52 protein-coding genes, 1 tRNA gene and 1 riboswitch (1 of these 54 only partly in view) are annotated in these 55,452 nt (G+C 64.3%); of the genes, 22 read left to right on the forward strand and 31 right to left on the reverse strand.

All coding sequences use genetic code 11. The features are described from left to right. Positions 1–507: 507 nt before the first annotated feature. Positions 508–2,205, reverse strand: a complete 1,698-nt coding sequence (locus K288_RS0129625) for a diguanylate cyclase (RefSeq protein ID WP_027582827.1) — start codon at positions 2,203–2,205, stop codon at positions 508–510. A 211-nt stretch (positions 2,206–2,416) separates the two neighbouring features. Here K288_RS0129625 and K288_RS0129630 point away from each other — a divergent pair, with 211 nt between their 5' ends. Beyond that, entirely contained in the window at positions 2,417–3,106 is a 690-nt protein-coding gene (locus tag K288_RS0129630; protein ID WP_027582828.1) for a YggS family pyridoxal phosphate-dependent enzyme, read from the forward strand. 137 nt (positions 3,107–3,243) lie between these two features. Here the strand turns inward: K288_RS0129630 and K288_RS0129635 are convergent, their stop codons facing one another. Next, positions 3,244–3,813: a L,D-transpeptidase family protein gene (locus K288_RS0129635; protein ID WP_051334807.1), complete on the reverse strand. Its 570-nt coding sequence runs from the start codon at positions 3,811–3,813 to the stop codon at positions 3,244–3,246. Between the two features lie 217 nt (positions 3,814–4,030). Here K288_RS0129635 and K288_RS0129640 point away from each other — a divergent pair, with 217 nt between their 5' ends. Both K288_RS0129640 and K288_RS0129645 read left to right on the forward strand, forming a co-directional pair. Next, positions 4,031–4,717 (forward strand): response regulator transcription factor, encoded by a 687-nt coding sequence (locus K288_RS0129640; RefSeq protein WP_027582830.1) that lies wholly within the window; start codon positions 4,031–4,033, stop codon positions 4,715–4,717. A 41-nt stretch (positions 4,718–4,758) separates the two neighbouring features. After that, a complete protein-coding gene (locus K288_RS0129645; protein WP_027582831.1) occupies positions 4,759–5,199 on the forward strand; it encodes a cyclic nucleotide-binding domain-containing protein in 441 nt (146 codons plus the stop codon). Between the two features lie 258 nt (positions 5,200–5,457). Here K288_RS0129645 and K288_RS0129650 read toward each other — a convergent pair whose 3' ends face one another. From K288_RS0129650 to K288_RS0129665, 4 genes are all read right to left on the reverse strand, one after another. After that, positions 5,458–6,273, reverse strand: a complete 816-nt coding sequence (locus K288_RS0129650; protein ID WP_027582832.1) for an exodeoxyribonuclease III — start codon at positions 6,271–6,273, stop codon at positions 5,458–5,460. Between the two features lie 137 nt (positions 6,274–6,410). Continuing rightward, positions 6,411–7,214, reverse strand: a complete 804-nt coding sequence (locus K288_RS0129655) for an outer membrane lipoprotein carrier protein LolA (protein WP_051334808.1) — start codon at positions 7,212–7,214, stop codon at positions 6,411–6,413. Positions 7,215–7,314: 100 nt separating this feature from the next. Further along, complete coding sequence (locus K288_RS0129660) at positions 7,315–9,777, reverse strand: DNA translocase FtsK (RefSeq protein ID WP_027582834.1); 2,463 nt, start codon at positions 9,775–9,777, stop codon at positions 7,315–7,317. Positions 9,778–9,797: 20 nt separating this feature from the next. Further along, complete coding sequence (locus tag K288_RS0129665; protein ID WP_244443299.1) at positions 9,798–11,018, reverse strand: aminotransferase class I/II-fold pyridoxal phosphate-dependent enzyme; 1,221 nt, start codon at positions 11,016–11,018, stop codon at positions 9,798–9,800. 179 nt (positions 11,019–11,197) lie between these two features. Here K288_RS0129665 and K288_RS0129670 point away from each other — a divergent pair, with 179 nt between their 5' ends. Together K288_RS0129670 and K288_RS0129675 are read left to right on the forward strand one after the other, a co-directional pair. Continuing rightward, the gene (locus K288_RS0129670; protein WP_027582836.1) at positions 11,198–11,434 is read left to right on the forward strand and encodes an AbrB/MazE/SpoVT family DNA-binding domain-containing protein; all 237 of its coding nucleotides are present in this window, start codon (positions 11,198–11,200) and stop codon (positions 11,432–11,434) included. Beyond that, positions 11,431–11,838, forward strand: a complete 408-nt coding sequence (locus K288_RS0129675) for a type II toxin-antitoxin system VapC family toxin (protein WP_027582837.1) — start codon at positions 11,431–11,433, stop codon at positions 11,836–11,838. The genes K288_RS0129670 and K288_RS0129675 overlap by 4 nt, the downstream gene beginning before the upstream one ends. Before the next feature lie 141 nt (positions 11,839–11,979). Here the strand turns inward: K288_RS0129675 and K288_RS0129680 are convergent, their stop codons facing one another. The 4 genes from K288_RS0129680 to K288_RS0129695 all read right to left on the reverse strand — a co-directional run bounded on the left by K288_RS0129680 (position 11,980) and on the right by K288_RS0129695 (position 15,884). After that, a complete protein-coding gene (locus tag K288_RS0129680) occupies positions 11,980–13,422 on the reverse strand; it encodes an ammonium transporter (RefSeq protein ID WP_027582838.1) in 1,443 nt (480 codons plus the stop codon). Between the two features lie 38 nt (positions 13,423–13,460). Beyond that, positions 13,461–13,799 (reverse strand): P-II family nitrogen regulator, encoded by a 339-nt coding sequence (locus K288_RS0129685; RefSeq protein WP_027582839.1) that lies wholly within the window; start codon positions 13,797–13,799, stop codon positions 13,461–13,463. Positions 13,800–14,105: 306 nt separating this feature from the next. Next, positions 14,106–15,407, reverse strand: coding sequence for an ammonium transporter (locus K288_RS0129690; protein WP_027582840.1), 1,302 nt, complete (start codon positions 15,405–15,407; stop codon positions 14,106–14,108). A 138-nt stretch (positions 15,408–15,545) separates the two neighbouring features. After that, complete coding sequence (locus K288_RS0129695; RefSeq protein WP_027582841.1) at positions 15,546–15,884, reverse strand: P-II family nitrogen regulator; 339 nt, start codon at positions 15,882–15,884, stop codon at positions 15,546–15,548. 252 nt (positions 15,885–16,136) lie between these two features. Here K288_RS0129695 and K288_RS0129700 point away from each other — a divergent pair, with 252 nt between their 5' ends. After that, positions 16,137–17,024 (forward strand): DUF4339 domain-containing protein, encoded by an 888-nt coding sequence (locus K288_RS0129700; protein WP_027582842.1) that lies wholly within the window; start codon positions 16,137–16,139, stop codon positions 17,022–17,024. Positions 17,025–17,206: 182 nt separating this feature from the next. On the opposite strand, the gene tesB is transcribed toward K288_RS0129700, so the two are convergent. Next, positions 17,207–18,067, reverse strand: coding sequence for an acyl-CoA thioesterase II (gene tesB / locus K288_RS0129705; RefSeq protein ID WP_027582843.1), 861 nt, complete (start codon positions 18,065–18,067; stop codon positions 17,207–17,209). Between the two features lie 116 nt (positions 18,068–18,183). On the opposite strand from tesB, the gene K288_RS0129710 reads away from it, so the two are divergent. Beyond that, positions 18,184–19,404, forward strand: coding sequence for a ubiquinone biosynthesis hydroxylase (locus tag K288_RS0129710; protein ID WP_027582844.1), 1,221 nt, complete (start codon positions 18,184–18,186; stop codon positions 19,402–19,404). Positions 19,405–19,473: 69 nt separating this feature from the next. On the opposite strand, the gene K288_RS0129715 is transcribed toward K288_RS0129710, so the two are convergent. Both K288_RS0129715 and K288_RS0129720 read right to left on the reverse strand, forming a co-directional pair. Further along, positions 19,474–19,686, reverse strand: a complete 213-nt coding sequence (locus tag K288_RS0129715) for a Trm112 family protein (protein ID WP_027582845.1) — start codon at positions 19,684–19,686, stop codon at positions 19,474–19,476. A 43-nt stretch (positions 19,687–19,729) separates the two neighbouring features. After that, complete coding sequence (locus K288_RS0129720; RefSeq protein ID WP_027582846.1) at positions 19,730–20,266, reverse strand: TetR/AcrR family transcriptional regulator; 537 nt, start codon at positions 20,264–20,266, stop codon at positions 19,730–19,732. 76 nt (positions 20,267–20,342) lie between these two features. On the opposite strand from K288_RS0129720, the gene K288_RS0129725 reads away from it, so the two are divergent. Next, positions 20,343–20,693 carry a hypothetical protein gene (locus K288_RS0129725; protein WP_027582847.1) on the forward strand — a complete coding sequence of 117 codons (351 nt, stop codon included), beginning with the start codon at positions 20,343–20,345 and terminating at the stop codon, positions 20,691–20,693. A gap of 292 nt (positions 20,694–20,985) precedes the next feature. Here K288_RS0129725 and K288_RS0129730 read toward each other — a convergent pair whose 3' ends face one another. Together K288_RS0129730 and trxA are read right to left on the reverse strand one after the other, a co-directional pair. Further along, positions 20,986–21,660 carry an LON peptidase substrate-binding domain-containing protein gene (locus K288_RS0129730; RefSeq protein ID WP_027582848.1) on the reverse strand — a complete coding sequence of 225 codons (675 nt, stop codon included), beginning with the start codon at positions 21,658–21,660 and terminating at the stop codon, positions 20,986–20,988. Between the two features lie 127 nt (positions 21,661–21,787). Continuing rightward, on the reverse strand, positions 21,788–22,708 hold the full coding sequence (gene trxA, locus K288_RS0129735) for a thioredoxin (protein ID WP_027582849.1): 921 nt from the start codon (positions 22,706–22,708) through the stop codon (positions 21,788–21,790). A gap of 418 nt (positions 22,709–23,126) precedes the next feature. Here trxA and K288_RS0129740 point away from each other — a divergent pair. From K288_RS0129740 to K288_RS0129750, 3 genes are all read left to right on the forward strand, one after another. Beyond that, positions 23,127–23,201, forward strand: a tRNA-Gly gene (locus K288_RS0129740). A gap of 425 nt (positions 23,202–23,626) precedes the next feature. Further along, entirely contained in the window at positions 23,627–24,907 is a 1,281-nt protein-coding gene (locus tag K288_RS0129745) for a PQQ-dependent sugar dehydrogenase (protein WP_027582850.1), read from the forward strand. A gap of 198 nt (positions 24,908–25,105) precedes the next feature. After that, the gene (locus K288_RS0129750; protein WP_027582851.1) at positions 25,106–25,696 is read left to right on the forward strand and encodes a c-type cytochrome; all 591 of its coding nucleotides are present in this window, start codon (positions 25,106–25,108) and stop codon (positions 25,694–25,696) included. A gap of 73 nt (positions 25,697–25,769) precedes the next feature. Here K288_RS0129750 and panE read toward each other — a convergent pair whose 3' ends face one another. The 3 genes from panE to K288_RS0129765 all read right to left on the reverse strand — a co-directional run bounded on the left by panE (position 25,770) and on the right by K288_RS0129765 (position 29,015). Continuing rightward, positions 25,770–26,690, reverse strand: a complete 921-nt coding sequence (panE, locus tag K288_RS0129755; protein WP_027582852.1) for a 2-dehydropantoate 2-reductase — start codon at positions 26,688–26,690, stop codon at positions 25,770–25,772. A 169-nt stretch (positions 26,691–26,859) separates the two neighbouring features. Then, entirely contained in the window at positions 26,860–28,209 is a 1,350-nt protein-coding gene (locus K288_RS0129760; RefSeq protein WP_027582853.1) for an MATE family efflux transporter, read from the reverse strand. Positions 28,210–28,433: 224 nt separating this feature from the next. Then, on the reverse strand, positions 28,434–29,015 hold the full coding sequence (locus K288_RS0129765; protein ID WP_027582854.1) for a DUF2239 family protein: 582 nt from the start codon (positions 29,013–29,015) through the stop codon (positions 28,434–28,436). Between the two features lie 162 nt (positions 29,016–29,177). Here K288_RS0129765 and K288_RS0129770 point away from each other — a divergent pair, with 162 nt between their 5' ends. Next, positions 29,178–29,843: a glutathione S-transferase gene (locus K288_RS0129770; protein WP_027582855.1), complete on the forward strand. Its 666-nt coding sequence runs from the start codon at positions 29,178–29,180 to the stop codon at positions 29,841–29,843. Positions 29,844–29,951: 108 nt separating this feature from the next. Here the strand turns inward: K288_RS0129770 and K288_RS0129775 are convergent, their stop codons facing one another. The 4 genes from K288_RS0129775 to ggt all read right to left on the reverse strand — a co-directional run bounded on the left by K288_RS0129775 (position 29,952) and on the right by ggt (position 35,918). After that, positions 29,952–31,340, reverse strand: coding sequence for a serine hydrolase (locus K288_RS0129775; protein ID WP_051334809.1), 1,389 nt, complete (start codon positions 31,338–31,340; stop codon positions 29,952–29,954). 129 nt (positions 31,341–31,469) lie between these two features. After that, a complete protein-coding gene (locus K288_RS0129780; protein WP_027582857.1) occupies positions 31,470–32,366 on the reverse strand; it encodes an NAD(P)-dependent oxidoreductase in 897 nt (298 codons plus the stop codon). A gap of 275 nt (positions 32,367–32,641) precedes the next feature. Next, positions 32,642–33,940 carry an MFS transporter gene (locus tag K288_RS0129785; RefSeq protein WP_027582858.1) on the reverse strand — a complete coding sequence of 433 codons (1,299 nt, stop codon included), beginning with the start codon at positions 33,938–33,940 and terminating at the stop codon, positions 32,642–32,644. Positions 33,941–34,172: 232 nt separating this feature from the next. Further along, the gene (ggt, locus tag K288_RS0129790; protein ID WP_027582859.1) at positions 34,173–35,918 is read right to left on the reverse strand and encodes a gamma-glutamyltransferase; all 1,746 of its coding nucleotides are present in this window, start codon (positions 35,916–35,918) and stop codon (positions 34,173–34,175) included. 113 nt (positions 35,919–36,031) lie between these two features. Here ggt and K288_RS0129795 point away from each other — a divergent pair, with 113 nt between their 5' ends. After that, positions 36,032–37,417: an MFS transporter gene (locus K288_RS0129795; protein ID WP_027582860.1), complete on the forward strand. Its 1,386-nt coding sequence runs from the start codon at positions 36,032–36,034 to the stop codon at positions 37,415–37,417. Positions 37,418–37,501: 84 nt separating this feature from the next. Here K288_RS0129795 and purH read toward each other — a convergent pair whose 3' ends face one another. From purH to K288_RS0129810, 3 genes are all read right to left on the reverse strand, one after another. Continuing rightward, entirely contained in the window at positions 37,502–39,094 is a 1,593-nt protein-coding gene (gene purH, locus K288_RS0129800) for a bifunctional phosphoribosylaminoimidazolecarboxamide formyltransferase/IMP cyclohydrolase (protein ID WP_027582861.1), read from the reverse strand. A 23-nt stretch (positions 39,095–39,117) separates the two neighbouring features. Continuing rightward, positions 39,118–39,199, reverse strand: a riboswitch (ZMP/ZTP riboswitch). A 120-nt stretch (positions 39,200–39,319) separates the two neighbouring features. Continuing rightward, positions 39,320–41,074 carry a heparinase II/III family protein gene (locus K288_RS0129805; protein WP_051334810.1) on the reverse strand — a complete coding sequence of 585 codons (1,755 nt, stop codon included), beginning with the start codon at positions 41,072–41,074 and terminating at the stop codon, positions 39,320–39,322. A gap of 190 nt (positions 41,075–41,264) precedes the next feature. Beyond that, on the reverse strand, positions 41,265–42,611 hold the full coding sequence (locus K288_RS0129810; protein WP_027582863.1) for a transcription antitermination factor NusB: 1,347 nt from the start codon (positions 42,609–42,611) through the stop codon (positions 41,265–41,267). Between the two features lie 184 nt (positions 42,612–42,795). On the opposite strand from K288_RS0129810, the gene K288_RS0129815 reads away from it, so the two are divergent. The 5 genes from K288_RS0129815 (at position 42,796) to K288_RS0129835 (ending at position 45,530) form a co-directional block, all read left to right on the forward strand. Further along, positions 42,796–42,993 (forward strand): DUF1674 domain-containing protein, encoded by a 198-nt coding sequence (locus tag K288_RS0129815; protein WP_027582864.1) that lies wholly within the window; start codon positions 42,796–42,798, stop codon positions 42,991–42,993. Between the two features lie 222 nt (positions 42,994–43,215). Next, a complete protein-coding gene (locus K288_RS0129820) occupies positions 43,216–43,803 on the forward strand; it encodes a thermonuclease family protein (RefSeq protein ID WP_027582865.1) in 588 nt (195 codons plus the stop codon). A 297-nt stretch (positions 43,804–44,100) separates the two neighbouring features. After that, positions 44,101–44,304 carry a hypothetical protein gene (locus K288_RS0129825; RefSeq protein WP_152535735.1) on the forward strand — a complete coding sequence of 68 codons (204 nt, stop codon included), beginning with the start codon at positions 44,101–44,103 and terminating at the stop codon, positions 44,302–44,304. A 112-nt stretch (positions 44,305–44,416) separates the two neighbouring features. Further along, on the forward strand, positions 44,417–45,289 hold the full coding sequence (locus tag K288_RS46915) for a PepSY-associated TM helix domain-containing protein (protein WP_244443298.1): 873 nt from the start codon (positions 44,417–44,419) through the stop codon (positions 45,287–45,289). 46 nt (positions 45,290–45,335) lie between these two features. Continuing rightward, positions 45,336–45,530, forward strand: a complete 195-nt coding sequence (locus tag K288_RS0129835; protein ID WP_027582867.1) for a hypothetical protein — start codon at positions 45,336–45,338, stop codon at positions 45,528–45,530. A gap of 58 nt (positions 45,531–45,588) precedes the next feature. Here K288_RS0129835 and K288_RS0129840 read toward each other — a convergent pair whose 3' ends face one another. The 3 genes from K288_RS0129840 to acs form a co-directional block, all read right to left on the reverse strand. Continuing rightward, the gene (locus K288_RS0129840; protein ID WP_027582868.1) at positions 45,589–46,104 is read right to left on the reverse strand and encodes a L,D-transpeptidase; all 516 of its coding nucleotides are present in this window, start codon (positions 46,102–46,104) and stop codon (positions 45,589–45,591) included. Between the two features lie 291 nt (positions 46,105–46,395). Further along, complete coding sequence (locus K288_RS46920) at positions 46,396–46,788, reverse strand: Kazal-type serine protease inhibitor (RefSeq protein ID WP_043161082.1); 393 nt, start codon at positions 46,786–46,788, stop codon at positions 46,396–46,398. 21 nt (positions 46,789–46,809) lie between these two features. Further along, the gene (gene acs, locus K288_RS0129850; protein WP_027582869.1) at positions 46,810–48,762 is read right to left on the reverse strand and encodes an acetate--CoA ligase; all 1,953 of its coding nucleotides are present in this window, start codon (positions 48,760–48,762) and stop codon (positions 46,810–46,812) included. A gap of 384 nt (positions 48,763–49,146) precedes the next feature. Between acs and K288_RS0129855 the strand changes: the two genes are divergently transcribed. Further along, a complete protein-coding gene (locus K288_RS0129855; protein WP_027582870.1) occupies positions 49,147–50,295 on the forward strand; it encodes a DNA topoisomerase IB in 1,149 nt (382 codons plus the stop codon). A gap of 150 nt (positions 50,296–50,445) precedes the next feature. On the opposite strand, the gene K288_RS0129860 is transcribed toward K288_RS0129855, so the two are convergent. The 3 genes from K288_RS0129860 to tsaD are packed head-to-tail and all read right to left on the reverse strand — an operon-like array spanning position 50,446 to position 52,919. Continuing rightward, positions 50,446–50,859: an EVE domain-containing protein gene (locus K288_RS0129860; RefSeq protein ID WP_027582871.1), complete on the reverse strand. Its 414-nt coding sequence runs from the start codon at positions 50,857–50,859 to the stop codon at positions 50,446–50,448. A gap of 2 nt (positions 50,860–50,861) precedes the next feature. Continuing rightward, positions 50,862–51,842 carry an NAD(P)H-dependent glycerol-3-phosphate dehydrogenase gene (locus tag K288_RS0129865; protein WP_027582872.1) on the reverse strand — a complete coding sequence of 327 codons (981 nt, stop codon included), beginning with the start codon at positions 51,840–51,842 and terminating at the stop codon, positions 50,862–50,864. A 3-nt stretch (positions 51,843–51,845) separates the two neighbouring features. Then, positions 51,846–52,919 carry a tRNA (adenosine(37)-N6)-threonylcarbamoyltransferase complex transferase subunit TsaD gene (gene tsaD / locus K288_RS0129870; RefSeq protein ID WP_027582873.1) on the reverse strand — a complete coding sequence of 358 codons (1,074 nt, stop codon included), beginning with the start codon at positions 52,917–52,919 and terminating at the stop codon, positions 51,846–51,848. 132 nt (positions 52,920–53,051) lie between these two features. Between tsaD and K288_RS0129875 the strand changes: the two genes are divergently transcribed. The 3 genes from K288_RS0129875 to K288_RS0129885 all read left to right on the forward strand — a co-directional run. After that, the gene (locus K288_RS0129875; protein ID WP_027582874.1) at positions 53,052–53,789 is read left to right on the forward strand and encodes a uroporphyrinogen-III synthase; all 738 of its coding nucleotides are present in this window, start codon (positions 53,052–53,054) and stop codon (positions 53,787–53,789) included. A gap of 95 nt (positions 53,790–53,884) precedes the next feature. Continuing rightward, positions 53,885–55,159 carry a hypothetical protein gene (locus K288_RS0129880; RefSeq protein ID WP_027582875.1) on the forward strand — a complete coding sequence of 425 codons (1,275 nt, stop codon included), beginning with the start codon at positions 53,885–53,887 and terminating at the stop codon, positions 55,157–55,159. Positions 55,160–55,166: 7 nt separating this feature from the next. Then, positions 55,167–55,452 carry the 5' end (the start) of a heme biosynthesis HemY N-terminal domain-containing protein gene (locus K288_RS0129885; RefSeq protein WP_027582876.1) on the forward strand. 1,496 nt of this gene lie beyond the right edge of the window, so 286 of the gene's 1,782 nt are visible here — the first part of the coding sequence; it begins with the start codon at positions 55,167–55,169; the stop codon falls past the right edge of the window.

A 55,452-nucleotide genomic window follows, 5' to 3' on the forward strand; every position in this document is an offset into this window, starting at 1 on the left:
AGGGCGTCATGCAACGACGCCCCCCTTTTTCCAGGCGACGATCGCCAAATCGTCCCAGTCCAACCTCCATCGACATAAGACCTCCCTCCACAAGACCGCCTCTCATCAGGGAATCAGTCTTCGCCGATCTTCGCAACAAAGATGTGTGCATTAGATAGCCGGTGACCGGGCTTTCTTGCCACCGTCACTCTGCTCAACGAACAGAACTTAGCGCCAGCGTCGGGGCGCCAGGACCACACGACTTCGCCGTCCGTGACGCCCACGCTCGTCAGTCACAACAATCACGTCCACCGCATCTCACCGCAACGTTCGTGACGATCGCGAGCCGCCCCTCATCCGGGTGAGACGCGCGGAGTCATAGTGCTGATTTGCCCGACGGGTTAAGTGGTTTATTTTTCGCGCGAAGACTGGACGAGGCAAATCACCTTGGAATTGCTGCCGAATTTTCTCTCGTCATTCCGGGCCCGTCCTTCGGACGCCCCGGAATGACGGAGCGTGGTGGTAGAGCTAGCTCGCCATCGCCATCTGTGCCGCGCTTCCCGAGCCCTGCACCAGACTGTGCTCGACGACGGTGTTGCGGCCACTGTGCTTGGCTGCGTAGAGGGCGGCGTCGGCGGCTTCTATCAGGTCGCCGGGGCGGAGTGCCGGGCTCGGCTTGGTGCAGGCGACGCCGATGCTGGCGGTGACGATCTGGTGGCTCGAGGTTGCGTGCGGCAGGCGGAGATCCTGCACCGTGGCGCGCACGATCTCGCCGATCTCTTTTGCACGCACCGCACTGGTGTTCGGCAACAGCAGGCAGAATTCCTCGCCGCCATAGCGGCAGGCGAAGCCCAGCGTATCGGCGGCGATGCCGGAGAGCGTCTCGCCGAGGCGGGTCAGGCAGGCGTCGCCTTCGGGATGGCCGTAGGTGTCATTGTAGAGCTTGAAATGATCGACATCGATCATCAGGAGCGACAGCTCGCAATCATATTGTTGCGCCTTCATCCACTCGAAATCGAGCCGGCTCTGGAAACCCCGGCGGTTGGCAAGCCCCGAGAGCATGTCGATCGACGCCATCACCGTCAGGCGGTCGTTGGTCGCGACGAGGTCGCGTTCGCGCTGGCTGAGTTGCGCGGCCATCGCGTTGAAGGCGCGGGCCAGCGGGACGAACTCCGCCGGCAGCTTGTTCTTGGCGACGCGGACGGACCAGTCGCCCTCCCCAAAGCGCTTGGCCATGCGGGTCATCACGTCGATCGGATGGATGATCAATTTCTCCGCGCCGACCAGCGCACCGAGCAGCACAAGCAGGCAGACGAAGCCGAGCTGCAAATAGGCGGTGTGGATGTCGCGATCGATCGCCGCCGTCACCTTGGCCTCATCGATGCTGACGATCAGCCGCGAGCGCGTGCCGGGAATGCGGGCAAAGCTGATGGTGCGGTTCGTGCCATCCGCCGCGGTGAAGGAAATCGAGCCGGAGGACTCGCCGTAGCTGAGCGCCTTGTCCGCGATTGCGGACATCAGCGGCACGGTGTCCAGCGAGCGGCCGATCATGCTTGCCTGATCCGGCGGGGCCGCGAGAACCGTACCGGCGCTGTCGACCAAGACAGAGGAAACACCGGCACGTCCGCCGTAATTGCTCATGATCTTGGACATCCAGTCCGGATTGATCGCGGCGAGAACCACCGACTCGGCTTCATTGTTGACGGCCGCCACCGGGTAGGCGGCCATCACGACCGGCGTGTTGGTGCGGCGGGCCACGATGAAATCGCTCAGGACAAATTCCCGGCGCGCCCTGGCTTCCGTCACATAGGGCCGGTCGCTGAGGTCGATGCCGACATAGTCGGTGTTGGTCGAGCACTGGATGCGGTTGTCGCTGCCGAGAAACATCAGGCTGCGGATCCAGGGCATGCTGGCGGGCACGCTGGCGCGCAGGATCTCGCAGCTCTTGCCGATGCCGCCGGCGGATGCGCGGATGTAGGCGGCGGATTTCAGCACGGTCTCGACCGATGAGATGACCTCGCGCTGGGCGTCGGCGCTATGTGCCGCGAGCGCGGCGAATTCTTCGGCGGCATGCGCGAGCTGCTTGGCCCGCGAATCCTCCAGGGTGCGGACGCGGTCCAGCATCAAGGGGGCCACCAGCAACAGCGCAAGCAGCGCCAATCGTGCGCGGATGCCTAGCAGGTTCTTGAGTTTGGCGCGGCGGCGGTTGAAATTAATTTTAAACATCAATGTCCCCTAGCCCCACTGGCGAAAGTAGAACGAAGGGTTCAAAAAGCCTTTCCCGGATTTGGTAAAATTCGAGGGAACCGCCGCTAGAGCGTTTTCGAGCGAAGTGGATACCGGTTCGCATAGCAATCAAGTTTACGCAGATTGCGTAGACTTATCTGCGCAGAAAACGCGCCAAAACAAGAATCCAGGCTACGCGTTGGTAGATGACATGACACCGGAAAACACAACACCGCTAACCGCGCATTCACCAAACGGTCTCGCTGAGGTCGAGAAGGAAATCGCGCGCGCCTGCAAGGATGCAGGTCGCGATCGTGGCTCGGTGACGTTGATCGCGGTGTCGAAAACATTCGGCGCGGATGCGATTTCGCCGGTCATCGCGGCCGGACAGCGGGTTTTCGGCGAGAATCGCGTGCAGGAGGCCAAGGCGAAGTGGCCTCCTCTGATGCAGGCACACCCCGGCATCGTCCTGCACCTGATCGGGCCGCTGCAATCGAACAAGGCGAAAGAGGCGGTGGCGCTGTTCGATGCCATCCATTCGGTGGACCGCCCGAGCATTTGCGAAGCATTAGCCAAGGAAATCAAAAACCAGAACCGGCAGCCGCAATTGTTCATCCAGATTAATACCGGCGAGGAGGCGCAGAAGGCAGGCGTTTCTCCCGCCGATGCGGACGCCTTCATCGCACGCTGCCGGGAGCACTACGGGCTTCCGATCTCAGGCCTGATGTGCATCCCGCCGGTCAACGACCCCCCTGCCCCGCACTTCGCGCTGACGGCCAAGATTGCCGCGCGCAACGGCCTGACGAATCTCTCGATGGGCATGAGCGCCGATTTCGTCACCGCGATCCAGATGGGCGCGACCCATGTGCGCGTGGGGTCCGCGATTTTTGGGGCAAGGTAGGATTGTTGGCGCTTTCCACCTCGTCATTGCGAGGAGCGAAGCGACGAAGCACTCCACCTCTCCGCGCGTGGAGGCATGGATTGCTTGGCTCCGCTCGCAATGACGACGGAGAATGACGTAACGACGTCGCAAAACGGTCAGCCAATGACGATTCTCGTCTGCGGGCTCATCCGGCGCAGCAGCCGCAGCATCGCGGATTTGGTCATCGAGACGCAGCCGGCGGTTGGCGCAAAATTTGGGCGGGCGAGATGCAGGAATACCGCGCTGCCGCGGCCGGCGACGCGCGGGCTGGCGTTGTGGTCGATCTCGATGATGAAGTCGTAGAGATGATCCTCGCGCGTCAGCCGGTCGCCATTCTGCGCGCGGATGAGCCGCACCGCCTGGTTGTAATGGCGGTCCCGCGGGTCCTCGCACCAGGCGTCCTCGGGCCGGATCGGACGGACGGGCAGGAAGCTCGCAGGTCGCGGAGAGCGGTCGGCTCGCCACCATATTTGCCGGGGGCGGAAGACCCCCCGAGGGGTGCCGCCGTCGCCCTCGCGCTTGTTGGCGAGGATGCCGCCCCGGCCAAGCGCCACCGGCACCGACCAGCCGTCGGCGGTCAGCCACCCCCGGCACGGGTTACCGGCAGCCGGTCGTATCCGGACCAGGGACAACGGTCGATCACGCGCGGTTGTCTCATAAGTGATTGAAAAATTGGAACTTCCCATGTGAATCAAAAAGCTGCCGCCTTGCCTGCCCGACCCCGATTGTTCTATCTGGCGGGATTACAGCACATTCATCCAATCGGATGCTGATTTGGGATAGACTGTGAACGGCTTGTGAATCGGTAATGAACGACTACCTACACCGCGAGTCTCGCTGTCAAGTCTCGGCCAAAGCGCTGTCCGCTTGTGTCCGCTGCCTGCCTCCAAGAGGATCGTTCCTATGGCCAATGCCCGCAAGATTTTGATCGTGGATGATGATACCGACCTGCGTGACACGCTGGTCGAGCAACTTTCCCTTCACGAGGAATTTGAAGCCTCCGCAGTCGATACGGGTGCCAAGGGCGCCAGCGCCGCCAAGACCAACTCGCCCGACCTGGTCCTGATGGATGTGGGTCTCCCCGACACCGATGGCCGCGAGGTGGTCCGGTCCCTGCGCAAGGGCGGCTTCAAGGCCCCGATCATCATGCTGACCGGGCACGATACCGATTCGGACACCATCCTCGGCCTCGAATCCGGCGCCAATGATTATGTGGCCAAGCCCTTCCGCTTCGCGGTGCTGCTGGCCCGAATCCGGGCGCAGCTCCGCCAGCATGAGGCCAGCGAAGACGCAGTGTTCTCCGTCGGCCCCTACAGCTTCCGCCCCGGCTCGAAGATGCTGACCGCCGCCAATGCGCGGAAGGTGCGGCTGACCGAGAAGGAGACCGCGATCCTGCGCTTCCTCTACCGTGCCGGCCAGATGCCGGTGTCGCGCGAGACGCTGCTGCAGGAGGTCTGGGGCTACAATTCGGGCGTCACCACCCACACGCTGGAAACGCATATCTACCGGCTCCGGCAGAAGATCGAGAAAGATGCCGCCAATCCCGAGATCCTGGTGACGGAAGCCGGTGGCTACAAACTGGTGCCGTGATACGATTCGCGACCGAATCGTATCCCCGGTCACCGGCCTGAATGTCGATCGAAGATGACGTAGCGCTGCTCGAACGCGTCTCCACCTTGCGCCTGCTGGGGGATGGTGCTTTGCGCATGCTCGCGATCGGCTCCGAACAACGCAATTTCGAACGCGGCGATGTTCTCTTCCATGCCGGCGACCAGGCGGATGCGGGCTATGTCGTGCAGCGCGGCGCTTTCCGCGTGGAAGATGGCGGCGCCGAGGTCATCGCCGGCCCCGGCGCGCTGATCGGCGAGCTCGCGCTGATCGTGCCGATGAAGCGGCCGTCGACCGCCACCGCGCTGGAGTACTCCACCTGTATTCGAATCGCGCGCAGCCTGTTTCAACGCGTGCTGGAAAGCGACCCCGCGGCGGCGGGAAGACTGCGCGACGAATTCGCCAAGCGCACCAGCCAGATCGCCAGCGATATCCTGGTCGCGGGCGGGAAGTTGAGTTCGTAGCTGCTGTCGTCCGGGCGACGAGAGTACAGACGTTTCAGTTGCACGAAGCCCGCGCCGCATACTCCCGCCTCTTCCCTTGTGGGAGAGGCCGGATTTCGCGCGTTAGCGGGAAATCCGGGTGAGGGGTATGCCTCCGCGAGTCGAAGTCCCTCGATAGACCGGGACCCCTCACCCGGATCGCATTCCGCTGCGCTACATGCGCTCCGGCCTCTCCCACAAGGGGAGAGGCGAAGTCGAGTTCGCGGACGCCGCGCAGCACTACACCTCCAGCGTCACCGTCACCGGCACGTGGTCGGACGGTCGCTCCCAGCTGCGGGCGTCGCGGGTGATGCTGAAATCCGTGACGCTGTCCTTCAGCGCGCGCGAGACCCAGATGTGGTCGAGCCGCCGGCCACGATCGCCGACGGTCCAGTCGGCGGCGCGGTAGCTCCACCAGGTGTAGACTTTCTCCGACAGTGGAATCCGCTCGCGCGCGACGTCGAACCATTCGCCATGCACCTGGGCTGCGAGCAGTTTTTCGGTCTCGATCGGCGTGTGCGAGACGACTTTCAGGAGCTGCTTGTGTGACCACACGTCGTTCTCGTGCGGCGCCACGTTGAGGTCGCCGACCAGGATGTGACGGTCCTCGCCGCGTGGATGCAAGGGCTCGCAGGCTTTCATCTCGTCGAGGAATTGCAGCTTGTGCTCGAATTTCGGATTGAGCGCGGGATCGGGGATGTCGCCGCCGGCCGGCACGTAGAAGTTATGCAGCACCAGCGGCTTTGAGAGCTGCGCCTTGTCGCCGAACTCGACCGAGATGTGGCGGGAATCGATCTTGTCGCAGAAGGTGCGGATGTCGGTCTTCTCGAACGGCACTTTCGAGATGATGGCGACGCCGTGATAGCCCTTCTGTCCGTTCAGCGCGACATGCTCGTAGCCAAGCCGCTTGAACCGCTTCAGCGGAAAGGCGTCGTCAATGCATTTGGTCTCCTGCAGGCAGAGCACGTCCGGCCGTGCCGACTTGATGAATTTCGCGACCAGGTCGATGCGCAGGCGCACCGAGTTGATGTTCCAGGTTGTCAGGGAGAGACGCATGGGAACTGCGTCTTAGCATGGATTGCGGCGATGGATAGGATTGTCCACAGGGCCGTGGACCGTAGGATGGGTAGAGCGAAGCGAAACCCATCATTTTCCCATGCAGCACGCTGATGGGTTTCGCTGTGCTCTACCCATTATCCCGGAGGGGTCGCGTAGTTCGTGAAATCGATCCTGAACAGGTTCGGATCGACCTTCTTCGTCGAATCGAGATTGTAGACGGCAACGGTCGTGTCGTAGCCCTGCGGATCGGTGACGGTCCATTGCTTGAGTTGGCCGTCCTTGGCGCCGACCATCAGCATCAAGCGGCTGGTGCCGATCAGTGCCTGCTTCTCCTCGATCGTGATCGAGATGAAGACATCGTCGGCAGTGACGCTGACGACGTTGGTGTCCTTCATCAGGTCGATGCGGTCGGACAGGAGATAGCGCAGCGGCGTCTGCGACAGCGGATAGATATCCTGCGTGGCGAGCTTGCGGTCGCGCACCGCGACGGAGGAGCCGTCGGCGACGATGTCGATCGGGCTCGGCGGCTCATATTCGAAGCGCACCTTGCCGGGCTTCTGGATATAGAAATCGCCCTTGGTCTTGGAGCCGTCGGGGCCGACCTGCACGAAACTGCCGGAGAGCGTCTGCAGCGACGAGAGATAGCTGCTGATCCTGGCGGCCTGCGCCTTCTGGTTGGCGTCGAACGTCGCGAAGATGCTGGCGGGGACGTTGCGGCGCGGATCGGGGATGATGGGCTCCGGCGGCTTCTGCGTCGAGCCCGTCGTCGTCGGGCTCCTCTGCTCCTGCGCGCTCATCTGCGTGCCGTCGCGGCCCTTCGGCGCGGGCTTCGGCACCGGCACGTTTTGCGCGGATGAGGGCGCTGCGCCGGCGATCGACGTGGCGATCAGGATCGCCAATCCGGAATGGATGGCGCGATAAGCGTGCTGTTTGGCCATTCGATATTTCGGATTCTGATGCAACGCGTGTTCCGGTGACTAGTTTATCGCGGGTAGTGCCGTTGGAATATCGCTTTTCCGTGAAATTCTCGGGGCAGGATCACATGCTGCCTTCTTCTTCGATCAGGATCTCGCGCTTGCCGGCATGATTGGCCTGGCCGACGATGCCTTCGAGTTCCATCCGCTCCATCAGGGAGGCGGCACGGTTGTACCCGATCTGGAGGCGCCGTTGAATATAGGAAGTCGAGGCCTTGCGGTCGCGTTTGACGATCGCCACCGCCTGCGCATAGAGGTCGCCGCCCCCGTCCCCGCCCATGCCGGTGGAGTCGAATACCGCGCCGTCCTCTTCGCTCGGCTCTTCCGCGGTAACGGCTTCCAGATATTCCGGCTGCCCCTGCGTCTTGAGATGGCGCACCACCTTCTCGACCTCCTCGTCGGAGGCAAACGGGCCGTGCACGCGGCTGATGCGGCCGCCGCCGGCCATGTAGAGCATGTCGCCCTGCCCTAGCAGTTGCTCGGCGCCCATCTCGCCCAGGATCGTGCGGCTGTCGATCTTCGAGGTGACCTGGAAGGCGATGCGGGTCGGGAAATTGGCCTTGATGGTGCCGGTGATGACGTCGACCGAGGGACGCTGGGTGGCGAGGATCACGTGCAGGCCGGCGGCGCGCGCCATCTGGGCAAGGCGCTGCACCGCGCCTTCGATGTCCTTGCCGGCGACGATCATGAGGTCGGCCATCTCGTCGACGATGATGACGATGTAGGGCAACGGATCGAGGTCGAGCTTCTCCTCCTCGTAGATCGCCTTGCCGGTCTCCTTGTCGAAGCCGGTGTGCACGGTGCGCGTGAGATCTTCGCCCTTGCCCTTGGCCTCGACGAGCCGCGCATTGTAGCCGTCGATGTTGCGCACGCCGAGCTTGGCCATCTTCTTGTAGCGCTCTTCCATCTCGCGCACGGCCCATTTCAGCGCGACCACGGCTTTCTTGGGATCGGTGACGACCGGCGTCAAAAGATGCGGGATGCCGTCATAGACGGAGAGTTCGAGCATCTTCGGATCGACCATGATCAGGCGGCACTGGTCGGGCCGCAGCCGATACAACAGGCTCAGGATCATGGTGTTGATTGCGACCGATTTGCCGGAGCCGGTGGTGCCGGCGATCAGCATATGCGGCGTGCGCGCGAGGTCGATGATGACGGGCTCGCCGCCGATGCTCTTGCCGAGGCAGAGCGGCAGCTTTGCCACCGACTCGATGGCTTCCTTCGCGGTCAGGAGTTCGCGCAGGTAAACCTTTTCGCGATGCAGGTTCGGCAATTCGATGCCGATGGCGTTGCGGCCGGCAACCACGGCGACGCGGGCCGACAGCGCGCTCATTGAACGCGCGATGTCGTCGGCGAGGCCGATCACGCGCGACGACTTGATGCCGGGCGCGGGCTCGAGCTCGTACAGCGTGACGACCGGACCCGGATTGGCCTTGACGATCTCGCCGCGGACGCCGAAATCCTGCAGTACGCCTTCGAGCGCGCGCGAATTGGCTTCCAGCTCGGCCTTGCTCAGCGGCTGGCGATCGGCGGCCTTCGGCGCCGACAGCACGGAGACCGAGGGCAGCTCGAACTTGTCGGAGGATTTCTTCTTCGCGCGCGGCTCGGCCTTCTTGCGCGGGGCGCGGGCAACCGGAGCTTCCTCTTCCTCCTCCTCGTCTTCCTGCTCTTCCTCTTCGATCTCTTCGTCGAATTCCTCGTTCGCCTCCGGCACCACGGAGGGTGCGGCGCGGCTGCCGAGACTGGGCTCCTGCCGTTCGAACGCGCCGGCGCCGCGCTGCGGCGCGCTCGAGACCAGCGACCGATAGGCGGTGCCGAGCGCCCAGCCGAGCCGCGCCTTTGCGCTCATCACCGCGTGGAACAGCCAGCCGAGCGAGATCGAGCTGCGATCCTCCTCGTCTTCCTCGACAAACGGCTCGTCATGATCCTCGATCGCCGTCAGCTCTTCTTCGCTCTCCTTTGCGCCCCAGCCGCTGGCGAACAGGAAGCTTGCGGTCATCGCGACGAACAGGATGGTGCCGAGCACCAGGCGATAGATCAGTCCGGCCGGACCGAACACCACCGCGGGCGCGCGCACCAGCGCGTCGCCGACCACGCCGCCGAGCCCGGTCGGCAATGGCCAGGCGCCATTATGCGGGAAGCAGCTCGCGACACCCGCGGCGATCACGGTGGTGAGGATCCAGCATGCCAGCCGCAGCGCTTCGCGGTCGAAGGCGCGATGTGTCAGCATGCGCCAGCCCCACACCGCGATGGGCAGGATCAGCATGATGGCGCCGAGGCCCAATATCTGCATCAGGAGGTCGGCGCCGATCGCGCCGGGATAGCCGAGGATGTTGCGGATCGGGCGCGAGGTGGCATGGCTCAAACTCGGGTCTTGCACCGACCACGTCATCAGCGCCGCGGCGGCGACGCCGGCGAGCATGATCAGGCACAGCCCGCCGAATTCTCGCACCCGCCGCTCCAGGGCTTCGCGGATCGGGACCGGCAGATGGCCGACCAGGGGAATGACACGTTCGATCGCTGGCATGCGCTTCCAAAGCCTTGCGATTAACTCAGGGTTTCGACCAGGCGGTGCAACGCCTCGGCCGTTGATTCACTGTCGGAGACCAGCGCGAGGCGGATGTAGCCCGCGCCGGGATTGGAGCCGTCGGCTTGCGGCCGCGCCAAATAGCTGCCCGGGATCACGCGCACGCCGGCATCGCGATAAAGTTTCACTGTCGCCGCCTCGTCGCCGCCACGCTCGGAGACGTCGAGCCAGACGCAGAAGCCGCCGGCCGGACGCTGATAGCCGTAGCGGCTGCCGAGGATCTGGTCGGCGAGATCGAACTTGATCCGGTAGAGCCTGCGGTTCTCCTCGACATGCGCTTCGTCGCTATAGGCGGCGACCGCGACATGCTGCAGCGGCACCGGCACTTGTGGTGCTGCGACGTTGCGCAGTTCATGGAACGCGGCGAGGAATTTCTTGTCGCCGGCCGCGAAGCCGACGCGCATGCCCGGCAGGTTCGAGCGCTTCGAGAGCGACTGGAACACGACCACGTTGGTGAAATCGGGGCCGGCACATTCCAGCGCGCTGCCTGGCGCTTCCCTGGTGTAGATTTCCGAATAGCATTCGTCGCTCAGGATGATGAACCCGAAGCGGTCGGCGAGCGCTTTCAGCCGGGCGAAATAATCGCGCGAGGCGACTGAGCCTTGCGGGTTTGCGGGCGAAGCGATGTAGAACGCCACCGTGCGCGCCAGCAGCGCGTCATCAAGCGCGTCGAGATCGGGCAGAAATCCGTTGGCCGGCGTGGTCGGCAGATAGACCTGCTCGCAGCCGGACGCGCGGGCGCCGGCGCCATAGGCCGGATAGAACGGGTTCGGCATCAAGATCGCCGGCGTCCCATGGCGCGCGCCGACATAGCGCGCGGCGGTGATCGCGGCGAAGAACAGGCCCTCGCGGCTGCCATTCAGCACCAGCACTTCGCTCCCGGGATCGACCGGCCGCGGCAGATGGAACCGGGTCGAAAGCCAGTTCGCCACCGCGCGGCGGAACGACTCGATGCCCTTGGCGAGCGGATAGCGCCCGAACTCGGCAGTGTGCTCGGCCAACACCGGTCCGACAAAGGCCGGAACCGGGTGCTGCGGCTCGCCCAACGACAGCGTAATCAATGGCTTACCGGGCTGGTAAGGCGCCAGCAGTTCGGTCGTGCGCGCAAACGGGGAACGTTCGGCCTGACCGGCCGGCGTTGCACTGCCGGCGTCTTGCGCCACGCCGGAGGGAACGGTCATTGTCATGTCTAAACGCCAGCACTTTCAACGCGGTCGAGGGGAATCCGGCTCGACTGTCAACCGATCAAGTCACCATAGATACGGCGAGGTTAAGACGCGATTAACCATCGGCGTCACTGCACAATGTTGCGTGGTATTACCATGTTTGTTATGGGTATTACCCTCCATGGAGACGAACGATGACGACGACAGTCACCCGTAAGGGCCAGGTGACGATCCCGAAGCCGCTTCGCGATTACCTGGGGATTGGCCCTGGCAGCCAGGTGAATATTCGGCGCGCCGACGATGGCGGCGTCCTGATCGAAAAAGCGGATGGACCGCGGCCCCCTAGCCGGTTTGCCAAGGCGCGCGGCTCCGCAGGTCCGGGCATGACGACCGACGAACTCATGGCTCTCTTGCGTGACGAGCCGGAATGACTCTGGTCGATTCGAACGTTCTTCTCGACCTTGCGACCGATGACGCGAACTGGGCCGACTGGTCCCAAGCGCAGCTCGAGCACGCGGCCTCGGCTGGGCCGTTGCTCATCAACAATGTCATCTACGCAGAAATCTCGATACGCTACCGCACGATCGAAGCCGTCGACGCCGCGCTCCGCGACCTCAAGCTCGAGCTGGCAGAAATCCCGCGTGCCGCGCTCTTCCTTGCAGGAAAGGCCTATATCCAGTACCGCGCCGCGGGTGGCAACCGCACAGGGGTACTATCCGATTTCTTTATCGGAGCCCATGCCGCGGTCGAGCAACTGCCACTCCTGACGCGGGACACGCGTCGCTACCGCTCCTACTTTCCGACGGTCGTCCTGATCGCGCCGAACGAACCGTAGCCCCTCGCATGCCGGCGTCGGCCAAAAAAGAAAGGGGCTCCAACTTGCGCTGGAGCCCCTCAACGGTCAGGGCATTGCCGGGTATGTGCCCAAACCGTAGTTCTGGGTGTGATCCCGGGAGAGATCACACCCCGGGAGAACTCACATGTTGTAGGCGCGCTCCGTGTGCTCGGTGATGTCGAGGCCTTCACGCTCGGTCTCGACGTTGGCGCGCAGGCCCACGATCACGTCGACGACCTTGTAGAGGATCGCCGAACCGATGCCGGACCACACCAGCGTGGTGCAGACGCCCCAGACCTGCGAGGTCATCTGGGCGACGAAGTCGTAGTCGCCGATCTTGCCGGCGACATAGTCCATCACGCCGGTGCCGCCGAGCGCCGGGTTCACCAGGATGCCGGTGCCAAGCGCGCCGACGATGCCGCCGACGCAGTGGACGCCGAACACGTCGAGCGAGTCGTCGTAACCCAGCGCATTCTTCACCACGGTGCAGAAGAACAGGCAGACCACGCCGACCACGAGGCCGAGCACGATCGCGCCCATCGGTCCGGAGAAGCCAGCCGCCGGCGTCACCGCCACGAGGCCTGCGACCGCGCCCGAGATGGCGCCGAGCATCGACGGATGGCCCTTGATGATCCATTCCGCGAACATCCAGGACAACGCCGCCGCCGCGGTCGCGACGAAAGAGTTGGTCATGGCGAGCGCGGCGCCACCGGAAGCCTCAAGGTTCGAACCGGCGTTGAAACCGAACCAGCCGACCCAGAGCAGCGAGGCGCCGATCATGGACATCGTCAGCGAGTGCGGAGCCATCAGCTCCTTGCCGTAGCCGGTGCGCTTGCCGATCAGGAGCGCGCCGACGAGACCGGCGATGCCGGCGTTGATATGCACGACGGTGCCGCCGGCGAAGTCGATCGCGCCCTTCTTGAAGATCCAGCCGGCGTCAGCGTTGATCTCGTCGAGCTTGGCCTGCGCCGCGGTCTTCGCCGCGCCGTCAGCGGCCGCCGCCAGCGCCTTCGCCGCATCCGTGATCGCGTCCGGTCCAGCCCAGTACCAGACCATGTGAGCGATCGGGAAGTAGATCAGCGTCACCCAGAGCGGGATGAAGAGCGCGACCGCGGAGAACTTCATGCGCTCGGCGAAAGCGCCGACGATCAGCGCGGGCGTGATCGCCGCGAACGTCATCTGGAAACAGACGTAGATGAGTTCGGAGATGTTGGCGTCGACGCTGAAGGTGGCCGCCTTCGAATCCGGCGTCACACCTGCCAGGAAGGCCTTGGAAAAGCCGCCGATGAAGTCCGAGCCGCCGGTGAACGCGAGGCTGTAGCCGTAGAGCGCCCAGAGCACGGTGACGATGCAGACGGTGTAGAACACCTGCATCAGCACGGAGAGCATGTTCTTGGAGCGGACCAGGCCGCCATAGAACAGCGCGAGCCCCGGGATCGTCATCAACAGCACCAGCACCGTCGACGTCATCATCCAGGCGTTGTCGCCCTTGTTGACGGTCGGTTCGGCATAGGCGGCGGTCGCAGCGAACAGGCCGAATGCGAGTGCCGCCAATCCCGCGCTGTGGGGACGTTTGAACGTCATGTTATTCTACTCCTGAATTGTAAGATTTGAGCGCGAAATCAGAGGGCCGCGGCATCAGCCTCGCCGGTGCGGATGCGCACCGCATGGTCGAGGTTGATGACGAAGATCTTGCCGTCGCCGATCTGCCCGGTCTTTGCCGCCGACGTGATGGCGTCGATGGTTTTGTCGACCTGGTTGGCCGCAACCGCGACCTCGATCTTGATCTTGGGCAGGAAACTCACGGCGTATTCAGCGCCGCGATAGATCTCGGTGTGGCCCTTCTGACGCCCGTACCCCTTGACTTCCGTCACCGTGAGACCGTGAACGCCAATGGCGGTCAGGGCGTCGCGGACTTCTTCCAGCTTGAATGGCTTAATGATCGCCATAACAATTTTCATATGTCCTATCCCCGCTTGGGCCCGGCGCAGACGAACCGGGTGTTTTCGACTGAGATCCACCACGCGGAGAAAATTCACGACGCGGTCACAGCCGACGGCGTTAGAATCAAATGCCGTGCCAGATCGACGGCGCTGCCTAACGGATTATGAATCCGCTCGTTTTCGCGCTTGACGGGAATTGGTCGGACCTGCGCTATTCCGTCGCGCTCAAAACATAATCAATATAGCCCAATTCGTAGGCACGACAGAGTCCGGACATAATCCTGCCCAGTGGGACGGCAATTGGGGGTAATTAAGTAGCGAAAACTACTGCAGCGCCTCGCCGTGCTGCGAAATATCCAGGCCTTCCAGCTCCTGCTGTACCGACACCCGGAGCGGAACGAAGACGCTGACCAGCTTCAGGAGCACGAAGGTCACGCCACCGCACCATATGAACGTAACGGCGACGCCGGCGAGCTGGATCAGCAGTTGCTGCGGATGGCCCTCGATCAGGCCGGCCGTGCCGCCGATGGCGCTGGTGGCGAACACGCCCGCGAGCAGCGTCCCGGCCATGCCTCCGACGCCATGAACGCCGAACACGTCGAGTGAATCGTCATATTTGAAGCGGAGTTTCAGCCAGGTGCAGGCCCAGAAGCACACGAGGCCCGCGATGATGCCGATGATGACCGCGTGCCATGGTTCCACGAAGCCCGAGGCCGGCGTGATCGTGCCCAACCCCGCGACTGCGCCCGAGATCATGCCGAGCACCGACGGCTTGCGCCGCGTCGCCCATTCGATCGCGCCCCAGGTCAGCGCGCCTGCGCAAGCGGAAAGATGCGTGGCGATGATCGCCATCACCGCGCGCGAACTCACTGCAAGTGCCGATCCGCCATTGAAGCCGAACCAGCCGACCCAGAGCAGCCCGGTGCCGATCACCGCGAGCGACAGGTCGAACGGCGACAGGTTCTCACTGCCATAGCCGTAGCGCTGCCCCAACACGCGCGCGGCGACCAAGCCGCTGACGCCGGCCGAAAGATGCACCACGAGGCCGCCGGCGAAGTCGAGCACGCCGGCATTGGCGAGGAAGCCGCCGCCCCACACCCAGTGTGCGAGCGGAATATAGGCGAAGATGAACCAGCCGACCGAGAACCAGAGATAGGCCGAGAAGCGCATGCGATCGGCGACCGAGCCTGCCACCAGCGCCACGGTGATGATCGCAAAGGTCATCTGGTACAGCATGAACAGCGCTTCCGGGATCGTCTTCGCCGCCGGATTGATGCTGTCCATGGTCATGCCGGCGAGAAACCAGCGGTCGAGCGTGCCGATCCACGGCCCATCGCCGACGAAGGTGAGCGAGTAGCCGAACATCACCCAAAGGATCGAGATGATCGCGACGGCCGACAGGCTCTGCGCCATCGTCGCCAGCACGTTCTTCTTGCGCACCATGCCGGAATAGAACAGCGCAAGCCCCGGGATCGTCATCATCAGCACCAGCGCGGTGGCGACGATCATCCAGGCGGTATCGGCGGCGTTGATGGCCGACGTCTCGGCGTGCGCGGCCGTTGCCGACAACAGCGTCGCAAGACCAAGCGGCGCGATCAGCCGCACGGCGCGAGATGGTGCCCCCATGGTGTTTCCCCAGCAGAAATGAAATGATTCCGGTTGATGCAGCCGGCGGCGTTGTCGGCGCCCGCGTTCGGCGAGAATTCATTCTTGTTTGAGCATGATCTTTTCGGAAAACCGGAGCCCACTTTTCCGGATCATGCTCTAGAGCGCGTCGCTGTCGGTCTCGCCGGTGCGGATCCGCAGCGCATGTTCGATCGGCGTGACAAAGATCTTGCCATCCCCGATCTGGCCGGTGCGTGCCTTTGCGGTGATGACTTCGACCGCCTTGTCGGCGACCTCGGACGCGACCGCGATTTCGATGCGCAATTTGGGCAGGAAGTTCACGACATATTCGGCGCCGCGGTAGATCTCGGTGTGCCCCTTCTGCCGACCATAGCCTTTGACTTCAGTCACGGTCATGCCGTGGACGCCGATCTCGGTCAGCGCCTGGCGAACCTCGTCTAGTTTGAAGGGTTTGATGATGGCGACGACAAGTTTCATGGCTAGCGGCCCGTATTCTTCTTAAGCGCGGCCACCCCTTGCTCTCTGGATGGCCTTCGATCGCGCGCCAATCTGGCATCTTTCTGGGCAAATGGCACAAAAAAGTTGCAGGTTTAGGGGGAAAACATTGGCACCCCCAGGGCTCGCTCCCTGTACAGGGGACATGATCGTCGATCACAATGCGGCTTTCCTGCTTCGCCAGTCGCGCCGCTGGCGCCAATTCCCGAGAATCGTGTTTTCCAAGGAAGTGCCATGGCCGATCGATCCTGGTTTTATGCATCCGAGGGCCAGCAAAAGGGTCCGTTTCCTGAATCCCTGCTCCGCGACCTCATCGTCCGGGGCATTGTCGGGCCGGATACGCTGGTCTGGACCGAGGGAATGTCGGGGTGGCAGAAGGCAGGCGAGATTCCCGGACTGATTTCGGATGTTTCCGGACCAGCGATGTCCTCGCAGGCGGGCGGGCCGCCGATCCTGACTGCAGCCGGCTATGCCGGCGGAGCAGTCTCGGCCGACCTGCCGATCTGGGGGCTGTTTGGACGCAGCCTGTGGTTCGCCATCGGCCAGCTTCTGGTAATCCCGGCGCCGTGGGCCGCCACCGGTTTTTATCGCTGGATCATTCCGCACATCAACGTGCCTGGCCGGCCGAATCTCGGTTTCACGGGGCAGGTCGGTGACATCTGGTACGTGTTCGTCGCGATAGGGCTCTTGAGCTATTCGGGCTGGCTCGAGAGCACGACGCTTGAACTGCTTGCGTCGGTACTGCAGGCGTCGCTCGGATGGGTGGTCATCCGCTGGGTCGCCAGCAATCTCAGTTCAAACGGACAGCAGCTCCCAATCGCGTTCAGCGGCAGCGTGATCGCCTATACCGGGTGGTACCTGTTGTTGGCGATCTCCTTCATCAGCATCATCGGCTGGGCGTGGGTGACCACGGCGTGGATGAGGTGGCTTTGCCGCAATATCGAAGGCACGCGCCGCGAAATCATCTTCAAGGCCTCAGGCCTCGACATGCTTTGGCGAACCGTCCTGCTCACGATCGGCTGCATATTGCTGATTCCGATCCCGTGGGCGTTGCGCTGGTATGCGAACTGGTACATGTCGCAATTCGCGCTGGTCGAGCGCGGCACGCTCGCGAACGCGTAGCGCGACGAATGCGATGCCGATTGGTTTCACCTCTCCCGCTTGCGGAGGAGGTCGGCGCGAAGCGCCGGGTGGCGGCTTTCTCCACTCAAGGAGTATCACTCGCGGAGATACCCCCACCCCAGCCCTCCCCGCAAGCGGGAGAGGGAGCGCAGTTTCATCGCGGCGGCAAATCTAGCGCGCGGTTACTTGCGTTCGCGCACTGAACCTTCCTGCGCCACCGAGGCCACCAGCGTGCCGTCGGGCTTGAAGATCAGGCCGCGCGTCAAGCCGCGGCCGCCTTGTGCGCTCGGGGAGTCCTGGGCGTAGAGCAGCCATTCGTCGGCGCGGAACGGGCGGTGAAACCACATCGCGTGATCGAGGCTCGCCGGCATCATGCGCTTGTCGAACAGCGTGCGGCCATAGCGCGCCATCACCGCGTCCAACAGCGAAAAGTCGGAGGCATAGGCGAGCGCGCACAGATGCAGCGCGGGGTCGTCGGGCAGCTTGGCTGCGGTGCGGATCCAGACATGGATGCGGCCCTCGTCGATCTTCTGGCCGAAATAGCGGCCGAGCTCGACCGGGCGCAGCTCGATCGGCCGATCCGATTCATAATAGCGGCGGATGAAATCCGGCATTTCGCGGAACATCGGCTGCTTCGACACCTCCTCCGCGGTGAGTTTTTCCGGCGGCGGCACGTCAGGCATCTTCTCCTGGTGATCGAATGCGCCCTGCTCCTCGGCATGGAACGAGACCATGATCGAGAAGATGGCATTGCCGTGCTGGATCGCGGTAACGCGGCGGGTCGAATAGCTCTTGCCGTCGCGCAGCCGCTCGACCTCATAGATGATCGGGACCTGGGGATCGCCCGGCAGGATGAAATAGCAATGGATCGAATGCGGCAGGCGGCCCTCGACGGTGCGGCAGGCCGCGACCATCGCCTGGCCGATCACCTGCCCGCCGAACACCCGCTGCCAGCTCGTTTTCGGGCTGTTGCCGCGGAACAGATTCACTTCGAGCGGTTCGAGATCCAGGATGGAAAGCAGGTCAATCAGGCTTTTTGACATGGATCGCCTTCCAATTTGTTGTGCGGCATTAAGCACCTTGTTTGGTGCCACTGTTTCGCCCAGCTGTTATCAGGTAGCAAGCACAGTCTGAGGGCATGAGCGCGTAAGGGACTTGCATGTCGGCACAGCGAGGCATTGTCATTTGCGGGGGCGCCTTTGCGGGCCTGGCGCTGGCCCTGGCGGTGCGCCAGGGGCTGGGCGCCGAAATCCCCGTTATCGTCGTCGATCCGGCGCTCGGGCAGCGCCCGAGCCGCGATCCGCGGGCGACTGCGATCGTCGCCGCCTGCCGCCGGCTGTTCGAGGCGATCGGCATCTGGGCCGAGATTGCCGAGACGACGCAGCCAATCCTCGACATGGTCGTCACCGATTCGCGGCTCGACGATGCCACGCGGCCGGTGTTCCTGACCTTCGCCGGCGATGTCGAGCCTGGCGAGCCCTTTGCGCATATGGTCGAGAACCGGCGTCTGATCGACGCGCTGGTGGCGCGCACCGAGGCCGAAGGCATCGATCTCCGCGCGAGTGCGGTTTCGACCTATGAGGCCAATGCCGATCTCGTGACCGTGACGCTCGCGGATGGCAGTGTGATCGAAGCGAGCCTGCTGGTAGCGGCTGATGGCGCGCGCTCGAAGCTGCGCGAGCGCGCCGGCATCGTCACCCATGGCTGGGACTATGACCAGTCCGGCATTGTCGTCACGGTCGGCCACGAGCGCGATCACCAGGGTCGCGCCGAAGAGCATTTTCTGCCCGCAGGTCCGTTCGCGATCCTGCCGCTGAAGGGAAAACGCTCGTCGCTGGTGTGGACCGAGAACCGCAAGGAAGCGTCCCGCATCGTCGGCTTGAGCGAGGGGGAATTCCACGACGAGTTGGAGCGGCGTTTTGGTTTGCATCTCGGCGAGGTCAAGGCGCTCGACAAGCCGCGCGCGTTTCCGCTCGGCTATTTCGTCGCGCGCTCCTTCATCGCCGAACGGCTGGCCCTGGTCGGCGACGCCGCGCATCTGATCCATCCGATTGCGGGGCAAGGGCTCAATATGGGGCTGAAGGACGTCGCGGCATTGGCGGAAGTGGTGGTCGATGCGGCACGGCTCGGCATCGATCTCGGCCAGGCCGATGTGCTCGAGCGCTACCAACGCTGGCGCCGCTTCGACACCATGGCGATGGGGGTCGCGACCAATTCTCTGAACTTCTTGTTCTCCAACGAATCGACGCTGCTCAGGACCGTGCGCGACGTCGGGCTCGGCGTCGTCGACCGCCTGCCGCCGCTGAAGAGCCTGTTCATCCGCCAGGCGGCGGGGCTGTCGGGCGAAGTGCCGCGGCTGTTGAAGGGCGAAGCGCTGTAGCGCGCGAATGGCGAATAGCGAGTGGCGAATGGAAGGCTCCTCTATTCGCTATTCGCCACCCCCTATTCGCTATTCGCCTCCTCTATCATCGATCTTGCGTGCTTCTTCCGGCAGCATGATCGGGATGCCGTCGCGGATCGGATATGCGAGTTTTGCGGAGCGCGAGATCAGTTCTTGGCGTTCCGCGTCGAACTCCAGCGGACCCTTGGTGATCGGACAGACCAGGATTTCCAGGAGCTTTGGATCGGCGGTGCTTTCGAGATGATCGGTCGGGGCGCTCATGACGGTCTTCCAGCTCGGGGGCTTGTTTCTCTATCACACTCGATCAACGCACTGCCATGCGCAAGAGTTCGTCGACGATCGTCTGCTGCTTTGCTTTCGGCAGCGGCTGCTCGGTCAGCGCGTGGCCGAGAAACGCCCAATAGAGAATCTGGGCGCGAGGGCGGGCTATCTCGTCGGTGAGGCCCGCCCGCTTCAGGAGGCCCTCGACATAGCCGAGCCGCCGCTGGTCGATCGCCTGCACGGCGGCGCGTGCTGAAGCGTCGACGTTCGCCCAGCTTCGGATGGCGTTTTCCAGCGCCAGCCTTTCGGAAAACACCCGACGCAACAGCACGGCGAGGGCGTCGGAACCGGGCGCTGCCGCCTCGACATCGACGATGATCCGCTCCGCGGCGATCTCGCGCCAATGTTTCAGGACGCCGGCGTGGTAGGCGGCGATATCGGCGAAGTGCCAGTAAAAGCTGCCGCGGGAGACGCCCATCTGTTTTGCCAAGGGTTCGGCCTTCAGCGCGGTGAAGCCGCGTCTTGCCAGGGCTTTCAGGCCCTGGTCGAGCCAGTCCTTTGCGGAAAGCTGATCGGTCATGCGGCCACCATACACCAGTGTATTGACAGGCGCCAATGCGCGGGCGATAACCATACACAACTGTATGGAGGCGAGCATGCGCGATATCCTGCTGCAATGTTCCGGCCTCGCCGCGATCGCGGCGGCGCTGATCCACGGCTACCTCGGCGAGTTCAAGGTGTTTCCGAAAATGACGATCGAGCCGGCGCGGCTTCGCACGCTGATCCGGCTGGTCTGGCAGGCCGGCACGGTGGCATGGATCGGCGGCGGCGTGCTGCTGCTCGCCGCGCCCTGGATGGCCTCGGAGGTGGCGCGGCACTGGATCGTCGTCACGCTGGCCTGCGTGTTCGCCTTTGCGGCCTTCGCCAATGCGGTTGCGACGCGCGGCCGGCATTTCGGCTGGATGGCGCTCGGCGCCGTGGTCGCGATGGCGGTCGCGGGGTATTAGAGCGAGATGAGATTGGGCTGGATCGCATCCGCGATGGATGCTGCGCTCCCTCTCCCTCTCCCGCTTGCGGGAGAGGGTTGGGGTGAGGGTATTTCCTCGGGGTTGGACCAGCGTGATTTCAAGACAGAACGTCCGAGTGGAGAGAGCCCCCACCCGGCGCTGCGCCGTAGTCGAAGCTCTGCTTCGGCGTTCTTTAGCAACGGCCGCCAATGGCGGCCCACGCCTCCTCCGCAAGCGGGAGAGGTGAAGCGAGCCCGCGGCCGATTCGACCAAACCGCGTTCGAGCCGCAAATCACTGCAATGGCGGATCGCCGCTGGTGCGCTTCTTGGCGAGATCCATCTCGGTCACCGCGATCAGGATTTCCGCGCGGGTCTTCAGGTCGGGCGCCTCAAGCATCGCCTGCTTCTCCGCCGGGCCATAGGGCGACATCATCGCCAGCGCGTTGACCAGCGCCTCGTTCGGCGCGGCTTCGATGCCGGCCCAATCGACTTTCAGATTGTTGGCCTTGAGGAAGTCCGTCAGCACCGCGAGCAGCGCCTCGCGGTCGACATCCTCCTCGCCCTTGCGCGCGACGAAATCGCTGCTGAAGGAGAAGAAGTCGACCTTGCACTGGCGGTACGCGGTCAGCACGGTGAGCTCCTCGACCACCTTGAAGCGCGCCACGCCGGTGAGTTCGAGGATGTAGCGGCCGTCGCCGGATTCGGCGAGCTGGGTGATGCGGCCGACGCAGCCGATGCGGAACAGCGCCGGCTTCTCCTCATTGTGCGAATGCGTCACGTCGGGCTGGATCATGCCGATCAGCCGGTGGCCGTCGCGGAAAGCGTCGTCGACCATCGCGAGATAGCGCGGCTCGAAGATGTTGAGCGGCATCTGGCCGCGCGGCAACAGCAGCGCGCCGGCAAGCGGAAAGACCGCGATCACCTCCGGAAGCTCGGCCGGGCCCCGATATTCGGCATTGATCGGCATCTGCGGCCCCGGTGTTATGCACGCACTAGATCATGATCCGATTGAAACGAAATCGGATCATAGTCTCATGTTTTTGTTTGAGCATGATCATTTCGGAAAACCGGTTTCCACTTTTTCTGATCATGCTCTAGGAGAACAGGATCGTCGAAAGCCGCTTTCGTCCTTCGACGGTCGCTTCATCCGCTCCGCCCCACGCTTCGAACAGCTGGACCAGCTGCTTGCGTGCGCCGTCGTCATTCCACTTGCGATCGCGCTTGACGATCTCCAGGAGCTGGTTGGTCGCCTCGATGCGATTGCCCATCGCGTTCAGCGCGGTAGCGAGATCGAACCGCGCCTGATGATCGAGCGGGTTCGCGGCGACCTTCTGTTCCAATTCGCCGATCGGACCGACCGATTGCGCCTGCTCGGCAAGGTCGATCGCGGCCTGCACCGCCTTGACGGCCGGATCGTTACGCTTGGACTCCGGCACCATGGCCAGCGTCTGCTTGGCCTGGTCGACCGCGCCCGTCGTGACGTAGCATTTGGCGAGACCGGCGAGCGCGGCGATATTGGTGGCGTCGATGCCGAGCACCTCGGCGTAGATCTGCGCCGCGGCCGCGGCGTCGCCTTCGGCGAGCACGGCGTCGGCTTCCTTGAGGATCTCGGCAATATTCGGCTCGCCCGCGGCCGGGACGCCCTTGGTCAGCCGCTCGATGAAGGCGTTGACCTGGCTCTCCGGGATAGCGCCCATGAAGCCGTCGGCCGGCTGACCGTTGACGAAGGCGATCACCGCCGGAATCGACTGGATGCCCATCTGGCCGGGGATCGACGGATGCTCGTCGATGTTCATCTTGACGAGCTTGACCCGGCCTTTGGCGTTGGTGACCACCTTCTCCAGGATCGGGGTGAGCTGGCGGCAGGGGCCGCACCAGGGCGCCCAAAAATCGATCAGCACCGGCTGGCGCTTCGACTCCTCGATCACGTCCTTGACGAACGTCTGGGTGGTCGTTTCCTTGATCAGATCACCTGCCTGCGGCGCCGGACCGCCGCCCTGCTCAACTATCGTCACGATATCCTCGCCTGATGTCCCGAGATTGGCGCCCGTTCTAGCACGGCCGGAACCGAACACCCGTCAGCTAAATGGCGGTTTGGCGGCAAATTTCAATCGGTGGGCGCACTTACCGTTCCGCCGCAGCGCCGGCCGACCCTGGGTGGCCAGCAGCGCACAGTCGCGACCAAATGCGGCCGGAATTTGCAGGGTTTCCCGAGCCGAATCGGCTGTGGCGGCGTGGAGCTGGAAAAGCGGGTTCCCGGGCGAAAAACGCGGCGAGTCGCCGGCAAATTGCCCTCGGTGGCGTTGCTCGCGGCCGTTTCATCCCCATTTGGCATGAAATCAGGCGATTTCGTCACCTTCGGACCTGTTGCATTCACGGTCCGCTTTTGGCATAGCTCTGCCGTTGCCGGCGAGCGATCGCCGCCATCAGGACGCGGGTGTAGCTCAGTGGTAGAGCACGACCTTGCCAAGGTCGGGGTCGAGGGTTCGAGCCCCTTCGCCCGCTCCAAATTTCCCGTCCGCCGAACTCCCTCTGCCTGGCAGCAGAGCGCAGCTTCCCTTGCTGGACCGAAGCAAGCTTACGCGAAGTTGGCTCCGACGGGATATGAGACCCAGCTCGATCGCTGCCGACCAGTCATCCGACGATTGATTTCCCAGCCAATCGAAATTGCCGGCCGTCAGTCTACGAGAGGCGTTAGCTTCGAACGAATATTGCGGCGCAATGACATCGCTGATGCTTCGCTAGAAAACAACGCAAGCGATCCCCTCAACTTGTCTTGACCTCGCTCGAATGCGCAGTTCATCGCCTGCGCTTCTCTCGCGCCGGGGATGTGCTAACATTTTTCGCTCTGGCCTATCTCTCGCAGGCCATTACGATCGTCTCGTTAGAATCAATAAAGAGCCAGCCGCCCGGCTGGATAGGGGAGCAACGCGATGCAATCGGTTTTCAATCGTTCCATTCTTGCGCTTGCCACCATCGCCCTTGTGGCGGGGACAGGCTTTGCCAATGCGCAGCAACAGCAGCAGGACAAGGGTAGAACGCTGAAGAAATACGAATCCGGCAGCAAGGAATTCTGGACCCATCCGCCGGATGACTGGTTCCTGGGCGACGAGACTGAAGCGCAAAAGGGGCTTGCCCCGCCGTCAGGACCGCCGACCGGCGCCTCCGACTCCGAGCTGGCGGCGTTGATCAAGAAGATCAAGCTCCCACAGGGCTTCAAGATCGAAGTCTATGCGTCGAACGTGCTCGCCGCGCGGCAGATGGCCTGGGGCGACAAGGGCACGCTGTTCGTCGGCTCGTTCGGGCTCGGCAACGTCTATGCGATCAAGGACAACAACGGCAAGAAAGAGGTCAAGACCATCCTCAAGGGGCTGAACATGCCCACCGGTCTCGCCTTCCGCGACGGCGCGCTCTACGTGATCGCGGTCGACAAGCTGATCCGCTACGACAATGCGGAAGCCAATCTCGACAATCTCGGCCAGGGCAAGGTGGTCTATGACGACATGCCCTCCTATGCCGCGCATGGCTGGAAATATATCGCTGTCGACAAGGACGGCTGGTTCTACATTCCGTTCGGACCGCCCTTCAACATCGGCGTTCCCCCGACCAGCGTCTCGCAGATCCGCCGCGTCGATCCCAAGACCGGCAACGCGGAAATCTGGGCCCTCGGCGTGCGCAACAGCGTCGGCGGCGATGTCGATCCGCGCACTGGCCGCTACTGGTTCACCGAGAACGCGCGCGACTGGATCAGCGACGACCTGCCGAGCGACAAGCTCAACATGATCACGAAGATCGGCGAGCATTTCGGCTATCCCTATTGCCACCAGGGCGACATGCCCGATCCGAAATTCGCGATGGGGCATAAATGCTCGGAGTTCACGCCGCCCGTGCTCAACCTCGGCGCCCACGTCGCCCCGCTCGGCATGAAGTTCTACACCGGCAATCAATTCCCGGCCGACTACAAGAACAACATCCTGATCGCCGAGCACGGCTCGTGGAACAGGCACAAGTACCAGGGCGGACGGATCGTGCGCGTGATCGTCGGTCCTGACGGCAAGAACGCCAAGCAGGAAGTGCTGGCGTCCGGCTGGATCGAAGGTGACCAGGGCTATCTCGGCCGCCCTGCCGACATCATCCTCGACAAGGATGGCTCGATCCTCGTTGCCGACGACTGGGCCGGTGCGATCTATCGCATCAGCTACAGCAAGAAGTGAGACTGTGACGAACGGAGGCTGCGGTGGCCGTATGGTGGCCGCAGCCTTTTCCTTTTTGATCCCTCATATTGTCGTTCCGGATCGTACGCGAAGCGGGCGGGTCCGGAACCCATGACCACGAGCGGTGGTTATGGATTCCGGGCTCGCGACTGCGTCGCGTCCCGGAATGACGAACTCAGTGACATGGATGTGTGGCTCATGCGCGAGCGGTTTGTATGGTACGTGGCAAGCAGCCTTGCGCTGGCTTCAATCGCGCTCACTCCCGCCCGCGCCGCCGATGTCGCGGCCGGCAAGGAGAAAGCCGAGATGTGCATCGCATGCCACGGCGAGAACGGCATTTCGCAAACGGAAAACATCCCCTCGCTCGCCGGCCAACCGGATCAGTTCATCCAATGGCAGCTCGTGTTCTTCCGCGCCGGCACCCGCAAGAACGAGCTGATGCAGCCGATCGTCGAGCAGCTCAACAATGACGACATCCGCAATCTCGGCGCTTATTTCTCCTCGCTGACGCCGCCGAAAGGCCCGAAGGATGACGATCCTGATCTGTCGGAAAAGGGCAAGCAGGCCGCGGCCGGCCGCCGCTGCGCGTCATGCCATACCGACAGCTATGCCGGCACCAAGGCGGTGGCGCGCATCGCCGGCCAGCGCGAGGAATATCTCGTCAAGGCGCTGCACGACTACAAGTCCAGCGTGCGCTCGGGCGGCGGCATGGCCGCGATGGCCGATGTCGCCTATCCCTTGAGCGACGAAGAGATCACCGCGCTCGCGCATTATCTCGCGCATCTCTGATGGTGATCGGGAACGCCGCGCGCCGCCGAGGGACCCGCCCCGGGTTGCGCTGCGCTTCACCCGGGCTGCGAGACTACTTGCCCCGCTGCAACTCATACGCCTTCAGATGCGTATAGGCCGTGCGCAGCTTCGGCACCGGAATCTTGGCTGCATCCGCGCGGGCGACGAGGTCGCCGATCACGTGATCGGCTTCGACCGGCATGCCGGCCTTGATGTCGCGGAACATCGAGGCGGTCATCGGCGAGCCTTCGGCGGTCAGCATGCCCTTGGCGCGCTCGAAGAACGGCCCAGCCGGCGCATAGCCTTCGGCCGTCGCCACCGCGCTGCATTCGTCGAGCATGCCGAGCAGGAAATCCTTGCCGCCGGGCGCCGCCAGGATATTGCCGACGGAGGTGCGCATCACGCTGGTGGAGGCCGCGAGCGAAGCCAGGAACACCCACTTCTCCCACATGTCCTGCATCACATGGTCGCTGGCGGTGGCGCCATTGATGGCGGAAAACACCTCCGCGATCGCGCGCACGCGGTCCGACATCTTGCCGTCACGTTCGCCGAAGGTCAGCGACTGCATCGGCTGCAACTGCACCACTTCGCGCGCTTCATTCAGTGTTGCCGCAATCGCGCACAGGCCGCCGAGCACATGCTCGGCGCCGAATTTCTTGTCGAGGGCATTGAGATGCAGCATGCCGTTGAGCAGCGGGATGATCGCGGTGTTCGGTCCGACCGCCGGCGCGAACGACTTGATGGCGTCCTCCAGGTCGAATGCCTTGCAGCTCAACAGTACGACATCGAATTTCTCGCTCAATTTGTCCGCCTGCACGGTCGGCGGATTTTTCAGCGTCACGTCGCCGTTAGGGCTCTTGATCACGAGCCCGGCGGTCGCGAGTTCGGATGCGCGCCTGGGGCGGACCAGAAATGTAATGTCACGGCCGGCCTGCAGCAGCCGCCCACCGAAATATCCGCCGATCGCACCGGCGCCGACGACGAGAACGCGCATGAGATAATTCCTTGTTGTTGTTGCTTGAGAGATGGACGGGCGAACTGTCAAATGGGGAGGCGACCCTCCCTGCCCTTCGGGTTTCTCCTTGGCCCTATTGTGGCGCGATCCGTGCGCTCCGTCTACAATATGATGATCATCATCATATTGCGATGATCCCGCTTCCCGGTCAAATCAAACGCTCGATGGTCTGCTTCCGCCAGACCAGCATGTAATAGCCCATCTGCAGCAGGAACATGGTGCAGAAGGTGATCGGATAGGCCGCCCATACCCCCTCGATGCCGATCAGCCGGCTGAGGACGATGGCGGACGGGATCTCGACCAGCGCGATCGCGAGGGCGGAGATCAACAACGGCATCCACACCGTGCCGCCGGCGCGCATCGCCCCCGAAAACACCGTCGACCTCCCGAACAGGACCGAGCTCCACAGCACGATGTGCAGCAGTCCCTGCGCGAGCTCGAGCACCGCCGGGTCGGTGATGAAAAAGCCCATCAGCGTGCGGGAGAACAGATAACCAAGCGCGGCCAGTCCGCCGGTCAGGATCACGTTCATCTTTAGCCCGGTGCGGACGATGGCGCCGACCTGGCTGGCCTGGCCGCGGCCGATTGCCTGAGCGCCAAAGATAGAGACCGATATCGCGATCGACAGCGCGGGGAACTGCACATAGCTCAAGACCTGGTTGACGGCGCCATAGGCCGCCGTGGCCTTGGAGCCGAAGCCGTTGACGAGGCCGAGCAGCACCAGCTCGGCAAGCGACATCACCACCATGCCGAGCGCTGCGGGAATGCCAAGCCGCAACACGATCCGTAACAGCCCGCCGTCCGGCCGCATCGCGCGCAGGAACGCGGCACCGAAAGCCAGCGCATGGCCTCTTCGCCGCAGATGGACGTTGAGCCACACCAATGTCAGCAGGCTCGACACCGCCGAGGCCCAGGCGGCGCTGGCGACGCCGAGATGCGGCAGGCCAAGCCAGCCGCGGATCAACGCCGGCGTCACCATGAGGCCGATGACAGTCGAAATCGCGAGCGCGAACAGCGGCGTAAGCGTGTCGCCGACGCCGCGCAGCATCGCCGTGGCCATGATGAAGGCGAAGGTGAGCGGCATCGTGATCATCATGGTCCGCGCGTAGGACGTGGCGGCATCGAGGATGTCGGCCGGCGTGGCGAGCGCGACCAGGAGCTCGCGCGTGAACAGCAACCCGAACAGCGCGATTGCACTTGCCAACAGGAGCGCGACCGTCAGTGTGGTGCCCGCCACCGCCTTGACCTTGTCAGGCTCGCCGGCGCCGAAGGCCTGGCCGACCAGCACGGTCGCGCCCGAGCTCAAACCAATCACGAAGGCGACCAGAAAGAACATCACCGGAAAGAACACCGAGACCGCGGCGAGCGCGTCGACCCCGATCATCTGTCCCAGATAGACGCTGTTGATGGTGCCGAACAGGGCCTGCAAAATGTTGCTCAGCATCATCGGCAGCAGGAAGGCCAGAAAGGTCCTCCAGAGCGGCGGCGGCGTGGACATGAGGCATTCCTGTTGAAGCAATAATCGATCGTTGAGTAATTCAGTCGCGTAGCGGGCTCACTTCACCTCTCCCGCTTGCGGGGGAGGTCGGCGCGTAAGCGCCGGGTGGGGGCTCTCTCCACATACAAGAACGGTCCGACTCGCGGAGGCACCCTCACCCCGCCCTCTCGCAAGCGGGAGAGGGAGCGCACCGCATCGCGGCTGGTGCGAGCTTTCACCACGCGCTAATCCGCGCGGTCGCTGTAGGCGAGCTTGACGACGTGGTCGCGAATGTCCGGCGGCCAATCGGCGATCTCGCCGACAAAGCGGCGGCGGTCATCGGCGAACAGGGCGCGCGAGGCCTCCTCGAATTTCGGCAGGTTGCCGGCCATCGCCGACATGAAATGATAGGCGGCCTCGCGCGCGGCGCGCTGGCGGTCGCGGTCGCCGCTTACGCGGCGGGCCTCGTCCACGAGCTTGCGCAATGCCACCGAGGCCCCGCCGGGCTGCGCGTTGAGCCATTCCCAATGGCGCGGCAGCAGCGTCACTTCGCGCGCGACCACGCCGAGTTTCGGCCGGCCACGGCCGCGCGGCTCGCCCGGCGGCAATTCCGGCGTCTCGTTTGGCGGCGCTGCCGTCGGCAGCCTTGCCAGGATCTCGTCATCGCTGCCGCGAAGGTCGAGATCGACCGCGCGGCCCGTCCGGTCACAGAAGATCGCAACCGGATCGGTGCTCTGGCCAGCCCGCTTGACGGCCAGCGCGACCACGGGCAGGGGCCCGGAGGCCAGGCGACGCTGGCCTTCGAAGGCTGTAAAGGTCTGGTTCATTTGAGATATCTTGTTGGTTCGTGATGTGTATATTTATGTCCGGGTATAATTTGGTTGTCAATATCACCCGGGTAAATAATTTGGCCTCTCGGCTAATCGCGAATCCGGCGATTGCCTGATAGGGAACGCGCGAGAAGGTTCTTTGCATTTTCGGGGTACGCCGTGCTGACCGTTCATCACCTCAACAATTCGCGCTCGCAACGGGTGCTGTGGCTCCTCGAAGAGCTCGGCGTACCCTACGAAATCGTGCGCTACCAGCGCCAGCAGGACATGCGCGGGCCGAAGGAGCTCCTGGCCGTCCATCCGCTTGGCAAATCGCCTGTTATTACCGACAACGGCAACACGATCGCGGAATCGGGTGCGATCGTCGAATACATCCTCGGCGCCTATGGCGAGGGACGCCTGATCCCGCCGGCCGGGACGCCGGAACGGCTGCGCTACACCTATTGGCTGCATTATGCCGAAGGCTCGGCGATGCCGCCGCTGCTGTTGAAGCTCCTGTTCACGGTCATGCCGAAACGGGCGCCCTCCTTGCTCCGCCCGCTCGTGCGCAAGGTCTCCAACCAGGTGCTGACGGCGCTCGTGAACCCGCAGCTCAAGCAGCACATGGCGTTCTGGGAGGCAGAACTCGGCAGAAGCCAATGGTTCGCGGGCAACGAGTTCAGCGCAGCCGACATCCAGATGAGCTTTCCGCTGGAGGTCGCTTCCGCGCGCGCCGGGCTGGAGGAGGGGCACCCCAGGTGCATGGCCTTCCTCGAGCGCATTCACGCGCGCCCGGCCTACGCCCGCGCGTTGGAGAAGGGTGGGTCGTATCAGGTGGGGCGCTGAACGCCACGCAATCCGCCGTCATTGCGAGGAGCGAAGCGACGAAGCAATCCATGCCTCCGCAAGTGGCAACATGGATTGCTTCGCTTCGCTCGCAATGACGAAGGGCCACTAACGCTCCACCGCTGCGATCACCTCTTTCACCAACCGCGCCAATCCGCGCATGTCGCCGGTCCGATCGACGCTGTCGCCGAGGCGAACCACGACGAGATGCTGCGTCGGCATGATGACGATGCGCTGGCCGAGATCGCCGGAGGCGAAGAAAGCATCGCGGGGAATGCCGAGCGCGATGCGGGCCTTGGCGCTCCGATGTTCGCTGCGGTTGGTCCAGAAGCCGGCGCCATAGTCGGTCTTCAGGGTCGCGGCGGCGGAAAAATCCACCCAGTCTTCGTGCAACAGCCGCTTGCCGCCGACCACGCCGTCATTGAGATAGAGCAGCCCGAAGCGTGCCCAGTCCCGCGCGCTCGCCAGCATGTAGGCGGTGCCTTGCAGTGTGCCGCTGCCGTCGAATTCCAGCGTGACGCTGCGCATGCCGAGCGGGTTGAACAATTCGCGCCAGGCAAAGGCGAGCATCTGCTCGGGGCCGCCGACGGCATAGCGGATGATCCGCGCCAATAGTTGCGTCGAGGGACTTGAATAGTGCCAGCGCGTGCCGGGCGGCGCTATCAGGGGCGCCTTCAACGCAAAGCCCGCCATGTCATCGCGGAGGTAGAGCATCTGGCTGGAGGGATCGAAGCCCGAATTGGTCTCGTCCAGCGCCAGGCCCGTTGTCATGCGCATGAGGTGCTCGACCTCGATCTCGCGGCGCGGATCATTCCTGCCGCGCCACTCCGGAATCGGCGCCGGCATCGACGGTGTGACCAGGCCTTGTTGCGTCAGGATTCCGATCAGCGCATTGATCACCGACTTGGTCATGGAAAAACCAAGCAGCGGCGTGTCGACGCTGACGCCGTTCGCGTAGCGCTCGGCGATGACCTTGCCGTTATGGACCACCACCACCGCCTTGGTGCGCCGGAGCGGCGGCTCCGCCGGCTCCTCGAAGGCATGATCGAGCGCCGCTTTCAGCGCCGGGTCCGAAGGCTCGACAGCCTCAGGGCCCGCGATCTCCTCGAGCAGCGGCGGCGCTTTTGTCACCTTCAGCGCATCGATGTCGCTCTTGAGTACGTAAGGCGCCTTCGCGCCGTGCAGCATCACGCATCCGAATCCATCGTGAAAGGCGGCGCGGCTTGTCAGCCATCCCGCCACTGACGCATCGACGGTCTTGCCCGCGCGGTCGAGCGCAAAGCGGAGCAGCGGACGCAGTCTGCGGATGCCGGCACGATCGATCGTCTCGGAAAACACCGTTTCCGGATCGAGGCCGGAGACGAATACCTTGGAACAGACATTATGTGCGACCGCGCCGGTCGCCACACGAATGGCCCGATCAGGGCGGAAGTAGACGGCAATCGCCACCGCGGCGGCGAACGCGATCGTTGCCGCGATCCATTTCTGCCAGCCCACAAATTCCTCCGCACTGAAGCTGCGCTTGAATTCCGGGTGAGGGGACTCTCCGCAAGTCCGCCTGTCACCGCTGACCCTCTTCCCGTTAAGAACGGGGAGAGGGAGGCGGCCATTCGCTTCAATCGGGTTCTACCGTGACTTCTGGGCTTCGCCAACGGAGGGGAGCGGTTGCACAGTGACGCCGGGCGGCGGCATATCGTCGTCGGGCACGAAGAAGTCCGACATCAGCGGCACCGACGAATCAACACGGTAGTGTTCGAAGTCGCGCACGCCGCTGTCATAGAGCACCTTGTCGTCGATGCAGAACCGGCCGGTGAATTCGCGTGCCGGTTTGGTCAGGATGACGTGGGCGGCATCGCCGATGATCTCGGGCGTGCGGCTGACGCGCATCATGGCGTCGCCGCCGAGGAGGTTGCCGACCGCGGCGGTGGCGATCGTCGTGCGCGGCCACAGCGCGTTGACAGCAACACCAGCCGATCGCAATTCGCCCGACAGCCCCAGCACGCACATGCTCATGCCGAACTTCGCCATGGTGTAGGCGGTGGAGTTCTCGAACCACTTTGCTTTCATGTCTGGTGGTGGCGACAGCATCAAAATGTGCGGATTCGCCGCCTTCTTCAAATGCGGAATGCAATATTTCGACACCATGAAGGTGCCGCGCGTATTGATGCCCATCATCAGGTCGAACCGCTTCATGTCGGTGGCCTGCGAGTTGGTCAGGCTGATGGCGCTGGCGTTGTTGACGCAGATGTCGATGCCGCCGAATTCGGCGACCGTCTTGTCGATCGCCGCGATCACCTGCGCCTCGTCCCTGATATCGCAGACGACCGGCAGCGCCTTGCCGCCGGCGGCGCGGATATCGTCGGCGGCGGTGTAGATCGTGCCTTTCAGTTTGGGATGCGGCTCGGTGGTCTTGGCGGCGATCGCGACGTTGGCGCCATCGCGTGCCGCCCGCAGCGCGATTGCAAGCCCGATGCCGCGGCTTGCACCGGTAATGAACAGCGTCTTGCCCTTGAGCGGCGTCATGGAAAGCCTCCGGTTCTAGTGTGAGCTACCATTTGGTTGACTCGCTCCCGCCGCGAACTCAGTGCACCTCTCCCGCTTGCGGGGGAGGCATAGGCCGCCTTCGGCGGCCGTTCCTAAGGGACGCCGAAGCGAAGCTTCGGCTATGGCGCAGCGCCGGGTGGGGGCTCTCTCCACTCAAAGAGCGTCAATCGTGGAGACACCCCCACCCCAGCCCTCCCCCGCAAGCAGGAGAGGGAGCGCAGCTCCGTCGCGGCGCAACTTGATCTCATCATGCTTTAGCCATCTGCATGCAACACCCGTCCGCGGGTCTCCGGCAGCGCGTAGGCGGCCAGGAAGAATACAGCGTAAGCGGCGACCGCGAAAATCGCGATTGCGTTGGCGAGCGAGGTCGTGGTCGAGAGCGCGCCGACGAGATAGGGGAACAGCGCGCCGATGCCGCGGCCGAAATTATAGCAGAAGCCCTGTCCGGATCCGCGCAGCCTGGTGGGATAGAGCTCGGTCAGGAACGCGCCCATGCCGGAGAAATAGCCGGAGGCAAAGAAGCCGAGCGGAAAGCCCAGCACCCACAGCAATTCGTTGCTGATCTGCACTTGCGTATAGACGAGCACGACCGCGATGGCGCCGAGCGAGAAGGTCAGGAACAGATTCCGACGGCCAATGCGGTCGGCGAGCCAGGCGCCGACGAGATAGCCAATGAACGAGCCGATGATCAGCGCGGCGAGGTAGCCGGTCGAGGTAACGATCGAAAGGTGGCGCTCGGTGGTGAGGAAGCGCGGCACCCAGAAGGTGATGGCGTAGTAGCCGCCCTGGCACCCCGTCGCCGCCAGCGCCGCCAGGATGGTCGTCTTCAGGATCGGTCCGTGGAAGATCTCCAATAGCGACGGCCGGTCGCCAGCGGCCTGCTGTTTTTCGCGCGTGGCTGCGGCGATCTCAGGCTCCGTAACATAGCGGCGCAGATAGAACACCAGCAGCGCCGGCAGCGCGCCGATCACGAACATCCAGCGCCAGGCGGTCTCCGCTGGAAGAATCGAGAACAGGATCGCCTGCGCCAGCACCGCGAGGCCCCAGCCGACGGCCCAGCCTGATTGCACCGAGCCGACCGCGCGCCCGCGATATTCCGGCCGGATGGCTTCGCCCATCAGTACCGCGCCCGCCGCCCATTCGCCGCCGAAGCCGAGGCCCAGAACGGCCCGCGCGATCAGGAGCTGATCGAAATTCTGCGCGACCGCGCAGACGAGCGAGAAGAACGAGAACCAGAGAATGGTGAGCTGCAGCGTCCTGACGCGCCCGATGCGGTCGGCAAGATAACCGCCGAGCCAGCCGCCGATGGCGGACGAGAGCAGTGTCACCGTGCCCGCAAGGCCCGCGGTGCCGGCATCGACCTTCCACAGCGTGATGATGGTGCCGATCACGAGCGGATAGATCATGAAATCCATGCCGTCGAGCGCCCAGCCCGAGGCGCACGCCCAGAAGGTGCGCCGCTCCTGCAGGTTCATGTCACGGTAGAAGGCGAGCAGGCTGGTATCGTGGATTTCAGCGATTTCCATCGCCTTCGATGGATCCGATGTCGTCATGTTGAGGTCTCCGCGAGTTTCTTCTTGGCCGCGCCTATCGCACGCGCCGGGTTCGCGGAAAAGGTAAATTTATCGCGATAGTTCCGCAAAGGCGCGGCTATCGGGCTGTGCCGACGCCTGCGCCCCACCCGTCATTGCGAGCGAAGCGAAGCAATCCATGCCGCCGCCTGTGGAGAGATGGATGGCTTCGCTTCGCTCGCAATGACGGGGAGAGAGCGTACCGGCCTGCTTGTCAATACCCCGCGGCCTCGGCGCCGCGGGTGCGGGGATCGGGCGCGCCGAGCGGGCCGTTCGATGTCACCAGGATCGAGTTGGCGGAGGAATAGCCGAGCGGCTCGACGAGCTTGTGGCCCTTGGCGCGGAGATCGGCCAGCACGTCATCGGGAAAGCCCTTCTCGATCCGCACTTCATCCGGCAGCCATTGATGATGCACGCGCGGGGCGGCAACGGCAGCGGCGATGTCCATCTTGTAGTCGATGACATCGACGATCACCTGCGTCACCGCCGATATGATGCGGCTGCCACCGGGCGAGCCGGTTACAAGTACCGGCTTGCTGTCCTTCAGCACGATGGTCGGCGACATCGACGATAGCGGCCGTTTTCCCGGCCCGGGCAGATTGGCCTCGAAGCCAACCAGACCGAATGCATTCGAGGCGCCGGGCGCGGCCGTGAAATCGTCGAGCTCATTGTTGAGCAGCACGCCCGTGCCCTCGGCGACGAGACCGACGCCATAGGGGAAGTTCAGCGTATAGGTGTTGCTGACCGCATTGCCGCTCGCGTCGACCACGGAGTAATGCGTGGTGTTGGAGCCTTCGCGCGGCGGCACCGCGGCCGCCTCGGCCCAGGGCGTGGCGCGGGCAAGGTCGATGGTGGCGCGCTGCTTGGCGGCGTAATCCTTGTCGAGCAAGGCGACCGTCGGCGCGTTGATGAAAGCGGGATCGCCGAGATAGCGGGCGCGGTCGGCATAGGCGCGCTTCATCGCTTCGATCATGACGTGGAGCGAAGCGGCGGAGCCCTGCTTCATGTCGGACATCTGGAAACCCTCGAGGATGTTCAGGATCTCCAGCAGCACGATGCCGCCCGAGGACGGCAGCGGCATCGAGACGATGTCATAGCCGCGATAGCTGCCGCGCACGGGCGTGCGGATCACGGGCTGATAGGATTTCAGATCATCCAGCGCCATGATGCCGCCGGCATCGCGCACGGCTTTCGCGAGCTTTTCCGCGACCGGCCCTTCGTAGAAGCCGCGCGGACCCTGTTCGGCGATCGCGGTCAGCGTGGCCGCGAGGTCGCTCTGGATCAGCGTGTCGCCCTCATGCAGCGGCGAGCCGTCCGTGCGCGAGAACGTCCTGGCCGAGTTCGGCCAGCGCGACATGCGGCGATACATGTCCGACAACGTGTCCGCGGTATCATCGGCAACGGGAAGTCCCTCGCGCGCGAGATCGATCGCGGGTTTGACGATCCGCGCCAGCGTGAATTTCCCGGACCCATATTTCTCCAGCGCCAGCGCGAGACCGGCGACCGTGCCGGGCACGCCGATGCCGAGCGCGGAATTGCGCGACTTGTCGGGATCTGGCTTGCCCTCGGCATTGAGGAAGATGTCGCGGGTGATGGCACTTGGGGCGGTCTCGCGATAGTCGATCGCGATATCCTCGTTGCGGTCGGCGAGATGGATCACCATGAAACCGCCGCCGCCGATATTGCCGGCGCGCGGATAGGTCACCGCCATGGCAAAGCCGGTGGCAACCGCCGCATCGACGGCATTGCCGCCCTGGCGCATGATGTCGGCGCCGACGCGGGCTGCAAGTTTTTCCTGCGCCACCACCATGCCATGTTCGGCGGCAATGCCCCGCATGGTGTCGGCGGCTGGTGGCGTGTAGAAGCGACGCTGCTCCTGCGCGGCCGCCGGCACGATCGCGAAAGCCACGAGCACGATGGTCGCGACAATTCTGCGCCAACTATTTGAGGAAGCTGCCATCAATATTTCGCCGCGGTTGGAGCCGATGTGAAGCGCTCGCCTGAGCGCCGCATGCTATATGGATTTGACGCCGACAGGCAAAGCGCCTGTTGTTGGGGCAGGACGATTTTCGCATGGACGTGGCAATCAGCGAGGCAGGCAACGCGGAGTTGCCGAAGGTATATCCGGGCCGTGCCGCCGTCGTCAGTTGGATCTTTTTCGACTGGGCCGCGCAACCATATTTCACGCTGATCACGACCTTCGTCTTCGCGCCCTATTTTGCAGGTTTCGTCGCGCCCGATCCGGCGAGCGGCCAGGCGATGTGGGGCTTTGCCACCGCTGCTGCGGGGCTTGCGATCGCGCTGTTGTCGCCGGTGCTCGGCGCCATCGCGGACGCCAGCGGCCGGCGCAAGCCGTGGATCGCCGGATTTGGCGCGCTGCTCGTGCTCGGTTCCTCGCTGATGTGGATCGGCCGGCCCGGCGATGCCGGCATCATTCCGCCGCTTCTGTTCGCCTATGCGCTCGCCTCTGTCGGCGCGGAGTTCGCGACCGTCTTCAACAATGCGATGATGCCGACATTGGTGCCGCCGAACCGGATCGGACGCCTCTCAGGAACGGGCTGGGCCACCGGCTATGTCGGCGGCGTGCTCAGCCTGTTTCTCGTGCTCGGCTTCCTCGCGGCGAGTCCCGAAAGCGGGCGCACGCTGTTCGGCTTCAAGCCGCTGTTCGGGCTCGATCCCGCGACGCATGCGGGCGATCGCATCACCGGACCGTTGACCGGCCTCTGGTTCATCGTGTTCGTGACGCCGCTGTTTCTGTTCACGCCGGACTATCCGGCGAAACGGCCGGTACGGCAGGCGCTGCGCCAGGGTTTGCGCGAACTTAAGCAAACGATCGGCGAATTGCCGAGGCGGAAATCGCTCGCGACGTTTCTGCTCGCCAACATGATCTACGCCGATGGTTTGGTGTCGCTGTTCGCGTTCGGCGGCATCTACGCCGCCGGCACCTTCGGCTGGCGCACGATCCAGATCGGCACGTTCGGCATCATCCTGGCGATCGCCGGCGTGTTCGGCGCCTGGTTGGGGGGCAAGCTCGACGATCTCCTCGGACCGAAGCGCGTGATCACAGGCAGCCTCGTCATCCTCTTGTTCTCGATCACCGCCATTCTTTTAGTCGACAAGGATTCGATCCTGTTCGTGCCGGTCGCACCGCCCCAGCCGGGCGGCGCGCTGTTCGCCGGCGCGGCCGAGCGCGCTTATCTCGTGCTCGGCTGTCTGATCGGCGCCGCCGGCGGGCCGCTACAGGCGGCCTCGCGCACGCTGCTGATTCATCTCGCGCCGAAGGATCGCATCGCGCAGTTTTTCGGATTGTTCGCGCTGACGGGGAAGGTGACGTCATTCATGGGCCCGCTCCTGATCGGCGCGATCACCGCGGCGACTGCGAGCCAGAAGGCCGGCATGGCGGTGCTCGTGCTGTTCTTCCTCGCGGGGCTCGCGCTGATAACGCGGGTGCGGGATTAAGCCCGCTGTGGTCCCGGCCTTGCGCCGGGACGACAGTGTGTAGCGTGGATGGAGCGCAGCGTGACCCGGGCTGCGCTTACCGGATCAATGCCGGAAATGCCTGACGCTGGTGAAGACCATGGCGATGCCGTGCTCGTCGGCGGCCTTGATCACTTCGTCGTCGCGCACGGAGCCGCCGGGCTGGATCACCGCGGTGGCGCCGGCCTCGATGCAGGCGAGCATGCCGTCGGCGAACGGGAAGAACGCGTCCGAGGCGACGACCGAACCCTTGGTCAATGGCTCGGCGAGCTTCAACTCGGCGGCGGCATCCTGCGCCTTGCGCGCGGCGATGCGGGCGGAATCCACCCGGCTCATCTGGCCAGCGCCGATGCCGACGGTGGCGAGATCCTTGGCGTAGATGATGGTGTTCGACTTCACGTGCTTCGCCACGCGGAAGGCGAATTTCAGGTCGCGCAGCTCGGCATCCGACGGCGCGCGCTTGGTCACCACCTTCAGCGCCATGTCGTCGACCACGGCATTGTCGCGGCTCTGCACGAGCAGTCCGCCAGCGACGGTCTTGGCGGTGAGGCCCACGGCGCGCGGATCGGGCAGGCCGCCTGCGAGCAAGAGGCGGAGATTCTTCTTAGCGGCGACGATCTTGATCGCTTCGTCGGTTGCGTCGGGTGCGATGATGACCTCGGTGAATATCTCGGTGATCGCACGCGCAGCGTCCGCATCGAGCGTGCGGTTGACCGCGACGATGCCGCCAAAGGCGGACGTCGAATCGCAGGCGAGCGCCTTGCGATAGGCGCTGACGAGATCAGCGCCTTCGGAGACGCCGCACGGATTGGCGTGCTTGACGATGACGCAGGCGGCGGTGCGCTTGGCATCGAATTCGCCGATGCATTCATAGGCCGCATCGGTGTCGTTGATGTTGTTGTAGGAAAGCTCCTTGCCCTGTACCTGGCGCGCAGTGGCGACGCCGGGACGTTTCTCCGGCGTCGCGTAGAACGCCGCGCTCTGGTGCGGGTTCTCGCCATAGCGCAGCTTCTGGATCAGTCTTCCGCCGAAGGCGCGGAAATCGGGCGCCTCGGTCTTGAGCTCCTTCGCGAACCAGTTCGAGATCGCCGCGTCATAGGCCGCGGTGCGGGCATAGGCCTTGGCGGCGAGGCGACGGCGAAGCGCGAGCGTGGTCGCGCCCTTGTTGGCCGCGAGCTCGTCGAGCACCGCCTGGTAATCCGTCGCTTCGACGATCACGGCGACGTCGTCGTGGTTCTTCGCCGCGGCGCGGATCATCGCGGGGCCGCCGATGTCGATGTTCTCGATGCACTCCTCGAAGTCGGCGCCCTTCTCGACGGTGGCCTCGAACGGATAGAGATTGACCACGAGCAGATCGATCGGCGCGATGCCGTGGGCCTGCATCGCCGCCGCATGCTCCTTGTTGTCGCGGATCGCGAGCAGGCCGCCATGCACCTTGGGATGCAAGGTCTTGACCCGGCCGTCCATCATCTCGGGAAAGCCGGTGAGCTCGGAGACGTCTTTCACTTTCAGCCCGGCCGCAGCGATAGCCTTCGCGGTGCCACCGGTGGAGACGAGCTCGACGCCATGGACGGCGAGCGCGCGGGCGAACTCGATCAGGCCGGTCTTGTCGGAAACGGAAAGGAGGGCGCGGGTGATGCGGCGGGTCGTGTCAGTCATGGGCAAGATCCTCTGTCAGGGAGTACCTATGCCCAGGCGCGCGGCAGATATATCCCGCGCTTCCCGATGGTGCTCCATCCAAGGTCGCCAGTCGCGCGAGCGAGTGCTCGTTAGCAGCTTTCGACGATCTTCACAACGGCCCAATAGGCCCGGACGGCGCGCGTCAATTCTTGTTTTGACGCGTTTTCTTCACGCGAACCGGTATCCACTTCGCTCGAAAACGCTCTACAGCGGAAGTTCCGGCTCCCGCCGTGCATTGCGGCGCGCATTGGTGGCCGACGCCGAACTGCTCGAGCGGACAAAGCTCCAGCGGATGGTGGAGACCTGCCTCGCGTCCTGCCTGATCACGATCTGCGAGGTGCGACGCGGACCGTCATTGCCGGCGAGGAACACGCTGTCCTCGAGATCGACCTTGTCGTCGATCGCTTCGAAGGTCCAGACGTCACGGTTCGGCAGCACCAGCATCACGCCGCGCGCATCCGAAAGCCGGCTCGCCTTCACCGACGGGTGCAGGTGAAACCGTAACGCGTATTCGCTGTCGTGGCCGCGGATGCGGCCGCCTGATGGCGGCGACAGCGTGTCCTCGCCGTCCAGCCGCGAGCCGTCTTCAGCGGCCATCAACACGCGGTGGTGGATGACGCCGAAGCGCGAGAGGTAGCCGTCATGCGAAGTGGTCAGGACATCGCCATTGCTGACCGCCTCGCGGTAGCTCTCGACATTGCTCGGGCCGCTGGTGATCGGCGCGCCCCCGAGCAGGCGCTTCATCGCCGACATCTCGACGAACTGGCAGGACGACGTGTCGTGATAGGTCAGTGTCGAATGCGCCGCGGTCGAGCGCGCGAACGGCCGCCAATTGTCGCGACCGGTGGCCGGCATGCCGCAATTGACGACGATCCTGCTCGGTCCGGCTGAAAGCTCGAACGACAGGCATCCGGCATGCGCATCCTGGCTGACGCTCGGCGGCGGCGGCGGGCCGGTGTCGATGATCACGGTCATGTTGCCGGCATCGAGCCGCTGATAGCCGGTATGCGGCATGCTCGCCATCGGCGCGCCGTGGGCGTCGTCATAGGCCAAGAGCGTTGCGACGAGATCGGACGGCGCCGTGCTCATGCCGTTGAACAACGCGAAGCTGCCGTCGCCATGGCGGAAGAAGCGCAGCATCGGCATCATGCGGTCGATGGCGTTGAGCAGCGCCGGCGGCGGGGCGATGTTTCGGGCGGCGAAGGTCTGGCGCAGCGGCAGCATATCGCTGAGCAGTTCCACCAGCGCGCCGGGATTGCGCGAGATGTGGCCGCCATCGGGCAGGATCTGCCGTTGCAATTCCTCGGACAGCCGCCGCGTCGCCGAGCGGACGTGGCGGGTCTGGTTGGCAAGGCAGAGCGAGGCGTAGCACAGCGCGATCAGGACCTGCAGCCGCGGCACGCCATCGGCGGCATCGAACATGCCATAACGCAAATGGCGGATCTCGCGCCCCAGCCCGCGCAGATATTTCCGGTAGAATTTCCCGTCGGTATCGCTGAGCACCAGAGGCGCCTGCGACAACAGCGAGATGACGCGGCGCGCCCGCACGTCGGCGCGGCGCTCCAGCGGCCGCTTGCGCGACGCGTTCGACATCCAGTCGTCGATCAGGGAACGCGCATTGGCCCGGGTCAGCGCGGTATCGGCGACCCGCAGATGGCGCAGCCAGCCGAAGCCGAGCAGGGCCGCCTCCCAATCCTCCGACGGCGGTTCGAGATCGAAGATCGAACGGCCGTGGCAGGTCACGATCTTGCCGGCGAACACGAAGCGGCCGGCATAGATTTCCGCGGCGCGGGTGGCATCCGCCGTACGCAGGTCATGCGGGGCGATGATCAGGCGGTCGCTGCGGCCGGGCCACAATCGCGACAGCGCGACGGTTCCGCCGCTGGCGCGCGCGGCCACGCTGCGCGCGAAGCGGCCAGCGATCAGCGTCGAGATGCGTCTGCGTTGGGCGACGGACACGCCTAACCTTTGAGGGGAGAAGGGATTCTGGCGAATCCTTTTAATCCGGAAACGCCGCCAAGACACCATCTTGAAACGGCGCGAATCAGGCACAGCGCGTTCCGGCCAAGGACGCATCGGCTCTCTTCGCGCCAAACACAAGAGGTTGGCGTGGAGAACAGGTTCGAGCGACGGCGAAAGTCCAATGAAATCAGGATTTAACCAGCCGTGCAGCGTAGAATCCGTCCAGTCCGCCGAGCCTGGCATCGGCATGGGGCAGATGGCTGGGCAGTGTGCGCAAGTCGCCGTCGGCGGTGAGAAGCTCGGAGAGGTCGGCGACCTCGCTTGCGGTGATCGGCACGCGACGCAGGCCTGATTCGCTGTCCAGCAGTGCGGCGATCGGCTGCTCGCCCTCCTCCGGTTCCAGCGAGCAGGTACAGTAGACCAATGTTCCGCCCGATTTGAGCAGCGAGACCGCCTTTTGCAGCAGCCGTTTCTGCAGGGCCGCCAGTGTTGCGATCTCGGCCTCCTGCCGCAGCCAGGCCACATCGGGGTGGCGGCGGATGGTGCCGGTCGAGGTGCAGGGCGCGTCGAGAAGGATGCCGTCGAAGCCGCCATCCTCGCCCGGCCATTCGACGGCGTCGGCGACCACGCACTCGGCCGAAAGCGCGAGCCTCGCAAGGTTGTCGCGCAGCCGCGCCATTCGCGCCGGCGAGCGATCGACGGCGGTCACCTGTGCGCCGGAATAGGCGAGTTGCGCCGTCTTGCCGCCGGGCGCGGCGCAGAGATCGGCAATCCGCTTGCCTTGGATGTCGCCAAACAGCCGCGCCGGAAGTGCCGCGGCGGCGTCCTGCACCCACCATTGCCCTTCGGGAAAGCCAGGCAGCATGGTCACCGAGCCGTGCAACAGCGTGCGCACGGTTCCCGTCGGCAGCACCTCGCCGTGCAGCCGGCTCGCCCATTGCGCGGGATCGGTTTTCACGGTGAGGTCGAGTGAGGGCTCATTGGCGATGGCAAGCGCCATTTCGCGCGCGGTGGTCTCGCCGTAATGGGCAATCCAGCGCGTGAGCAGCCAATGCGGGAGATCCAGAGTCTGTGTGCTGACCTCATCGACCAGCGTATGGCCCTCACGCGCGCAGCGGCGCAGCACGGCATTGACGAGTCCCGCATATTTCGCGGCACGCCGGTCCGACTGCACGAGTCGCACGGACAGATCGACCGCGGCATGATCGGGCACGTCCATCCAGAGGATCTGCGCGGCGCCGATCAGGAGCGCGCTCTGCGCACGCGGCGCGTCGGTGGGGATACCGCGGTCGAGCAGGCGCGACAGCAGATGACCGAGGGTTCCAAGCCGGCGCAGGATCGTCGACACCAATCGACGCATCAGCGCGCGATCGCGATCCGCAAGCGTCTTCAGGCCGGGATGGACGCCGGTGCCATCGAGCTGATCATCGAGCGTGCGGTGCTTGTGCAGGACGCCGTCCAGAATGTCGGCTGCGATCCTGCGCGCCGCGAGGCCGGGCACTTCGATCGACGCTGCAAATCTTGAAGGAGGCATGGAGCGAAAATATCTCAGTCGGGGGAAAGCGGATAGCGCTGTGGCTCATGCCATCTTCGGAAGGGACAGGAGCTGTGGCATGCGAATATGCCAAATGTAAGAATCGGTCTTCCGATTTCTTCATCGTGATGCCAAAGGTTGCAGTCATCCGCGATATAAAAATTTGTTGCAGGAAGATCGTAGCATGGAAGATCATTCGCCATCGCCGGAACGCAAGCCGCTGACATCAGCCGCACAACGTGCGGTTGCTGAGGCCGAAGCGCGACGGAAGGCCGCCGCGGCAAGCGCTCAGCCGATGCAGAAGGAGGTTCAGGGGCCAAAAGGGCCGGAACCGACGCGCTACGGCGATTGGGAGAATAAAGGCATCGCGTCGGATTTCTGACACTCCGCGCAGTCTCCTGTCGGCTCACCCGACTCCTTTTTGTTTGCACTTGATCTTGGTTGGAAGACCGGATTTCACTTTGCCGAGCGAAGTGGACGCCGGTTCGCATAGCCATCAAGTTTACGCAGATTGCGTAGACTTATCTGCGCAGAAAACGCGTCAAACAAGAATCTAGAGCTTCGGTCCTGATTCAACCGGCACCGAATATGCTAGCGTGGGGCGATGCCTCCCCACGAGCGAATCAACCCATATCGGCGATCGTTGCGCCGCTCGCCATTTGGCCGTCGGTTCTCGGCTGCCTTGCCATGGGTGTTTGTGATCGGCGTCGCGCTCGGCACGATGCTGCCGATCCGGCAATGGGTGCATTGGCAGCTTCCGCATTGGGGAAGTGGCCGCGTGCAGGATAGCGATGCGATCTGGCAGCGCGCCGGCACTCCCGATGCCCGTCGCACCGTCGACGTCATCAGAACGATCGACGGCGATACGTTCGAGGCGCGCGTGCATCTGGAGCAGGGACGCGATGTCGTGACCCATGTCCGCTTGCGCGGCATCGATGCACCGGAGTTGAAGGCGTCTTGCCGGGAAGAGCTGGAAAGAGCCGAGGCTGCGACCGACGCATTGCGCAGCCTGCTTAGCCAGGGCGGCGTCATGATCTACAATATCGGTCCCGACAAATATCAGGGGCGCGTCGTCGCCGACGCCGCGACAAAGCGCACTGACAACGTGTCGGCGGCGCTGCTGGCGGCAGGCCATGCGCGCAGCTACAATGGCGGGCACCGCTTTGGCTGGTGCGCGAGGAGTTGGCGATGAGGGAGGCGTCGCTGCCGATCGCTTCGGACGATGCGAAGTATCGGCACATGAATACCGGCGACGAATGGAATATACCGTCGTCGTCAATTTAGAATTAGAACACACCTAAAATATCGCGCCAACGCTGCAGTATTCATACTCGCACGACGCGTTGCTCGACAGATTCTAACTTTTCTGCCGATGCCAGCCATGAACCGCTGAGTTACGCCTCCGCCCTGCGACAAAAATGCAGTCGCGTGGTTGGGGAAATTTCGGTGGGCTGATTTCAATTTTGCACGGCTCATGCTGATCGGCGCCGTGAGTTATTCCGCTTTGAGTATAGGTATCACCGGCGCCGTTGCGCAATCGAGCGGCGCACCGGCCGCGGGCAATGCCGTGCAGCTCGCGCCGATCACGGTCGAGCGGCCGGCGCAGGAGCGTCCGCGCGCGGCCAATCCAGCGCGCGCCCGCAGTGCTGCGGCGTCCCGTTCGCGCGGCGGCAGGCAACACCGCGCGGCGTGAGACGGCGTGAACCTACGTGACGTTCTGCCAGGACATCGGGTGTTATTACGGGCTGCGGCGCAGCGTCATCGCGACGCTGCGCTATCGCTGGTGATCGAACGGTGGGAGCCCCATGACGCGGTCAGCCTTGCGAGGATGGTTCTGGGTGCACAAGTGGTCGAGCCTCGTGTGCACGCTGTTCCTGCTCTTGATCTGCATCAGCGGGGCGCCCCTCGTCCTCAGAGAGGAGTTGGCCGAGCTGCTCGACGATGGCCGGCCTTATGCCGAGGTGCCTGACGGCACGCCCAGCGTAAGCCTGGACGGGCTCGTCGAAACCAGCCGGCAGATGTATCCGGGCCAGACCGTGATCTCGGTCTTCTCCGACGATGACGAACCGAAGATCGTGGTGTTCATGGCGCCATCCTGGGAAGCCTACAAGGCGAAACGGCGTGCGATGCATTACCTGCTTGGTGTCGTCACGCTGGCCTGGGCGCTGGTGGTGGGAACGACCGGCGTGATCAATGAATTGTCGACACCGTTGTTTGCGCTGTGGCAGCAGACCGACGTCAAGACGATGCTTGACCGGATGCGCGACAAGCCGGTCGTGCACGCGGCGGAGGCAAGCTCGCCGCAGGCCGCCTTCGATGTCGTCAAGGCCGCATTCCCCGACAAGGTCGCGACCTCGATGGCGTTTCCGGGATCGCCGTTCGGGTCGCCCCGTCACTATCTGGTATGGACCAAGGGCAAAGAGCCGCTGACGTCGCGGCTGTTCAGCCCGGTGCTGGTCGATGCGCGCTCCGGCGAGCTCGTGTCCGAGGTCGCGATGCCCTGGTATCTGCGTGCGCTCGAACTGTCGCGGCCGCTGCACTTCGGCGACTATGGCGGCATGCCGCTGAAGATCATCTGCTCCTGCTCGATCTCGTCACCATCGCTGTGCTCGGCAGCGGGCTCTATCTCTGGCTCTCGCGGCGGCGATCACCGGTTGCCGAAGCCGAGCAGGAATTGATCGCGAGCCATGCGGCGTTATCCCCGCTGCGCCGGGACGCGGCCGAATGAAGTGCGTGCGGCATTCGCTGGCGATGATCTGGCGCTGGCCGGCGGTGCTCGCCGGCCTCACGCTTGCGGGCCTGCTGTCGGCCCTGCTCGGGCAGCATGGCATCTGGCTGGTGATATCCTGGGTGCTGCTCGCGATCCCGCCCGTCGTGATCGTCGGCTGCCTGCAGCGCCGGCAGACCAGGGGTACGTGAACTTGCGGCCCGGGTAGTGCTGAGCGCGTAACCCGGGCTACGGACGCGCTCGCGAAAATCAGTGTATGACGACCACGGTGGCGCCGACGGGGACGCGGGAATAGAGGTCGGTGATGTCGTCGTTCAGCATCCGGATGCAGCCGTAGGAGACGAAGCCGCCGACCGAGCCCGGCACGTTGGTGCCGTGGATAGCATATTCGCCGCCGGCGAGCGTCATCGCCGCGACGCCCATCGGATTCCGCGGCGAGCCACCGGGAATCACGTCAGGCATGGAAGGCTTGTCGCGCCTGACTTCGGCGGGTGGCGACCAGGCCGGGTAGCGGTACTTGCCGTCGATCTGCGTGGTGCCGGCCCACTGCTTGCCGGCCCTGCCGACCCCGACCCGATAACGCATGGCGTGACCGGAATCGAGAATGAGATAGAGGCGCCGTTCGCCGGTCTTCACCACGATCGTGCCCGGAGAATAATAGTCGCCGTGCATGTCAACTATTTCCGGCCGTGCTTCGGCCGCCGTCGTCATCACTGCGCCCAGCCCAAAGGTGGCAGCCACGGCCACCGCGATCCTCATCGACATGAAGCTCTCCACGTCCAGCCGCCCTTTTTCAGCACCCTGAGATGTCAGGGGCCCTCAGATGTCGCGCCGGCCCGCGAAATACCGGCCCGCCGCTCGCACCGGACATTCTTGACCGCGTTTGTTAACCGGCTGTTTTTTGTGTCGGGCGCGGGATGGCTCGCGATGGGGCGAGGAAAAGAAAAATTGGAAATAAGGTAAATGAACCGGAAACAACATGCGACGGCAAAGGCGCCGCCGTGGCGGCAAAACGCCTGACGATCGCGTGAAAAGATGTTGGTCGCGGCCGCGCGGCTACTTGCTCGATTTCTTCTTCTTGGCCGCCGGCGGCTTCTCCGGCTTCGGCTCGGCGGCACCCGGCGCCTTCTTGCAAGGGCCGGCATAATCGACCGCGACCTTGACATGCCGGGCCTCGCATTCGTTCGGGTAGGTCTTGCCGTTGCAACCGCACACCGGCCGGTGAATCCGGATGCAGAAAGCCGGGGCCTTCTCGCAGGTGCCCTTGGCCTCCTCGACGCCGCATTGTCCAGCGTCCCTGCGACAGAACAGCGCCGAATTGCAGGTGATCTTCTCCGGCCCCCCGCAGGCTTCGTCGAGGTTCGCCGCGCGCAAGCTCGGCGCGCCGAGCATGAGGCCGGCCGCGGCGAGCAACGCCGCGGCGGCAAGACGACCAAAGTGCAACCCCATGAACTCCCCCCTGCCGTGGCGTTAAACAGCGGCGCCCTTCTTGTTCTGCCGGTTCTTGACGAGATCATCAACCACGGCGGGATCGGCCAGCGTCGAGGTGTCGCCGAGGCTTGACGGTTCATCCTCGGCGATCTTGCGCAGGATGCGGCGCATGATCTTGCCGGAGCGGGTCTTGGGCAGGCCCGGCGCGAACTGGATCAGGTCGGGCGAGGCGATCGGACCGATGTCCTTGCGCACCCAGGCAACCAGCTCCTTGCGCAGCTCCTCGCTCGGCTCCATGCCTGCCATCAGCGTGACATAGGCGTAGATGCCCTGGCCCTTGATGTCATGGGGGTAGCCGACCACGGCGGCCTCCGAGACCGCCGCATGCGCCACCAGCGAGCTCTCGACCTCAGCGGTGCCCATGCGGTGGCCGGAGACGTTGATGACGTCGTCGACGCGGCCGGTGATCCAGTAATAGCCGTCGGCGTCGCGCCGGCAGCCATCGCCGGTGAAATACTTGCCCTTGTAGGTAGAGAAATAGGTCTGCTCGAAGCGGGCGTGATCGCCATAGACGGTGCGCATCTGGCCGGGCCAAGACTTGATCAGGCACAGATTGCCGGTCGCCTCACCCTCGAGCACCTTGCCGTCGGCATCGACGATCTCAGGCACCACGCCGAAGAACGGCCGCGTCGCCGAGCCCGGCTTCAGCTTGGTGGCGCCCGGCAGCGGGGTGATCAGGATGCCGCCGGTCTCGGTCTGCCACCAGGTGTCGACGATCGGGCAGCGGCTGTCACCGACCACGCGATAGTACCACTCCCAGGCTTCCGGATTGATCGGCTCGCCGACCGAGCCGAGCAGCCTCAGGCTCTTGCGCGACGTCTTCTTGACCGGCTCGTCGCCACCCTGCATCAGCGCGCGGATCGCGGTCGGCGCGGTGTAGAAGATGTTGACCTTGTGCTTGTCGATGACGTTCCAGAAGCGGGAATTGTCCGGATAGTTCGGCACGCCCTCGAACATCAGCGTGGTCGCGCCGTTGGCGAGCGGACCGTAGAGGATGTAGGTGTGGCCGGTGACCCAGCCGACGTCGGCGGTGCACCAGTAGATATCGCCTTCGTGATAGTCGAACACGTATTGATGCGTCATCGCCGCAAACACGAGATAGCCGCCGGTGGTGTGCAGCACGCCCTTGGGCTGGCCGGTCGAGCCTGACGTATAGAGGATGAACAGCGGATCTTCCGCGTGCATCGGCTCGCACGGGCAGTCCGTCGTCACCATCTCGGCCGCCTCGTGGTACCAGAAGTCGCGGGTCGGATTCATGTCGACGGCAGCACCGGTGTGCTTGACCACGACGACCCAGTCGACGCCCTCGGTCTTGGAAAGCGCCGCATCGACATTGGCCTTCAGCGGCACTTTCCTTCCGCCGCGCAATCCTTCGTCGGCGGTGATGACGATCCGGGATTTGCAGTCGCTGATGCGCTGGGCGAGGCTGTCGGGCGAGAAGCCCGCGAACACCACCGAATGAATCGCGCCGATCCGCGCACAGGCCAGCATCGCATAGGCGGCCTCGGGGATCATCGGCAAATAGATGGTGACGCGGTCGCCCTTGCCGACGTTCCGGTTGCGCAGGATGTTGGCCATCCGGCAGACTTCGTCGTGCAGCTCGCGATAGGTGATGTGCCTGGACTTCGAGGGATCGTCGCCCTCCCAGATGATCGCGGTCTGGTCGCCGCGGGTCTCGAGATGGCGGTCGATGCAGTTCCAGGCGACGTTGAGCACGCCGTCCTCGAACCATTTGATCGAGATGTTGCCGGGCGCGAAGGAGACGTTCTCGACCTTGCTATATGGCTTGATCCAGTCGATGCGCTTGCCGTGCTCCGCCCAGAAGCCGCTGGGGTCGGAAACCGAGCGTGCATACATTTCCCGGTACTTGGCGTCGTCGACATAGGCGCGCTTGGCCCAATCGGCTGAGACGTCATAGATCTTCTCGGACATTTCTCCCCTCCACTCGATATCCGGCCGCGCCATCCCGGTGTTGCGGGGCCATCTTCATCGTTACGGCGATTATGCGTTGCCGGACAATACCCGGACAAGCGCTGACGTCTTGGACCTTGGTCGGCTCTCGTCCCGGAGCCGCCGTTGAATCCCTGGCGCCAGTTGAGCGGAACGATCAAAATCACGTTTTGAGCGAGGTCAAAATCAACGTTATCGCGCGAATGGCACCCATGAGAGGTATTTAGAAACCGTCAATGGCTGATTCGCGACTCGCAAAAGGCCGAGTAACCCCCTAAATGGCCTTCCCGGGGCCGAGGGCCCTCCGGAACAAAGCCATAAAAATCGGCATTACCGGCAAACAGTGGAGCCAAGGCGTCAACGGTCATGATGGATCAGCAGAATCTTGTGGCTACGCGGCCCGTTTCCGCCGATCCAACCCTCCCGCTGGCGAAAGCGCTGGGCCAATGGCCGCGGAAGCTGCCCACTCCCAAAGAAAAGATTACCGTCAAGACCTCGGTGAAGGAACTGGCCGCGGAACTGGGCCTGAAGCTCGGCGACCAGGCCCAGCTCACCATTCGCCGTGTCAAGCGCGGCAAGAGCTATTCCTTCGTGCGGGCCAACGGCTCGCACATCCGCGACGCCCGCACGATCCGCCGCCTGCACGCGATGGCGGTTCCGCCGGCCTATCGTGAGGTGCGCTACTCCAACGATCCGAATTCGCATCTGCAGGCGGTCGGCCGCGACGCCGCCGGCCGACTGCAATACCGCTATCATGCGGACTGGGAGAAGGTCCGCGAGCATCGCAAGGCGCATCGGCTGGCAAAGCTGGTGGGCGCGCTGCCCAAGATCCGGCGCAACGTCTCGAAATATCTGTCCGGCGATGAGCCGACGCGCGAGTTCGCGCTGTCGGCGGTGATCGAATTGATCGCGCGCACGGCGATCCGCCCCGGCAATGAATCCTATGCGCGGCTCAACGGCACCCGGGGCGCCACCACGCTCTTGAAGTCGAACGTCACGCTCGAAGACGATTGCCTGGTGCTGACCTTCAAGGCCAAGGGCGGCAAGGCCGTGCGCAAGGAATGCGACGCGGCCAAGCTGGTGCGCGCGATCGGCATCCTGCGTACCGTCCCGGGCAAGCGCATGTTCCAGTATCGCGACAGGTCCGGCACCGTGCGCGCGGCGTCGACCACCGCGGTGAATGCGTTCCTGCGCGAGATCGCCGGCATCAAGATTTCGCTGAAGGATTTTCGCACGCTGATGGCCTCCGCCGTCGTGCTGGAATCGCTGTCGCGGATCACGCCGGCATCCAGCGCCCGCGGCCGCAAGAAGCAGGTGCTGGAAGCGGTGCGCGCCGCCGCTGATGAACTCTCCAACACGCCTGCGATCTGCCGCAAGAGCTATGTCCACGACACCATCGTCACTGCCTTCGAGGACGGCATCCTGGAGCGCTTCGCCGCGACCATGAAGGGCTACCGCACGCAAGCCAAACGCGAGCAGCTATTGGCGGAGGTGGTGACCGCGGCAGCGGTGTGAAGATTCCGTAGGTGGGCAAAGCGAAGCGTGCCCACCATCAAGGCGTCTGAGCCTCTTGCAGGATGGGTAGAGCGCAGCGAAACCCATCATTTTCCCATACGGCACGATGATGGGTTTCGCTTCGCTCTACCCATCCTGCGCAATCCCGGCTTACAGGCCGCCCATCTTGCAGACGATCTTCCACTCATCCGCGGTAACGGGCTGTACCGAGAGGCGCGAATATTTGACCAGCGCCATGTCGGCGAGCTTCTTCTCGGCCTTGATGGCCGCGATCGTCACCGGCGTCTTCAACGGCTTGTCGGCTTTGATGTCGACGCAGACGAATTTGCCGGTCTTGTCGGTCGGGTCGGGATAGGCCTCCTTGATGATCTCGGCGATGCCCACGATGTCCTTGCCCTCGTTGGAGTGATAGAAGAAGGCCTTGTCGCCCTTCTTCATGTTCACGAGGTTCTGGCGCGCGGTGAAGTTGCGCACGCCGGTCCACGCCTCGCCCTTGGCGCCCTTTGCCACCTGCTGGTCCCAGGACCAGCTCGACGGTTCGGATTTCACCAGCCAGTACGCCATCATCATCCCTCCGCCTTGAATGGCCGCGTCAAGAGGCCCTCGATCGCAGCATCGATCGTCAATTGCTTGGTGAGGATCGCTGCCACCGCGTTTGATACCGGCATCTCGATATTTTGCGAAGCCGCAAGCTCGATCAGCACGGGCGCCGTGAATTCCCCTTCCGCGAGCTTGCCGGTCGCCGGCCGTTCGCCGCGGCCAAGCGCAATGCCGAGGGCGAAATTGCGCGACTGCAGGCTGGAGCAGGTCAGGATCAGGTCGCCGAGGCCGGACAATCCCACCAGGGTTTCTGCGCGGGCGCCGCACGCGCGACCAAGCCGGGAGAGTTCGCTGAAGCCGCGCGTGGTCAACGCGGCAAGCGCCGAGGCGCCGAGCTCGCGGCCAGCCACGATCCCGGCCGCGATTGCCAGCACGTTCTTGGCGGCCCCGCCGATCTCGACGCCGCGCACATCGGTCGTGTGATAGGGCCGGAAGGTCGGCGACCCCAGCGCCTGCACCAGCGAGCTCGCCAGCGCTTCATCTCCCGTCGCCAGCGTCACCGCCGTTGGAAGCCCGCGTGCGACGTCGTCGGCGAAGCTTGGTCCCGACAGGATCGCCGGCGTCGCATCGGGCGCGGCCTCCGCAATCACGTCGGTCATGAACTTATGGGTTCCGCGCTCGATGCCCTTGGCGCAGGCGATCACGGGCGTCGCCTTCGCAAGTCGGGGGGCCATATGCATGACAGCCGCGCGCAAATGCTGCGCGGGGGTTGCGACCAGGATGAGATCGGCGCGAGCCGCCGCGGTGATGTCGGCGGTTACGTTGACGCTGGTATCGAGGGGCACGCCGGGCAGTCTTGGATTTGCGCGCGTAGCCTGGATCTGCGCAGCGTGCGCGACGTCGCGCGCATAGAGCGTGACATCGCGACCGGCGCGCGCCGCGACGGCCGCGAGCGCCGTGCCCCACGCGCCCGCGCCGATCACGCCAACGGATTGATGCGCCGGCATCGGCTAAAATCCCGCGCGGGTGTTGGCGAAGCCCGCGGGCGCTTTCGCGTTGGCGTCGAGCAGCCAGCGGGCGCGCGGCGGCGCGTCCATCGTGTCGGTGAGGCCGAGCGCCATCCGCTCAGCGCCGGCCCAGGCGATCATCGCGCCATTGTCGGTGCAGAGCGCCGGCGGCGGAATGATCAGCGTGGTCTGGGCGTTGGCGGCGACATCCTGCAGCGCGCCGCGGATCGCGTGATTGGCGGCAACGCCGCCGGCCGCGACCAGCGCGCGGGGCGGGCCGAATTGTTCCTGGAACAATCTCAAACCGACGCTCAGCCGGTCCGCGGTCGATTCCAGCACCGCGGCCTGAAAACCGGCGCAGAGATCGCTGACATCCTGCGGCTCCAGCGGCGCCAATCGGCTCGCTTCGTTGCGCACGGCGGTCTTCAGGCCCGACAGGGAGAAATTGGCGTCGGGGCGACCGAGCATCGGCCGCGGAAACGCAAAGCGCGTGGCGTCGCCGCCTTCGGCCGCGCGCTCCACCTCCGGCCCGCCCGGATAAGGCAGCGACAGCATCTTTGCGACCTTGTCGAAGGCCTCGCCCATGGCGTCATCGACGGTGGTGCCGAGCCGCACATATTGGCCGACGCCGATCACGGCGACGATCTGGGTGTGGCCGCCCGAGGCCAGGAACAAACAATAGGGAAAGGCGAGCGCGCAGGTGAGCCGCGGCGTCAGCGCATGCGCTTCGAGATGGTTCACCGCGATCAGCGGTGTGTCGTGCACCATCGCGATCGCCTTTGCCGTGGTGAGGCCGACGATGACGCCGCCGATCAGGCCGGGGCCCGCGGCAGCCGCGACGGCGGACAATTGCGCATAGCCGACATCAGCCTCCTTCATGGCGCGATCGATGATGCCGTCGAGCAGGTCGACATGGGCGCGCGCGGCGATCTCCGGCACCACGCCGCCGAACCGCGCGTGCTCTTCTGTCTGCGAGCGCACGATGTTGGACAAGACTCGTCCGCTGCCGTCGCTCTGGCGCTCGACCACAGCGGCTGCGGTTTCATCGCAGGTAGTCTCTATACCCAACACCAACATTGGCGTGTCGTTACCCAATCTCGATCCTTGTGCTATCGCTTGCCGCCTTCCTTCCGCCACTCCGGTAGCATTGTGAGGTCACAGCGTGCAATCGTCGGTTCAGTCCCAAATGTCGCTCCTGAAAGCCTGAAGATGGCTGTTCTTGTCACGCGCCCGCGGGGAGATGGCGAGGCCACTGCCGATAGCCTGCGCAGCCGCGGCTTTGACGTGCTGCTCGCGCCGATGCTGCGGTTCGAGGCGCTGCCGTTCGAGGAAGATGACGCGGCGGGTTATGACGCCGTCATCGTCACCAGCGCCAACGCGCTGCGCGCCGTCGCGCCGCAGCTCGCCGGCCATGCGCTGCTGCGCCTGCCGCTGTTTGCGGTCGGCGAGCATACCGCTGCCGCGGCGCGCGAGGCCGGATTTGGCGAGGTGGCAAGCGCCGACGGGGATGCCACCGCGCTCTACGAGCTCGTGCGGGCGCGCAGGAAAGCCAAGAAACTGAAAAAAGCGGCGACTTTACTTTATCTTGCGGGCGCCGATCTTTCGCGTGATCTCGCCGGCGAGCTCGGCGAAGCCGGCTTTACGGTCATAACCCGCACGACGTACCGGATGAGCCCGGTGGCGGGCCTGCCGCGCCCGGTGTGTGACGCCTTCATGGCGGGAGGTATCGAGGCCGTGCTGCATTACTCCCGCCGCAGCGCGCGGGCGTTTCTCGATGCGGCGCGGGCCGAAGGTCTCGAAATATCGGCCCTGGCGCTGCCGCACTGCTGCATTTCGGCGGGCGTTGCTGCCGCCCTGCGCGAGGCCGGCGCCACCCAGGTCGTCACCGCCGCCTCGCCGGACGAAAATGCCCTGTTCGAGGCCCTGGCGCGTGCTTTGCGGCCCTGATTGCCTTAAGAGAACGGTCCGATTCTGGTAAGTCTGGTTGTGGTAAGTCTTGGCTTTCCCGGTTTCGGCGTATCAACAGTCAAGGGAGCCGCTGCATGGTCGATGACAGGCCCGAAGACACCGGATCGGCGGCGGATTCCTCCGCCCGGCCGCGGCGCGCGCCGCCGACCATCGATCTCCAGGCGACCGAGGTGTCGAGCGAACCGCCCAAAACGGATTCCGTGATTGCGGATAGCACGCAGGCGGATAGCGAGAATGTGAGCGGTGAAGCGGCCGCTGAGACAGCGCCGCAGCCCGAGCCCGAGCCTGCGGCGGAGGCCGCCCAAGCCGCGGTGGATCCGGAAACTTCGCCTTCCGAGGCTTCACCTCGACCGATCTCGCCCTGGGTGATCGCGCCTGTTTCGGGCGCTGTCGCGGCCGCGCTGGTGATCGGCGTCGGCTGGTTGCTCGGCTGGCCCGCCGTACAGCCGGCGCAGCCGGTGCCGCAGCTCAGCGCCGGCGCCATCGACGAGCTCACCGGGCGCGTCGCAAGCCTCGAAGCGAAGATCAGCAGGCAGGCCTCAAGCGACCAGGCACTGGCCGCGCGGATCGATGGGCTGGAGAAATCCGCGAATGCGCTGCGCGGCGAAGTCGCGGCGTCACGCGCGCAATCGGACAAGCTGACCGCGGCGGTCGATCAGGTGAAATCGATGCCACGCGATGGGACCGCGTCCGCGCCGGACCTTTCGGCTGTCAACGATCGCATCGCAAGGATCGAGAGCGCCGTACGCATGCAAACGGCTGAGCTCGCCCAGCAAGGCAACAAGATCGCGGCAGTGGGCGCAGCCGATGCCAAGCTCGCCGACGATACGCCGCTGCGCCGCGTGGTTGCGGCATCGCTGCTCGATGTCGCGGTCCGTCACGGCGATGCCTATGCAGCCTCGCTCGAGGCGGCCCGGCAGTTTGCGGAAAACCCTGATGCGCTCAAGCCGCTCGATGCGTTCGCGGCTTCCGGCGTGCCAAGCCCGGGTGCGCTCTGCCGTCAGCTGCTCGAGATCGTGCCAAAGCTCGCGCCGCCTCCGCCCGCGTCCGCTGCCACCACCGGCACTGGCTTCGTCGAGCGCCTGCAGGCGGGCGCGGCAAAGCTCGTGCGCATCGAGCGCACCGATGCGGCTGGCACCGATCGCGGCAGCGTGGTTGCACGCATCACCCAGGCTGCGCTGCGCAACGATCTTGGTGAAGCGCAGCGCGAATTGATGACGCTGGCGCCCGCCGATCGCGCGGCGGCGCAGGCGTGGCTCGAAAAAGTCGAAGCGCGCGCCGCAGCGCTCGCGGCCTCGCGAACATTCGCCGACAATGCCATGGCTGGGCTCGCGAAGGCCGGACAGTAGGTTCTCCATGATCCGGATCATCCTGTTTCTCATATTGATCGCGCTTGCGGCGGCCGGCGCGGCCTGGGTTGCTGACCAGCCCGGCGACGTCGTGCTGTCCTGGGCCGGCGGGCGCGCCGAGACCACACTGCCGGTGTTCGCGCTGGGGCTCGGCATCGTCGCGGTCGTGGCCGTCATCGTCTGGACGATCCTGTCCTGGCTGTGGCGGGTGCCGGCACGCATCCAACATGGCCGGCGCGAGCGCCGTCACGCGCGCGGCCGTCACGCCATCACTCAGGGGCTGCTCGCGATCG

Origin of the sequence: Bradyrhizobium sp. Ai1a-2 (genome assembly GCF_000426245.1) — a bacterium.
In the GTDB taxonomy this organism is placed as follows: domain Bacteria; phylum Pseudomonadota; class Alphaproteobacteria; order Rhizobiales; family Xanthobacteraceae; genus Bradyrhizobium.

What these genes read in the sequence shown, in the direction of transcription:
- K288_RS0129625 (WP_027582827.1), bottom strand. Translation starts at nt 2,205, where the DNA reads ATGTTTAAAATTAATTTCAACCGCCGCCGCGCCAAACTCAAGAACCTG.
- K288_RS0129630 (WP_027582828.1), top strand. Translation starts at nt 2,417, where the DNA reads ATGACACCGGAAAACACAACACCGCTAACCGCGCATTCACCAAACGGT.
- K288_RS0129635 (WP_051334807.1), bottom strand. Translation starts at nt 3,813, where the DNA reads ATGGGAAGTTCCAATTTTTCAATCACTTATGAGACAACCGCGCGTGAT.
- K288_RS0129640 (WP_027582830.1), top strand. Translation starts at nt 4,031, where the DNA reads ATGGCCAATGCCCGCAAGATTTTGATCGTGGATGATGATACCGACCTG.
- K288_RS0129645 (WP_027582831.1), top strand. Translation starts at nt 4,759, where the DNA reads ATGTCGATCGAAGATGACGTAGCGCTGCTCGAACGCGTCTCCACCTTG.
- K288_RS0129650 (WP_027582832.1), bottom strand. Translation starts at nt 6,273, where the DNA reads ATGCGTCTCTCCCTGACAACCTGGAACATCAACTCGGTGCGCCTGCGC.
- K288_RS0129655 (WP_051334808.1), bottom strand. Translation starts at nt 7,214, where the DNA reads ATGGCCAAACAGCACGCTTATCGCGCCATCCATTCCGGATTGGCGATC.
- K288_RS0129660 (WP_027582834.1), bottom strand. Translation starts at nt 9,777, where the DNA reads ATGCCAGCGATCGAACGTGTCATTCCCCTGGTCGGCCATCTGCCGGTC.
- K288_RS0129665 (WP_244443299.1), bottom strand. Translation starts at nt 11,018, where the DNA reads ATGACCGTTCCCTCCGGCGTGGCGCAAGACGCCGGCAGTGCAACGCCG.
- K288_RS0129670 (WP_027582836.1), top strand. Translation starts at nt 11,198, where the DNA reads ATGACGACGACAGTCACCCGTAAGGGCCAGGTGACGATCCCGAAGCCG.
- K288_RS0129675 (WP_027582837.1), top strand. Translation starts at nt 11,431, where the DNA reads ATGACTCTGGTCGATTCGAACGTTCTTCTCGACCTTGCGACCGATGAC.
- K288_RS0129680 (WP_027582838.1), bottom strand. Translation starts at nt 13,422, where the DNA reads ATGACGTTCAAACGTCCCCACAGCGCGGGATTGGCGGCACTCGCATTC.
- K288_RS0129685 (WP_027582839.1), bottom strand. Translation starts at nt 13,799, where the DNA reads ATGAAAATTGTTATGGCGATCATTAAGCCATTCAAGCTGGAAGAAGTC.
- K288_RS0129690 (WP_027582840.1), bottom strand. Translation starts at nt 15,407, where the DNA reads ATGGGGGCACCATCTCGCGCCGTGCGGCTGATCGCGCCGCTTGGTCTT.
- K288_RS0129695 (WP_027582841.1), bottom strand. Translation starts at nt 15,884, where the DNA reads ATGAAACTTGTCGTCGCCATCATCAAACCCTTCAAACTAGACGAGGTT.
- K288_RS0129700 (WP_027582842.1), top strand. Translation starts at nt 16,137, where the DNA reads ATGGCCGATCGATCCTGGTTTTATGCATCCGAGGGCCAGCAAAAGGGT.
- tesB (WP_027582843.1), bottom strand. Translation starts at nt 18,067, where the DNA reads ATGTCAAAAAGCCTGATTGACCTGCTTTCCATCCTGGATCTCGAACCG.
- K288_RS0129710 (WP_027582844.1), top strand. Translation starts at nt 18,184, where the DNA reads ATGTCGGCACAGCGAGGCATTGTCATTTGCGGGGGCGCCTTTGCGGGC.
- K288_RS0129715 (WP_027582845.1), bottom strand. Translation starts at nt 19,686, where the DNA reads ATGAGCGCCCCGACCGATCATCTCGAAAGCACCGCCGATCCAAAGCTC.
- K288_RS0129720 (WP_027582846.1), bottom strand. Translation starts at nt 20,266, where the DNA reads ATGACCGATCAGCTTTCCGCAAAGGACTGGCTCGACCAGGGCCTGAAA.
- K288_RS0129725 (WP_027582847.1), top strand. Translation starts at nt 20,343, where the DNA reads ATGCGCGATATCCTGCTGCAATGTTCCGGCCTCGCCGCGATCGCGGCG.
- K288_RS0129730 (WP_027582848.1), bottom strand. Translation starts at nt 21,660, where the DNA reads ATGCCGATCAATGCCGAATATCGGGGCCCGGCCGAGCTTCCGGAGGTG.
- K288_RS0129745 (WP_027582850.1), top strand. Translation starts at nt 23,627, where the DNA reads ATGCAATCGGTTTTCAATCGTTCCATTCTTGCGCTTGCCACCATCGCC.
- K288_RS0129750 (WP_027582851.1), top strand. Translation starts at nt 25,106, where the DNA reads ATGCGCGAGCGGTTTGTATGGTACGTGGCAAGCAGCCTTGCGCTGGCT.
- panE (WP_027582852.1), bottom strand. Translation starts at nt 26,690, where the DNA reads ATGCGCGTTCTCGTCGTCGGCGCCGGTGCGATCGGCGGATATTTCGGT.
- K288_RS0129760 (WP_027582853.1), bottom strand. Translation starts at nt 28,209, where the DNA reads ATGTCCACGCCGCCGCCGCTCTGGAGGACCTTTCTGGCCTTCCTGCTG.
- K288_RS0129765 (WP_027582854.1), bottom strand. Translation starts at nt 29,015, where the DNA reads ATGAACCAGACCTTTACAGCCTTCGAAGGCCAGCGTCGCCTGGCCTCC.
- K288_RS0129780 (WP_027582857.1), bottom strand. Translation starts at nt 32,366, where the DNA reads ATGACGCCGCTCAAGGGCAAGACGCTGTTCATTACCGGTGCAAGCCGC.
- K288_RS0129785 (WP_027582858.1), bottom strand. Translation starts at nt 33,940, where the DNA reads ATGACGACATCGGATCCATCGAAGGCGATGGAAATCGCTGAAATCCAC.
- ggt (WP_027582859.1), bottom strand. Translation starts at nt 35,918, where the DNA reads ATGGCAGCTTCCTCAAATAGTTGGCGCAGAATTGTCGCGACCATCGTG.
- K288_RS0129795 (WP_027582860.1), top strand. Translation starts at nt 36,032, where the DNA reads ATGGACGTGGCAATCAGCGAGGCAGGCAACGCGGAGTTGCCGAAGGTA.
- purH (WP_027582861.1), bottom strand. Translation starts at nt 39,094, where the DNA reads ATGACTGACACGACCCGCCGCATCACCCGCGCCCTCCTTTCCGTTTCC.
- K288_RS0129810 (WP_027582863.1), bottom strand. Translation starts at nt 42,611, where the DNA reads ATGCCTCCTTCAAGATTTGCAGCGTCGATCGAAGTGCCCGGCCTCGCG.
- K288_RS0129815 (WP_027582864.1), top strand. Translation starts at nt 42,796, where the DNA reads ATGGAAGATCATTCGCCATCGCCGGAACGCAAGCCGCTGACATCAGCC.
- K288_RS0129820 (WP_027582865.1), top strand. Translation starts at nt 43,216, where the DNA reads ATGCCTCCCCACGAGCGAATCAACCCATATCGGCGATCGTTGCGCCGC.
- K288_RS46915 (WP_244443298.1), top strand. Translation starts at nt 44,417, where the DNA reads ATGACGCGGTCAGCCTTGCGAGGATGGTTCTGGGTGCACAAGTGGTCG.
- K288_RS0129835 (WP_027582867.1), top strand. Translation starts at nt 45,336, where the DNA reads ATGAAGTGCGTGCGGCATTCGCTGGCGATGATCTGGCGCTGGCCGGCG.
- K288_RS0129840 (WP_027582868.1), bottom strand. Translation starts at nt 46,104, where the DNA reads ATGTCGATGAGGATCGCGGTGGCCGTGGCTGCCACCTTTGGGCTGGGC.
- K288_RS46920 (WP_043161082.1), bottom strand. Translation starts at nt 46,788, where the DNA reads ATGGGGTTGCACTTTGGTCGTCTTGCCGCCGCGGCGTTGCTCGCCGCG.
- acs (WP_027582869.1), bottom strand. Translation starts at nt 48,762, where the DNA reads ATGTCCGAGAAGATCTATGACGTCTCAGCCGATTGGGCCAAGCGCGCC.
- K288_RS0129855 (WP_027582870.1), top strand. Translation starts at nt 49,147, where the DNA reads ATGATGGATCAGCAGAATCTTGTGGCTACGCGGCCCGTTTCCGCCGAT.
- K288_RS0129860 (WP_027582871.1), bottom strand. Translation starts at nt 50,859, where the DNA reads ATGGCGTACTGGCTGGTGAAATCCGAACCGTCGAGCTGGTCCTGGGAC.
- K288_RS0129865 (WP_027582872.1), bottom strand. Translation starts at nt 51,842, where the DNA reads ATGCCGGCGCATCAATCCGTTGGCGTGATCGGCGCGGGCGCGTGGGGC.
- tsaD (WP_027582873.1), bottom strand. Translation starts at nt 52,919, where the DNA reads ATGTTGGTGTTGGGTATAGAGACTACCTGCGATGAAACCGCAGCCGCT.
- K288_RS0129875 (WP_027582874.1), top strand. Translation starts at nt 53,052, where the DNA reads ATGGCTGTTCTTGTCACGCGCCCGCGGGGAGATGGCGAGGCCACTGCC.
- K288_RS0129880 (WP_027582875.1), top strand. Translation starts at nt 53,885, where the DNA reads ATGGTCGATGACAGGCCCGAAGACACCGGATCGGCGGCGGATTCCTCC.